At 69.1% G+C, this 54,472-nt stretch carries 58 protein-coding genes; 34 read left to right on the forward strand and 24 right to left on the reverse strand.

Annotation, left to right across the window (positions count from 1 at the left end; all coding sequences use genetic code 11):
- Positions 1 to 870: AAA family ATPase (locus NVU01S_RS24360; RefSeq protein ID WP_156161774.1), on the forward strand; the 870-nt coding region annotated here is incomplete at its 5' end.
- Between the two features lie 54 nt (positions 871 to 924).
- Here the strand turns inward: NVU01S_RS24360 and NVU01S_RS24365 are convergent.
- Entirely contained in the window at positions 925 to 1,716 is a 792-nt protein-coding gene (locus tag NVU01S_RS24365) for an LLM class flavin-dependent oxidoreductase (protein WP_043676759.1), read from the reverse strand.
- 252 nt (positions 1,717 to 1,968) lie between these two features.
- On the opposite strand from NVU01S_RS24365, the gene NVU01S_RS24370 reads away from it, so the two are divergent.
- Positions 1,969 to 2,610 carry a vWA domain-containing protein gene (locus NVU01S_RS24370; protein ID WP_081868699.1) on the forward strand — a complete coding sequence of 214 codons (642 nt, stop codon included), beginning with the start codon at positions 1,969 to 1,971 and terminating at the stop codon, positions 2,608 to 2,610.
- Between the two features lie 9 nt (positions 2,611 to 2,619).
- Here NVU01S_RS24370 and NVU01S_RS24375 read toward each other — a convergent pair whose 3' ends face one another.
- Together NVU01S_RS24375 and NVU01S_RS24380 are read right to left on the reverse strand one after the other, a co-directional pair.
- Entirely contained in the window at positions 2,620 to 3,282 is a 663-nt protein-coding gene (locus tag NVU01S_RS24375) for a response regulator transcription factor (RefSeq protein WP_043676631.1), read from the reverse strand.
- Positions 3,279 to 4,733 (reverse strand): sensor histidine kinase, encoded by a 1,455-nt coding sequence (locus NVU01S_RS24380; RefSeq protein WP_244467393.1) that lies wholly within the window; start codon positions 4,731 to 4,733, stop codon positions 3,279 to 3,281. Before NVU01S_RS24380 ends, NVU01S_RS24375 begins: the two co-directional genes overlap by 4 nt.
- A 162-nt stretch (positions 4,734 to 4,895) precedes the next feature.
- Here NVU01S_RS24380 and NVU01S_RS24385 point away from each other — a divergent pair, with 162 nt between their 5' ends.
- Both NVU01S_RS24385 and NVU01S_RS24390 read left to right on the forward strand, forming a co-directional pair.
- A complete protein-coding gene (locus NVU01S_RS24385) occupies positions 4,896 to 5,789 on the forward strand; it encodes an ABC transporter ATP-binding protein (protein ID WP_043676761.1) in 894 nt (297 codons plus the stop codon).
- Positions 5,786 to 6,637 carry an ABC transporter permease subunit gene (locus tag NVU01S_RS24390; protein ID WP_082032248.1) on the forward strand — a complete coding sequence of 284 codons (852 nt, stop codon included), beginning with the start codon at positions 5,786 to 5,788 and terminating at the stop codon, positions 6,635 to 6,637. Before NVU01S_RS24385 ends, NVU01S_RS24390 begins: the two co-directional genes overlap by 4 nt.
- Positions 6,638 to 6,709: 72 nt before the next feature.
- Here NVU01S_RS24390 and NVU01S_RS24395 read toward each other — a convergent pair whose 3' ends face one another.
- Positions 6,710 to 7,327 carry a TetR/AcrR family transcriptional regulator gene (locus NVU01S_RS24395; RefSeq protein ID WP_043676637.1) on the reverse strand — a complete coding sequence of 206 codons (618 nt, stop codon included), beginning with the start codon at positions 7,325 to 7,327 and terminating at the stop codon, positions 6,710 to 6,712.
- Between the two features lie 134 nt (positions 7,328 to 7,461).
- Between NVU01S_RS24395 and NVU01S_RS24400 the strand changes: the two genes are divergently transcribed.
- From NVU01S_RS24400 to NVU01S_RS24410, 3 genes are all read left to right on the forward strand, one after another.
- Positions 7,462 to 8,109 (forward strand): FMN-dependent NADH-azoreductase, encoded by a 648-nt coding sequence (locus NVU01S_RS24400; RefSeq protein WP_043676639.1) that lies wholly within the window; start codon positions 7,462 to 7,464, stop codon positions 8,107 to 8,109.
- Position 8,110: 1 nt separating this feature from the next.
- Positions 8,111 to 8,431, forward strand: coding sequence for a DMT family transporter (locus NVU01S_RS24405; RefSeq protein ID WP_043676641.1), 321 nt, complete (start codon positions 8,111 to 8,113; stop codon positions 8,429 to 8,431).
- A 176-nt stretch (positions 8,432 to 8,607) separates the two neighbouring features.
- On the forward strand, positions 8,608 to 9,048 hold the full coding sequence (locus tag NVU01S_RS24410; protein WP_014981304.1) for an OsmC family peroxiredoxin: 441 nt from the start codon (positions 8,608 to 8,610) through the stop codon (positions 9,046 to 9,048).
- 62 nt (positions 9,049 to 9,110) lie between these two features.
- On the opposite strand, the gene NVU01S_RS24415 is transcribed toward NVU01S_RS24410, so the two are convergent.
- From NVU01S_RS24415 to mhuD, 4 genes are all read right to left on the reverse strand, one after another.
- On the reverse strand, positions 9,111 to 9,608 hold the full coding sequence (locus tag NVU01S_RS24415; RefSeq protein WP_156161775.1) for a hypothetical protein: 498 nt from the start codon (positions 9,606 to 9,608) through the stop codon (positions 9,111 to 9,113).
- A gap of 35 nt (positions 9,609 to 9,643) precedes the next feature.
- Positions 9,644 to 10,465 (reverse strand): CbtA family protein, encoded by an 822-nt coding sequence (locus tag NVU01S_RS24420; protein ID WP_043676646.1) that lies wholly within the window; start codon positions 10,463 to 10,465, stop codon positions 9,644 to 9,646.
- The gene (locus NVU01S_RS24425) at positions 10,456 to 10,650 is read right to left on the reverse strand and encodes a CbtB domain-containing protein (RefSeq protein WP_042254749.1); all 195 of its coding nucleotides are present in this window, start codon (positions 10,648 to 10,650) and stop codon (positions 10,456 to 10,458) included. The genes NVU01S_RS24420 and NVU01S_RS24425 overlap by 10 nt, the downstream gene beginning before the upstream one ends.
- A 275-nt stretch (positions 10,651 to 10,925) precedes the next feature.
- Positions 10,926 to 11,240 (reverse strand): mycobilin-forming heme oxygenase MhuD, encoded by a 315-nt coding sequence (gene mhuD / locus NVU01S_RS24430; protein ID WP_029898852.1) that lies wholly within the window; start codon positions 11,238 to 11,240, stop codon positions 10,926 to 10,928.
- Between the two features lie 73 nt (positions 11,241 to 11,313).
- Here mhuD and NVU01S_RS24435 point away from each other — a divergent pair, with 73 nt between their 5' ends.
- Entirely contained in the window at positions 11,314 to 12,057 is a 744-nt protein-coding gene (locus NVU01S_RS24435) for an alpha/beta fold hydrolase (RefSeq protein WP_043676648.1), read from the forward strand.
- A 177-nt stretch (positions 12,058 to 12,234) separates the two neighbouring features.
- Here the strand turns inward: NVU01S_RS24435 and NVU01S_RS24440 are convergent, their stop codons facing one another.
- Positions 12,235 to 13,125 carry an HhH-GPD family protein gene (locus NVU01S_RS24440; protein ID WP_043676650.1) on the reverse strand — a complete coding sequence of 297 codons (891 nt, stop codon included), beginning with the start codon at positions 13,123 to 13,125 and terminating at the stop codon, positions 12,235 to 12,237.
- A 90-nt stretch (positions 13,126 to 13,215) separates the two neighbouring features.
- On the opposite strand from NVU01S_RS24440, the gene NVU01S_RS24445 reads away from it, so the two are divergent.
- A complete protein-coding gene (locus NVU01S_RS24445; protein ID WP_042254768.1) occupies positions 13,216 to 13,839 on the forward strand; it encodes a carbonic anhydrase in 624 nt (207 codons plus the stop codon).
- A 131-nt stretch (positions 13,840 to 13,970) separates the two neighbouring features.
- Positions 13,971 to 14,651: a hypothetical protein gene (locus NVU01S_RS24450; RefSeq protein WP_043676651.1), complete on the forward strand. Its 681-nt coding sequence runs from the start codon at positions 13,971 to 13,973 to the stop codon at positions 14,649 to 14,651.
- Here the strand turns inward: NVU01S_RS24450 and radA are convergent.
- A complete protein-coding gene (gene radA / locus NVU01S_RS24455; RefSeq protein ID WP_043676653.1) occupies positions 14,648 to 16,060 on the reverse strand; it encodes a DNA repair protein RadA in 1,413 nt (470 codons plus the stop codon). The genes NVU01S_RS24450 and radA overlap by 4 nt on opposite strands.
- A 140-nt stretch (positions 16,061 to 16,200) precedes the next feature.
- Positions 16,201 to 16,941, reverse strand: a complete 741-nt coding sequence (locus NVU01S_RS24460) for a hypothetical protein (RefSeq protein WP_043676655.1) — start codon at positions 16,939 to 16,941, stop codon at positions 16,201 to 16,203.
- A gap of 360 nt (positions 16,942 to 17,301) precedes the next feature.
- On the opposite strand from NVU01S_RS24460, the gene carD reads away from it, so the two are divergent.
- The 6 genes from carD (at position 17,302) to NVU01S_RS24490 (ending at position 21,881) form a co-directional block, all read left to right on the forward strand.
- Complete coding sequence (carD, locus tag NVU01S_RS24465; RefSeq protein ID WP_011206964.1) at positions 17,302 to 17,790, forward strand: RNA polymerase-binding transcription factor CarD; 489 nt, start codon at positions 17,302 to 17,304, stop codon at positions 17,788 to 17,790.
- 2 nt (positions 17,791 to 17,792) lie between these two features.
- Positions 17,793 to 18,518, forward strand: coding sequence for a 2-C-methyl-D-erythritol 4-phosphate cytidylyltransferase (gene ispD, locus NVU01S_RS24470; protein ID WP_052280997.1), 726 nt, complete (start codon positions 17,793 to 17,795; stop codon positions 18,516 to 18,518).
- 8 nt (positions 18,519 to 18,526) lie between these two features.
- Entirely contained in the window at positions 18,527 to 18,994 is a 468-nt protein-coding gene (gene ispF / locus NVU01S_RS24475; protein ID WP_029898869.1) for a 2-C-methyl-D-erythritol 2,4-cyclodiphosphate synthase, read from the forward strand.
- 65 nt (positions 18,995 to 19,059) lie between these two features.
- Positions 19,060 to 20,490, forward strand: coding sequence for a cysteine--tRNA ligase (cysS, locus tag NVU01S_RS24480; protein ID WP_043676657.1), 1,431 nt, complete (start codon positions 19,060 to 19,062; stop codon positions 20,488 to 20,490).
- Positions 20,490 to 21,473, forward strand: a complete 984-nt coding sequence (gene rlmB / locus NVU01S_RS24485; RefSeq protein WP_043676659.1) for a 23S rRNA (guanosine(2251)-2'-O)-methyltransferase RlmB — start codon at positions 20,490 to 20,492, stop codon at positions 21,471 to 21,473. Before cysS ends, rlmB begins: the two co-directional genes overlap by 1 nt.
- Before the next feature lie 129 nt (positions 21,474 to 21,602).
- Positions 21,603 to 21,881 carry a DUF4190 domain-containing protein gene (locus NVU01S_RS24490; RefSeq protein ID WP_014981320.1) on the forward strand — a complete coding sequence of 93 codons (279 nt, stop codon included), beginning with the start codon at positions 21,603 to 21,605 and terminating at the stop codon, positions 21,879 to 21,881.
- Positions 21,882 to 21,884: 3 nt separating this feature from the next.
- On the opposite strand, the gene NVU01S_RS24495 is transcribed toward NVU01S_RS24490, so the two are convergent.
- The 7 genes from NVU01S_RS24495 to kstR all read right to left on the reverse strand — a co-directional run bounded on the left by NVU01S_RS24495 (position 21,885) and on the right by kstR (position 30,660).
- The gene (locus tag NVU01S_RS24495) at positions 21,885 to 22,694 is read right to left on the reverse strand and encodes an enoyl-CoA hydratase/isomerase family protein (RefSeq protein ID WP_043676661.1); all 810 of its coding nucleotides are present in this window, start codon (positions 22,692 to 22,694) and stop codon (positions 21,885 to 21,887) included.
- Between the two features lie 48 nt (positions 22,695 to 22,742).
- Positions 22,743 to 23,921, reverse strand: coding sequence for an acyl-CoA dehydrogenase family protein (locus NVU01S_RS24500; protein WP_043676663.1), 1,179 nt, complete (start codon positions 23,919 to 23,921; stop codon positions 22,743 to 22,745).
- 246 nt (positions 23,922 to 24,167) lie between these two features.
- On the reverse strand, positions 24,168 to 25,004 hold the full coding sequence (locus NVU01S_RS24505) for a metal ABC transporter permease (RefSeq protein WP_373864215.1): 837 nt from the start codon (positions 25,002 to 25,004) through the stop codon (positions 24,168 to 24,170).
- 29 nt (positions 25,005 to 25,033) lie between these two features.
- A complete protein-coding gene (locus NVU01S_RS24510; protein WP_052281004.1) occupies positions 25,034 to 25,966 on the reverse strand; it encodes a metal ABC transporter ATP-binding protein in 933 nt (310 codons plus the stop codon).
- Positions 25,967 to 25,977: 11 nt separating this feature from the next.
- The gene (locus NVU01S_RS24515; protein WP_043676667.1) at positions 25,978 to 26,859 is read right to left on the reverse strand and encodes a metal ABC transporter solute-binding protein, Zn/Mn family; all 882 of its coding nucleotides are present in this window, start codon (positions 26,857 to 26,859) and stop codon (positions 25,978 to 25,980) included.
- A 178-nt stretch (positions 26,860 to 27,037) separates the two neighbouring features.
- Positions 27,038 to 29,608 (reverse strand): trehalose-phosphatase, encoded by a 2,571-nt coding sequence (gene otsB / locus NVU01S_RS24520; protein ID WP_043676669.1) that lies wholly within the window; start codon positions 29,606 to 29,608, stop codon positions 27,038 to 27,040.
- Positions 29,609 to 30,024: 416 nt separating this feature from the next.
- Positions 30,025 to 30,660, reverse strand: a complete 636-nt coding sequence (kstR, locus tag NVU01S_RS24525; RefSeq protein WP_014981327.1) for a cholesterol catabolism transcriptional regulator KstR — start codon at positions 30,658 to 30,660, stop codon at positions 30,025 to 30,027.
- 145 nt (positions 30,661 to 30,805) lie between these two features.
- Here kstR and NVU01S_RS24530 point away from each other — a divergent pair, with 145 nt between their 5' ends.
- Genes NVU01S_RS24530 through NVU01S_RS24555 form a run of 6 tightly spaced genes read left to right on the forward strand, consistent with a single transcriptional unit; the run spans position 30,806 to position 37,765 of the window.
- The gene (locus NVU01S_RS24530) at positions 30,806 to 32,959 is read left to right on the forward strand and encodes an acyl-CoA dehydrogenase family protein (RefSeq protein ID WP_043676671.1); all 2,154 of its coding nucleotides are present in this window, start codon (positions 30,806 to 30,808) and stop codon (positions 32,957 to 32,959) included.
- A gap of 24 nt (positions 32,960 to 32,983) precedes the next feature.
- Positions 32,984 to 34,048: an acyl-CoA dehydrogenase family protein gene (locus NVU01S_RS24535; RefSeq protein ID WP_043676673.1), complete on the forward strand. Its 1,065-nt coding sequence runs from the start codon at positions 32,984 to 32,986 to the stop codon at positions 34,046 to 34,048.
- On the forward strand, positions 34,033 to 35,202 hold the full coding sequence (locus NVU01S_RS24540) for an acyl-CoA dehydrogenase family protein (protein ID WP_043676675.1): 1,170 nt from the start codon (positions 34,033 to 34,035) through the stop codon (positions 35,200 to 35,202). The genes NVU01S_RS24535 and NVU01S_RS24540 overlap by 16 nt, the downstream gene beginning before the upstream one ends.
- Positions 35,203 to 35,235: 33 nt before the next feature.
- Positions 35,236 to 36,174, forward strand: coding sequence for a bifunctional MaoC family dehydratase N-terminal/OB-fold nucleic acid binding domain-containing protein (locus NVU01S_RS24545; protein WP_052280998.1), 939 nt, complete (start codon positions 35,236 to 35,238; stop codon positions 36,172 to 36,174).
- Positions 36,171 to 36,587 carry a MaoC family dehydratase gene (locus NVU01S_RS24550; RefSeq protein ID WP_043676677.1) on the forward strand — a complete coding sequence of 139 codons (417 nt, stop codon included), beginning with the start codon at positions 36,171 to 36,173 and terminating at the stop codon, positions 36,585 to 36,587. Before NVU01S_RS24545 ends, NVU01S_RS24550 begins: the two co-directional genes overlap by 4 nt.
- Entirely contained in the window at positions 36,587 to 37,765 is a 1,179-nt protein-coding gene (locus tag NVU01S_RS24555; protein ID WP_043676679.1) for a lipid-transfer protein, read from the forward strand. The genes NVU01S_RS24550 and NVU01S_RS24555 overlap by 1 nt, the downstream gene beginning before the upstream one ends.
- Before the next feature lie 6 nt (positions 37,766 to 37,771).
- On the opposite strand, the gene NVU01S_RS24560 is transcribed toward NVU01S_RS24555, so the two are convergent.
- Entirely contained in the window at positions 37,772 to 38,920 is a 1,149-nt protein-coding gene (locus NVU01S_RS24560; RefSeq protein WP_043676681.1) for an agmatine deiminase family protein, read from the reverse strand.
- Between the two features lie 94 nt (positions 38,921 to 39,014).
- Between NVU01S_RS24560 and NVU01S_RS24565 the strand changes: the two genes are divergently transcribed.
- Positions 39,015 to 39,596: a TetR/AcrR family transcriptional regulator gene (locus tag NVU01S_RS24565; RefSeq protein WP_043676683.1), complete on the forward strand. Its 582-nt coding sequence runs from the start codon at positions 39,015 to 39,017 to the stop codon at positions 39,594 to 39,596.
- A complete protein-coding gene (locus NVU01S_RS24570; protein WP_244467394.1) occupies positions 39,593 to 40,141 on the forward strand; it encodes an NUDIX hydrolase in 549 nt (182 codons plus the stop codon). The genes NVU01S_RS24565 and NVU01S_RS24570 overlap by 4 nt, the downstream gene beginning before the upstream one ends.
- Before the next feature lie 16 nt (positions 40,142 to 40,157).
- Here the strand turns inward: NVU01S_RS24570 and NVU01S_RS24575 are convergent, their stop codons facing one another.
- The gene (locus tag NVU01S_RS24575) at positions 40,158 to 40,754 is read right to left on the reverse strand and encodes a TetR/AcrR family transcriptional regulator (protein WP_043676685.1); all 597 of its coding nucleotides are present in this window, start codon (positions 40,752 to 40,754) and stop codon (positions 40,158 to 40,160) included.
- A gap of 79 nt (positions 40,755 to 40,833) precedes the next feature.
- On the opposite strand from NVU01S_RS24575, the gene zapE reads away from it, so the two are divergent.
- From zapE to NVU01S_RS24605, 6 genes are all read left to right on the forward strand, one after another.
- A complete protein-coding gene (zapE, locus tag NVU01S_RS24580) occupies positions 40,834 to 41,820 on the forward strand; it encodes a cell division protein ZapE (RefSeq protein ID WP_043676771.1) in 987 nt (328 codons plus the stop codon).
- A gap of 179 nt (positions 41,821 to 41,999) precedes the next feature.
- Positions 42,000 to 42,911: a DUF4129 domain-containing protein gene (locus NVU01S_RS24585; RefSeq protein ID WP_043676687.1), complete on the forward strand. Its 912-nt coding sequence runs from the start codon at positions 42,000 to 42,002 to the stop codon at positions 42,909 to 42,911.
- 25 nt (positions 42,912 to 42,936) lie between these two features.
- Positions 42,937 to 43,425 (forward strand): hypothetical protein, encoded by a 489-nt coding sequence (locus NVU01S_RS24590; protein ID WP_014981341.1) that lies wholly within the window; start codon positions 42,937 to 42,939, stop codon positions 43,423 to 43,425.
- A gap of 29 nt (positions 43,426 to 43,454) precedes the next feature.
- The gene (locus NVU01S_RS24595) at positions 43,455 to 44,417 is read left to right on the forward strand and encodes an AAA family ATPase (protein WP_043676689.1); all 963 of its coding nucleotides are present in this window, start codon (positions 43,455 to 43,457) and stop codon (positions 44,415 to 44,417) included.
- On the forward strand, positions 44,414 to 45,688 hold the full coding sequence (locus NVU01S_RS24600) for a DUF58 domain-containing protein (RefSeq protein WP_043676691.1): 1,275 nt from the start codon (positions 44,414 to 44,416) through the stop codon (positions 45,686 to 45,688). The genes NVU01S_RS24595 and NVU01S_RS24600 overlap by 4 nt, the downstream gene beginning before the upstream one ends.
- A complete protein-coding gene (locus NVU01S_RS24605; RefSeq protein WP_043676693.1) occupies positions 45,685 to 46,131 on the forward strand; it encodes a hypothetical protein in 447 nt (148 codons plus the stop codon). Before NVU01S_RS24600 ends, NVU01S_RS24605 begins: the two co-directional genes overlap by 4 nt.
- Before the next feature lie 39 nt (positions 46,132 to 46,170).
- Here NVU01S_RS24605 and chsH3 read toward each other — a convergent pair whose 3' ends face one another.
- Both chsH3 and kstD read right to left on the reverse strand, forming a co-directional pair.
- On the reverse strand, positions 46,171 to 47,034 hold the full coding sequence (chsH3, locus tag NVU01S_RS24610) for an enoyl-CoA hydratase ChsH3 (protein WP_043676694.1): 864 nt from the start codon (positions 47,032 to 47,034) through the stop codon (positions 46,171 to 46,173).
- A gap of 29 nt (positions 47,035 to 47,063) precedes the next feature.
- Positions 47,064 to 48,773, reverse strand: a complete 1,710-nt coding sequence (gene kstD / locus NVU01S_RS24615) for a 3-oxosteroid 1-dehydrogenase (protein WP_043676697.1) — start codon at positions 48,771 to 48,773, stop codon at positions 47,064 to 47,066.
- Between the two features lie 107 nt (positions 48,774 to 48,880).
- On the opposite strand from kstD, the gene NVU01S_RS24620 reads away from it, so the two are divergent.
- From NVU01S_RS24620 to dmpG, 4 genes are read left to right on the forward strand one after another with little or no spacing between them, the layout of a single operon-like run.
- Entirely contained in the window at positions 48,881 to 50,506 is a 1,626-nt protein-coding gene (locus tag NVU01S_RS24620; RefSeq protein WP_043676773.1) for an FAD-binding protein, read from the forward strand.
- 1 nt (position 50,507) lies between these two features.
- A complete protein-coding gene (locus tag NVU01S_RS24625; RefSeq protein WP_043676699.1) occupies positions 50,508 to 51,293 on the forward strand; it encodes a 2-keto-4-pentenoate hydratase in 786 nt (261 codons plus the stop codon).
- Between the two features lie 10 nt (positions 51,294 to 51,303).
- A complete protein-coding gene (locus tag NVU01S_RS24630; RefSeq protein WP_029898931.1) occupies positions 51,304 to 52,215 on the forward strand; it encodes an acetaldehyde dehydrogenase (acetylating) in 912 nt (303 codons plus the stop codon).
- 11 nt (positions 52,216 to 52,226) lie between these two features.
- Positions 52,227 to 53,264, forward strand: a complete 1,038-nt coding sequence (gene dmpG, locus NVU01S_RS24635) for a 4-hydroxy-2-oxovalerate aldolase (protein ID WP_042256336.1) — start codon at positions 52,227 to 52,229, stop codon at positions 53,262 to 53,264.
- Positions 53,265 to 53,313: 49 nt separating this feature from the next.
- Here the strand turns inward: dmpG and NVU01S_RS24640 are convergent, their stop codons facing one another.
- On the reverse strand, positions 53,314 to 53,679 hold the full coding sequence (locus NVU01S_RS24640; protein WP_043676701.1) for a YdeI/OmpD-associated family protein: 366 nt from the start codon (positions 53,677 to 53,679) through the stop codon (positions 53,314 to 53,316).
- A 48-nt stretch (positions 53,680 to 53,727) separates the two neighbouring features.
- Positions 53,728 to 54,435 (reverse strand): NADPH-dependent F420 reductase, encoded by a 708-nt coding sequence (locus tag NVU01S_RS24645; protein WP_043676703.1) that lies wholly within the window; start codon positions 54,433 to 54,435, stop codon positions 53,728 to 53,730.
- Positions 54,436 to 54,472 lie beyond the last annotated feature (37 nt).

A 54,472-nucleotide genomic window follows, 5' to 3' on the forward strand; every position in this document is an offset into this window, starting at 1 on the left:
TTGGCGAACTTCTTGTTCGGTGACGACGACGCGTTGATCCAGATCGATATGGGCGAGTTCCATGACCGGTTCACCGCGTCTCGGCTGTTCGGTGCTCCTCCCGGCTATGTCGGGTACGAGGAGGGTGGTCAGCTCACCGAGAAGGTGCGGCGTAAGCCGTTCTCGGTGGTGTTGTTCGACGAGATCGAAAAGGCGCATCAGGAGATCTACAACACCCTGTTGCAGGTCCTCGAGGACGGCCGGCTCACCGACGGTCAGGGTCGCACGGTCGATTTCAAGAACACCGTGCTGATCTTCACCTCGAACCTGGGTACCTCCGATATCTCCAAGGCGGTCGGGTTGGGCTTCACCCAGTCCAACGCCGAGGGCTCGAACTACGAGCGGATGAAACTCAAGGTCAACGACGAACTCAAGAAACACTTCCGCCCCGAGTTCCTCAACCGCATCGACGACGTCATCGTCTTCCACCAGCTCACCACCGACCAGATCGTGCAAATGGTGGACCTGATGATCGGCCGCGTCGCCAAGCAACTGAAGAACAAGGACATGGAGATCGAGCTGGCTCCGCAGGGCAAGGCGCTGCTGGCCAAGCGCGGCTTCGACCCCGTGCTCGGTGCCCGGCCGCTGCGGCGCACCATCCAGCGCGAGATCGAGGATCAGCTCTCGGAGAAGATCCTCTTCGGCGAGATCGGCCCCGGCCAGACCATCGTGGTCGACGTCGAAGGCTGGGACGGCGAAGGCTCCGGCGAGGACGCCAAGTTCACCTTCACCGGTAAGGCGAAGCTGACCAAGGGCGACAAGACCGAGGACAAGCCCGAGGTCGTGCTGACCGGCGCGACCGAAGGTTCCGCGGAGGCCGTCGGCGAGTAAGAGCTCCACGAAAGGCCCGCCTTCCCCTGGGAGGCGGGCCTTTTCGCGTCTCCGTTAGGGCGACCAGTGCGCGAGCACCGGCGCGAAGGCGTCCGCGATCTCACCGGGGACGAGTACCTCATCGATGCCGTACTTTTCGCGACGGGCGGCCAGTGTCTCGATGGCGGCGGCCGGGTCGGCGTCGAGGACGCCCGCCGCGCCCGCCGCGCGCAGCGCGTCGGTGGTGAGGCCGAGGCGGGTGCTGGTCCAGTAGGGCAGCCGGTCGCCGATGCCGATCAGCTGATGGCTGAAGGCAATCGAGCGGTCGGTGTGGTCGCGGACGATCCGGACCATGTCGGCGAGTTCCGGCTCGGTGACCTGCGGACCTGCCGCGAGCAGGATCCGATCGGCGAATTCGGCTGCGGCGGCCAGCATCCTGGGGCCACTGGCGGCCACGGTGACCGACGGCGCGGGATCGACCGCCGCGCGGACCGCGGCCACCGTATCGGCCAACTGTGCGCGCCGGGCCGCCGCGGATCCCCAAGGCATCCCGAGCTGTTCGGCTTCGGCACTCGCGTCGGGCCGTCCCGATCCGATGCCGAGTTCGAAGCGGCCGTCCGAAAGTAGTTGCAGCGCTGCGGTTTCCCGGACGGTAGCGGCGGTGTTGCGCAACGGCCCGGCGAGCACGTTCGGGCGCAGCCGGATGGTGCTGGTGACGGCGGCCGCCGCGGCCAGGGCAGGAAACGGCGACGGGGTGTTCAGCGTGTCCGGCAACAGAAGCGTCGCGTAGCCCTGGCGTTCGGCGGCTTGCACGGACCGGACCCATTCGGTGCCGGAGCGCGGGATGAGGACAATGGCGAATTTCATGCGCCAAGCCTGCGCCAGGAGACCATACCGTGACATCGGCCGCGCGTCGCCGGTCGATATACGTCCGCGTGCGTACGCGATCGCGGCCGCTACGGGTAGTGCTCCGGGTTTGCCGCAGCGCCAGGCGGGTCACGGCGCAGAGGATGCTCGATGATTGCCGTTCGCGGACGCCGCCGCGCTTCGACTCGCGCGGTGTACGAGCGGATCGGCGTACGTTGGAGGGGGTTCGAGACACCGACCGCGGGGGTGCGTATGACAAATCCAGATCTGACCTTGATCGCCGTATTGCTGGACCGCTCCGGCTCGATGCAGTCGATCAAAACCGACACCGAGGGCGGTTTCGCCGCGTTCCTCGAACAGCAGCGCGAAGTGCCGAAGACGATCGAGGTGACCCTCGCGCAGTTCGACACCGAGTACGAATGTCTCTACGCGAACAAGCCGCTCGCCGAGGTCCCGCCGCTGCAGTTGCAGCCGCGCGGGATGACCGCGCTCTACGACGCGGTCGGCAAGCTGGTCACCGATATCGGCAGCGAGTTGTCGAAGCGTCCGGAGGAGCAACGGCCGGGCACGGTCATCGTGGTGGTGCTCACCGACGGTCACGAGAATTCCAGCCGGGAATGGTCGCACGCGGCGGTGAAATCGCTGATCGTGCAGCAGCGCGAGGTGTACAGCTGGGAGTTCCTGTTCCTCGGCGCCAACATGGACGCGGTCGAGATCGGCACCGGCATGGGCTTCGATCCCGGCTCCTCGATCACCTACGCCGCTGCGCCGCAGGGTGTTTCGGCCGTGTTCCGCTCCGCGTCCCGCTATTCCGCGCGATTGCAGAGCGCGCCGGGCGCGCCGGGGCGCGGCTTCACCGACGCCGAACGGCAGGAGGCGAACCCGGGCAGCTGAGCGGTCGGCCTACTGCCAGCCCGGCCGCACCAGGCCGGACTCGTAGGCCATGACCACCAGTTGGGTGCGGTCGCGGGCACCGAGTTTCATCAGGATCCGGCTGACGTGCGTGCGCGCGGTGGCGGGGCTCATGAACAGCCGTTCGCCGATCTCGGCGTTGGTGAGGCCCTCCGCGACCAGCACCATCACCTCGCGCTCGCGCTCGGTGAGTTCGGACAGTGTCGCGGGCGGCGGGGTTTTCGCGTGCGCGGAGAATTCGGCGATCAACCGCCGGGTGACGCCGGGGGAGAGCAGCGCGTCCCCGGCCGCCACCACCCGCACCGCCCGGACCAGGTCGGCCGGCTCGGTGTGTTTCACCAGGAAGCCGGTCGCGCCGGCGCGCATCGCCTCGAACACGTACTCGTCCAGCTCGAAGGTGGTCAGCACCACCACCCGTACCGCGGCGAGCTGGGGATCCTCGGCGATCATGCGGGTCGCGGCGAGACCGTCCAGAATCGGCATCCGGATATCCATCAGCACCACGTCGGGCGTCAGACTGCGGGTCATCCGCACCGCCTGTTCCCCGTTGTCCGCTTCGCCCACCACCTCGATCCCGTCCTGCGCGGCCAGCAACGCCACGAACCCGCCCCGCACCAGCGCCTGATCGTCGGCCACCACAACCCGAATGCTCATGGGCGTACCTCGCCTGCGCTCGATTGACCGGCGGTGCGGTCGCCGGGGCGGATCGGGCGGACGTTGTCGGGGCGCGCGGTGTCGTCCGGGCGGGGGGTGGGCGGCTTGCGCTCGCTCGGTTCCATCGGTTGCAAGGGCAGGCGGGCCGCGACGCGGAAGCCGCCGCTCGGGCGGGGGCCCGCGGTGAGCGCGCCGCCGAGCGCGTGGGTGCGCTCACGCATGCCGAGGATGCCGTTGCCGCCGCCCGGGCCGGATTTCGGCGTGGCCGCGGCGGGCCGGGAATTGTCGACGGTGATGTCGACCGATTGCGCCGCGTAGCGCACGGTCACCGAGGCCTGTGCGCCCGGCGCGTGGCGCACCACGTTCGTCAGCGACTCCTGGATGATCCGCGCGCCCGCCACATCGATCACGCTGGGCAGTTGCTGCGGCGTTCCGATGATCTTGGTGTCCACCGCGAGGCCCGCCGCGCGCGCCCGTTGCAGCAGCGCGTCCAGGTCGCCGATGCTCGGTGCCGGAGCGCGCGGTGCCGCGGGCCGCGGCGCGTCCGGCTCCGATTCCCTGCTCGCACCACCGGATTCGTGCTCCTCGGCCGGAACCCGGCCGGCGCCACCGGAATTGCGGGTGGTCCAGCCGCGGCCCGGCCGCCGCCGATTCGGCGCGGGCGGCTCTTGCGTGAATTCGGCTGCCTCGGTGTCGGATTCGCCTGCGACCGGACCGCCGGAACGAATCGAGTGCAGCAGCGTGTGCACTTCGGCCAGTGCGTCCCTGCTCGCCGTCTTGATCGCGTCGAGCGCGGTCGCGGCCTGTTCCGGCTTCTTGTCGAACAGCTCCAGCGCGACCGACGATTGCACATTGATCAGCGAAAGACTGTGCGCCAGTACGTCGTGCAACTCACGGGCGATCGCGAGCCGCTCCTCGCTGGCTCGCCGCTCCCGCTGCGCCTCCTCGTCGCGTCGCGCGGCCTCGGCACGTTGGCGGCGCGCGATCAGGACGGCATTGCGCTGGCGGATTCCCTCGACCGCGCACAGCAGCACGACCAGCCACGCCATCAGCGCGAAGATCTGCCAGACGTTGGCGCCCCGCCCGAACAGTTCCGGCACCGGCCAGACCAGCACCAGATAGCCGAGCGGCACCAAGGGGTAGGTCCACCAGCGTGATCCGATGCTGCCTGCGGTGAGGAACGCGATGATCAGTGACAGGAAGATCGGCCCGTAGCCGTACCCGAGCGACAGATAGGCGATGCACGCGCCGAGCGCGATCAGCAGCACCGGCACCGGGTGGGCACGCCGCCAGATCAGCGCGACGGGTCCGGCGAGTAGTAGCGCGTAACCGATTACACCGAGCGAATTCTCGCCGATTCTCATGTTCGCGAACGTGCCGCCGACGATCTGGAGCGCGGCGACGACGAGCGCCACACCCCAATCCCAGCCCAGTGAGCCTCGACTCGTCATGCTTGTCCTCACCCGCAGCAGCCTATTCGGCTCGTCGGCCGAACGGCGTCCGCCTCGCTACGTATTGCTCAGGTAAGGCAGCAGCGTAGTGCGGCTTACGTACCCGCAACGTCGCCGCGGGACGGATGTGCCGGGCCGGGGGTACGGCGAATGCTCAGTGGCATGAACGATTCGATCGTGGTCACCGACGGGCTGACCAAACGCTACGGCGACCATATCGCCGTCGACGACGTGCACATGCGCGTGGCGGCCGGCGAGATCTACGGGTTCCTCGGGCCGAACGGCGCGGGCAAGACGACCACGCTGCGCATGCTGGTCGGGCTGATCCGGCCGAGCGCGGGCACCGCGACCGTGGCCGGGCACGCACCCGGTGCGCCGGCGGTGGTGCGCCGAATCGGTGTGCTCATCGAGGGGCCCGGCTTCTTCCCGTATCTCTCCGGCCGGGACAACCTGCGGGTGCTGGCGAAATACCGCGGTCTGGGCCGCGACGATCTCGAGGACGCGCTGGACCGGGTCGGACTGGCCGACCGCGCGGACGACAAGTTCCGCACGTACTCGCTCGGCATGAAGCAGCGACTCGGCGTCGGCGCCGCCCTGCTCGGCCGGCCGGATCTGCTGATCCTGGACGAGCCGACGAACGGCCTCGACCCGCAGGGCATGGCCGAGATGCGGGAACTGATCACCGCGCTGGCCGGTGACGGGCACACCGTGCTGCTGTCGAGTCACATGCTCAGCGAGGTGCAGGAGATCTGCGATCGGGTCGGGGTGATCTCGCACGGCAAGCTGCTCGCCGAATCCACCGTCGCCGAATTGCGCGGCGCCGCATCGCTTCTGCTGCGCGCCGAGCCGATGGAGGTGGCGTTCCCGGCCGTGCGCGGCGTGGTCGGCGAGCGGGGCGCGATCCTCACCGCGAGCGGCATCCGGATCGAGGGCGTCGACGGCACCGCGCCCGCGGTGGCGCGTGCGGTGATCGACGCGGGCGCCGACCTGCTGGAACTGCGACGCGACGAAAAGTCGCTGGAGGAAGTGTTTTTCGAGATGACGAGCGGACAATGACGATGAAAGACTTGATTGCGAGCACGCGGGCCGAGGCACTGCGGCTGCGGAAGTGGCCCGCGTTCTGGATCATCCTCGGCACGTGGATCCTGCTGAATCTGACGTTCTCGTACCTGTTCAACTACCTGGCCTATACCTCGGGCGAGTCCGGCCGGATGTCGAACGGACTGCCGAGAGACATACTGCTGCAACAGATGCTGCCCGCCGCGGTGCCCGGCGTCTTCACCCAGGGCATGGCGATGTTCGGTGGTGCGCTGATGCTGGTGCTCGGCGCGCTGACCACCGGCAGCGGATATGGCTGGGGCACTTGGAAAACCGGCTTCACCCAGGGGCCGTCGCGGATCAACGTGGTGGGCGGCGTGCTGGTGAGCCTGCTGGTGGTGGTGCTCGCACTGGTGCTCACCGCGTTCGTGGTGGACATCGGGGTGGCGTCGCTGATCGGTGCGGCCCAGGGGCAGTCGCTCGCGCTGCCCTCGCTGCGGCAGTCGGCGCTCGGGGTGCTCACCGGTGTCGTGATTCTCGGGATGTGGACGCTGGCGGGCGCGTTGATCGGGGCCCTCGCGCGCGGACCCGCGCTCGCGGTCGGTCTCGGGCTGGTGTGGGTACTGGTGGTGGAGAACCTGCTTCGCGGGGTGGCAGGCATCTTCGCACCGATCGCGGTGCTCACCGATCACCTGCCCGGGACCGCCGCGGGGTCGCTGGCCGGCGCGATGCGGACGGTCGGGGCCGGGACGCCCGGCGTGCTCGACATCCTGTCCCGCACCGAAGCGCTGATCGTGCTGGCGATCTATATCGCGCTGTTCGTGGCGGGGACGGTGTATTCGATGCGCAGGCGCGACCTGGTGTGACCGTCCGAGTCGAAAGCCGTTGGCGGACTGCCCGCCAACGGCTTTCGTCGTGTCGCGTTGTGGCGGTACCGCTCAGTCGCCCGCGGTGCGCAGCACGGCGTGCGCGAGCCGGGACAGCGCTTGCGCGATCCGCGCGGAACTGAGACCGCGCGCACGCTGCTGCTGGAACACCTCGGCCGCCAGCGGCGCCAGCAGCGGATCGACCAGGGCGTCGGGTTCCCGAATCCCGGCCTCCCGCAACAGGGCTCGCACATGTGCGGACCAGAACCCATACGCCCCGGTCGCGTAGCGCGCCCCACCGGTCTCCGCGCCGAGCGCGAGATCCGCGTGCGCGTCCAGCAGTTCGACCATCGCGGCGTAGAACGCGGCCAGCCGTTCGGCGGGCGGCGCCCCCGGCCCCAGCGGCGGCGCTCCCCCGATCAGCTGCTCCTGCAACGCCCGTTCGTGCTCGTCGAGCAGGGCGACCGCGATCGAATTCCGGTCCGGGTAGCGCCGATACAGCGTGCCCCGGCCGACGCCGGCCGCCTTCGCGATGTCGTCCATGGTCACCGTGCGCGGGTCGCGCGTGGCGAACAGCTCCGCCGCCGCGGCGAGCACCTTGGCCCGATTGCGGGCGGCGTCCGCGCGCTCGGGTGGCGCGGCGGAGGGGGCGGCCGCTTGCCCGCTGAGCAGGTCCGGATGGCTGGTCATGCTGCCGACTGTACTCGATTTCCGAAAAAGTGGACAACATGTCCAGTTTGGCTTACAGTCGATCTCGACATCAAATGGACACGGCGTCCACTTAGGTTCCGACTGGTGCCGAGAGCACCGAGTGAGGTTCGAAAATGAGCAGCTTGTTGCACCTGGATGCGAGCGCACGCACCCGTTCGATCAGCCGGGAAGTCAGCGCCGCGTTCGCCGCCGCATGGCAGGCGCAGCACCCGCACGGCGAGTACCGCTACCGGGATCTGGCGGCCGAGCCGATCCCGTTCATCGATGAGGCCTGGACCGAACTGTGCGATCTGGTGCTGCGGCAGGAAAGCACCGATCTCTATGCCCTGGGCGATCTGGTGCGCTCGCCCGCACAGGCCGCCGCATGGGAGATCGTGCGGCCGCTGCTGGCCGAGGTGCTCGCGGCGGACGTGATCCTGATCGGCACCCCGATGTACAACTACTCGATTCCCGCTTCGCTCAAGGCCTGGCTGGACCAGGTGACCTTCCCGCGAATGTCGTTGGGCCACCGCCGTTTCGTGGTGACCACCGCGCGCGGCGGCAGCTACGTGCCGGGCGCGCCCAAAGCCGCCTACGACTATCAGGAGCGCTTCCTGCGCGACTTCTTCGCGGGCCATTTCGCCGTGCACGACACGGTTTTCGTCAACGCCGAACTGGCCAACGCGCGCCAGGATCCGGCGCTGGCCCACCTGCGCGACAAGCACGAGCAGTCCTATGCCCGGGCGCTCGAGGCGGCGCGTGATCTGGCAAAGGAGTACTGAGATGAACTGGGTCGTCCTCGGTCTGGCCGGACTGGTCGAGATCGTCTGGTCGCAGAGCATCAAACCGACGGAGAACTTCACCCGCCTGGTGCCGACCGTGCTCTGCTTCGTGCTCGGCGCGACCGCCGTCTACCTGCTCTCGCGCGCCATGCAGACGCTGCCGGTCGGCACCGCGTACGCCGTGTTCACCGGTATCGGCGCGGTCGGTGCCATCGGGCTGGGCGTCGTGGTGCACAAGGACCCGTTCAGTGCGGGCCGCGCCCTGGCGCTGTCGATGATCATCGGCGGGATCGTCCTGGCCCGGATCACCAACCCGGAGTGAGGTCAATGCGGCGGTGCCGCAACCGATTTGGTGAGGTCTCGGCATATTCCCCACGGCACCGCAATTCCTCGGCCCTGCGCCCGTGGCACTCGAGTCGGACCTGAAGACGTGGCGCGGCGGACTGGCTAGGCTCGGTGCCGCATCGGAATCGATCAGAATTCACCGAAAGGACCGTGATGCCTACACGTAGCGCGCGTACTGCCTGGACCGGCTCTCTGCAGGAAGGCTCGGGGCAGGTCGAGCTGACCAGCTCGGGCGTCGGCAAGTACGACGTGTCGTTCCCGAAGCGCTCCGCCGAGGAGGCCGACGGCACCACCAGCCCGGAGGAGCTCATCGCGGCGGCGCACTCGTCCTGCTACGCGATGGCGCTGTCGGCCCAGATCGGCAATGCGGGCGGCACCCCGGAGAGCCTGGACGTCTCCGCCGACGTCACCCTCGGCCCCGACCCGGCCGGCGGCTTCCGGATCAGCGGCATCAAGCTGACCGTCCGCGGCAAGGTCTCCGGTATCGACGCCGACGCGTTCGCCGCCGCGGCCGAGGCCGCCAAGGCGGGCTGCCCGGTGAGCAAGGCGCTGGCGGGCGTCGACCACATCACCCTCGACGCCGCCCTGGCCTGAGATCGCACGACTGCCCCGGTTCGGAGTGGCCGAACCGGGGCAGTCGGGTGCTGTCCCAACGGTTATGCGCCGGAGCGGGCGAAGTAGCGGCGGGCGGCCGGGTGATACATCGCCGGGATGGCGACCAGGACCGCCAGCACGTGGATCGCGCGGAGCAGTCCGATCACCACCGACTCGGCGCCGACGTGGTCGAAGAGATCGCCGAACCGGTCCGCCGACAGCAGTGCCGCGAGCGGTTCGATGATCAGCGAGGCCAAGCCGACCACGCCGATGCCGAAGGTCAGCACCAGCCGGGCCCAGCGGGCACCGGCCGACATCCGGATGGCGACCAGGAGCACGACGAAATAGATCGCCAGGCGCACCGCCAGCCCGGACGTGACGCCCGCGACATCGGCCTCGTTCCGCTCCACAATCAGTGCGGCGCGCAGGATTCCCTCGCCGACCCCCGCGAGCAGTGCGATGACGAGGCCGACGAAGGCGACGCGCACGGGGCGCGGCGGTGCGGCGGGAGCAGCCGAACGCAGGTGTGCTGGCCAAACGGAAAAGGCAGTGCCGGTCATGACACCGACACTGCCCTGCGATTTCCCGCTGCGGATCAGCCCGCGGTAGCGACCGGCTCTCGTACCGGAGTATCAGTGCGCGAGGCGAATTCGGTGAGCGCGGCGAAGCCGAGGGCCAGGCAGACCCACAGCGTTGCCGTCTCGGCGAGCGAGGCCACCCGGAACTGCCACAGCAGACTGGCCGGGAAGTCCGCCTTCACCTCATCGATACCGGGCAACAGGATGTAGCCCAGCGCGGTGATCAGCACGAAGACGGCGAGTCCGCCGATCAGCCGCAGCGTGCCCGGCTGCGCCCGCAGCAATTTGAAGGCGTAGACGGCCGCGCCGACGGCGACGAAGCCGAGCGCCACGGCGGCCACCCACAGCAGGGTGCGTTCGTTGATCGTGTCCGGATCACCGACCGCGGGCGGATTCGCCGGATACTTGAAAAACGGCACCGCGACGATCGCGGCCCAGCCGCCGAGCCCGAGGCCGAGCGCGAGCGCAGGCCCGCCGAGGGTGGTGTAGCGCCGCGCGAAGTGCGCCACCGAGGCGAAGATCGCGCCGAGCGCGAGTCCGGCCAGGCCGAGCGCCAGGAACTGGCCCGCCTTCTGCCCGGTGCGGCTGACCAGTGGTTCTTCCTCGTCGCCGTGCGAATGTCCGCCGGTGGCTTCCGGTTCGGCGCCGTGCGCGTGCTCGGCGGGCGGCGCGGCAGCGGACTCCTCGATGGCGATGGCCGCCTCGACCTTCGGTTCACCGACGAAGTAACCCACCGTCGCGGCGAGCAGACCGGCGAGGAGACCGGCCAGCAGGCCACGCAACAGCAGGGTTTTCAGGGAACCGGTGAGAGGAGGAGCAGCGTGGGAGTTCAGTGGCACGGAAGCCCCAGCAGGTGGCGTCCATCGTGCATCAGCTCGTGCAGATACATCCCGCTGCGCGAGATGACACCTTGATCGAAACCGACCAGGTAGAGCGTGAGCAGTGCGAGAAGAACGACACCGACTGTGACGAGCACAGTGGCCAGTGAATCGTTTGCCCGGCTCGGCGAATGCGCGATAGCCATGCGAGTCCTCCTTGGGGATGCGCCGGATCGGACAGTGTCCGCCTGCGCTTTTCCGCGTCCCGTCGAGTGGTCGGCGCGAAGGTGCCGGTGTCTGGCTTTCCGGCACCCGATGACCCGGTGCATGGAACACAGTGGCGCGACCGCTCCGGAATCACACCGGAATTACCGCATCACCCTCGCGTTTTGTCATTCGAACTGTGACACCTGGAGGCGGCCGCCGTCAACACGACCAGCGACGACCGCGCCCCGGCCTCGGGCGAGTCGCTGGGCCGCGCTCAGATGGCGGGTTTGCCCGCGACGTCGAGCACGACCTCGAATTCCAGCAGCGACGCACCGGTGGAGACCGGCTTCTGGCGCTCGCCGGCGTGCGCCTCGCGGGCGGGCCCATCCCGCCACGCCGCGAAGGACTCCTCCGAATCCCACTGGGTGACAACGAAGTACCGGTTCTCCCCGGCCACCGGCCGCAGCAGCTGGAAGCCGAGGAAGCCCGGCGAGCCCTCGACCGCGTGCGCGCGGTGGGCGAAGCGCTTCTCCAACTCGGGGCCCGCGCCCTCGGGAACCTCGATCGCGTTGATCTTCACAACAGCCATGGCCTCGACAATACGACCCGCGCGGGCGGAGCGGGGATGAGCCCGCTCGGGGCCGCACGGCACAATCTGGAGCGTGTTGCACGACGAAGGTGGCGCGGGCGTCCCGATTCTGCTGTTGCACGGGTTGATGGGCAGTGCCCGGACCTGGCGCGACCAACTGGACTGGCTGCGCGGCCACGGCCATGTGTTCACCTTCGACGCCGCGGGCCACGGCAGGCCGGCCCCGGCCGAGCTGACCACCGAGGCGTTCGTCGCCGATCTGGCCGCGGCGACCGCCGGCATCACCGAACCGATGGTGGTGATCGGGCATTCGATGGGGGCGCTGCACGGGTGGGTGTTCGCCGCGACCCATCCGGAACGGGTGCGCGCGCTGGTGGTGGAGGACATCGCACCGGATTTCACCGGCCGGACCGCCGCGGGCTGGGCCGCCATGATCGAGGCCTGGCCGCAGCCGTTCCCGGACGAGGACGCCGTGCTCGCGTTCTTCGGGCCGGTGGCCGGGCGGTACTTCCTGAACTCCTTCGAACACGGCCCGGACGGCTACCGGTTACACGGTTCGGTCGAGACGTTCCGCGATATTTCGGAGGAATGGGGGACTCGCGACTTCTGGTCACAGTGGCAGGCCCTGCGCGTGCCCGCGCTGCTGCTGGAGGGCGAGCACACCATCACCCCGCCCGGTCAGATGGCGCGGATGGCCGCCACCCATCCCGACGCGCGGCACGTGATCGTCTCGGGCGCAGCACATCTCGTGCACGACGACCAACCCGCCGCCTACCGCGCCGAGGTCGAGCGCTTCTTGCGCCGCGTGCTCGGGTAGCCGCACCTGTGCCGCCTTCCTGCACCCGCTCTCGTTGCCGGAGAGAGTGCGTCGGGTCAGCGGGGTGCGGCTCAGGAAGTCGCCCGCGGCCGGAGGGCGTGCGTCGGCTCAGCGGGGGTGCGGTTCAGGAAGTCGCCTGTGGCCGGAGGGCGTGCCGCCGGACCGGCGTTGTGCGGCTCAGGCGCCGCCCTCGCCCGCCAGTGCGAACAGCCCGTCGGCGGTCTGCTCGACGAGACCGTCGACGAGCAGCGAGTCCAGGGCGCGGGCGCGCTGGCCCGGATCGCGCGGCCAGGCCAGATCCAGCCGGACCTGTTCCACCGGCCCGGTGGCATCGCGCAGGACGTCGAGCAGGCGACCGCGGGCCTGGCGATCGGTGCCTTCGTATTTCTGCGTGCGCCGGACCACCTCGGAGACCGGGCGGCCCGCACTCACCCAGGCGCAGGCAGGCAGTGGGCAGCGGGCGCAATCCGGGGTACGGGCGGTGCACACCACGGCCCCGAGTTCCATCAGCGCCGCCGAGAACACCGCCGCCCGGTCGATCTGCTGCGGCAGCAGGGCCTCGGTCTCGGGCAGATCGCGCGAGGAGGGGTTGCCCGCTTCGGCGCGACCGTGCACGGCCCGGGCGACCACCCGCCGGACATTGGTGTCCACCACCGGAACCCGCTGCCCGTAGGCGAAGCACGCGACCGCCCGGGCGGTGTAGGCGCCGATGCCGGGCAGCCCCAGCAGCACCTCGACATCGGTGGGGACCACGTCACCGTGTTCGGCGGCGAGCACCCGCGCGCACTCGTGCAACCGCAGCGCGCGCCGGGGGTAGCCGAGCTTGCCCCACGCGCGCAACACCTCGGCCTGCGAGGACGCCGCCATCGCCGACGGGACCGGCCAGCGTGCCACCCATTCCCGCCAGATCGGCTCGACCCGGACCACGGGGGTCTGCTGCAACATGATCTCGCTCATCAGGATCTGCCAGGCGGTGACGCCCGCCCGGCGCCACGGCAGATCCCGCGCGGTTTCCTGGTACCAGTCCAGCAACACGTCCGCATCGATACTGTTCGGGGCTTTCCTCACGATTCCTGTCTCACTGTCGCTGGGCGGTGTTAGCCGACCTGTAACCAATCGAACTCGCTGGTAACACAAGCGTTGTGCACAATGGTCGGTATGCCTGATTCAAATCCGATCAGTGCCTGGAAGTCTTTGCGAGAAGGCAACGATCGCTTCGTCACCGGCACGCTGCTGCATCCTAGTCAGGGGGCGGCCGACCGAGCCAAGCTCGTCAGCGGCCAGCACCCGTCCGCGATCCTGTTCGGCTGCGGTGACTCCCGGGTCGCCGCCGAACTGATCTTCGACCAGGGACTCGGCGACATGTTCGTGGTGCGCACCGCGGGCCATGTGGTCGACAGTTCCGTGCTCGGTTCGATCGAGTACGGCGTCCAGGTCCTGGACGTGCCGCTGATCGTGGTCCTCGGGCACGACAGTTGCGGGGCGGTGAAGGCCACCATCGACGCACTCGACGGCGGTGAGGTGCCCGGCGGGTTCATCCGCAGCGTCGTCGAGCGGGTCACGCCGTCGATTCTGGTCGGCCGCCGCGAAGGCCTGTCCACCGTCGACGAGATGGAGGCCAGGCACGTGGTGGAAACCAGCAAGCTGCTCATGCAGCGGTCGATGATCATCTCCCAGCGCATCGCGACCGGCGAACTCGCGATCGCCTGTGTCACATACAAACTCGCCGAGGGCAAGGTGAAACTGCACCGCGTCGTCGGCAACATCGGCGAACTCGCTTAACCCGCAGCCGCCGTCCCGACCCACGTCGCCGCAGCGTGCGGCCCGGAATTCCCCCGGCACTCTGGCCGGGTCCGGGCCGACACGCCGCGGCCCTGAGTCGTTGCACCCGACCGTGCCCTTACCGTTGAGGCGTGCTGGAACCGAATGGACCGCTGCCACCGGAGATCTATTGGCGTCGTCGCGCATTGGCGATCGGCGCCTTGGTCGTGGCGTTGGCGCTGGTGATCTGGCTGGTGCTCACGGTGTCGCGCGGCGGCGACTCGCCCGGTGACTCGAAGCCGGTCGCGGCCGGCTCGTCCACCTCGGTGCCGAGCAAATCCGCCGACCCCTCGACGCCGAAACCGTCCGGCAGCGCCGAATCCAGCGCGCCGCCCTCGACCAGCGCGGCGCCCGCGTCGAACGAACCTGCCGCGGGTCAGTGCCCCGACCAGTCGCTGGCGATCAAGATCAGTGTGGACCAGCCGACGTATCGGGTCGGCGAGCAGCCGAACTTCCGCATGGTCATCACCAACATCTCCAGCACGCAGTGCCAGCGGGACATGAACTCGGCGCAGATCCAGGCGTCGGTGCTGTCCCTGGACGGCCAGCGCCGGTTCTGGACCAGTTCGGACTGTTCCCCGGTCGACGAGTCGAACGCGCGCAACCTCAAGCCCGGTGAGCAGGCGCTGTTCACGGTGCGCTGGTCCGGCACGACCTCGCAGCAGGGTTGCGTCGGCGAGCGGGTGCCGGTTCCGGCGGGCGCCTACCAGGTGGTGGCCCAGTTCGGGTCGCTGCACAGCTCGCCCGAGCCGTTCAACCTGACGCCCGCTTAGAAGTCGGGGGCGGTCTCCTTCGGCTCCGGCTTCTCCCGCTTCTTGCGGGTGCCGGTGATCCGGATGGCCGCGCGCACGTCGGCGACCTCGTGGATCTTCATGCCGCCCCGTTTCAGCGGTGCGTAGCCGGGCGGCACCAGGGCGGTGGTGAAACCGAGGCGCTCCGCCTCGGCCAGCCTGCGTTCCAGCCCCGTCACCTTGCGCACCTCACCGGCCAGGCCGACCTCGCCGAGGATCACCCAGCCCGCCGGAATCGCGACCTCGGAATTGGCGCTCGCGATGGCCAGCGTGATGGCCAGATCGGCGGCGGGCTCCAGCAGCCGCATGCCGCCGACGGTGGCCGCGTAGACGTCGGACTTGCCGATGAACACCTTGCCGCGGCTCTGTAGCACGGCGAGCACCATGGCGACCCGGTTGTAGTCGAGGCCGCTCACGGCGCGCCGCGGATTCGGGATCTCGGTCTCCACGGTGAGGCCCTGCACCTCCGCGACCAAGGGCCGTTTGCCGTCCATCGCCACCGTCACCGCGGTGCCCGGCACCGAATCGGTGCGGTGGTGCAGGAACAGGCCGGACGGATCGTCGACACAGGCGATGCCATCCTCGTGCAATTCGAAACAACCGACCTCGTCGGCGCTGCCGAAGCGGTTCTTGATGCCGCGCACCATGCGCAGCGTCGAGTTCTTGTCGCCCTCGAACTGCAACACCACGTCGACAAGGTGTTCCAGCGTGCGCGGGCCCGCGACATTGCCGTCCTTGGTGACGTGTCCGACCAGCAGCACGGTGATGCCGCTGGCCTTGGCCAGCGAGGTCAGCGCCGCGGTGACCGCGCGGACCTGGGTGACACCGCCGATCACGCCGTCCACCTCCGGCGCGAGCATGGTCTGCACCGAGTCGACCACGAGCAGCGTGGGGCGCACCTGTTCCACGTGGCCGAGCAGCACGGAGAGGTCGGATTCCGCTGCGAGATAGACCCTTTCGTGCACCGCACCGGTGCGGTCGGCGCGCAGGCGGACCTGGCCCGCCGACTCCTCCGCGGTGACGTACAGCGAGCGCGCGTCGTGTTGGCGGGCCCAGCGGTGCGCGACCTCGAGCAGCAGCGTCGACTTGCCGACCCCCGGTTCGCCGGACAGCAGCACCACCGAGCCCGGCACCACGCCGCCGCCGAGCACCCGGTCGAGCTCGCTCACGCCGGTCGGACGAGCCTTGGTGATCTGCGAATCGATGCTGGAGATGGGGGCGGCGGCGGTACTCGGCAGCATCGCCCGCCGGGCGGGCGCGCCCGCGCCGGTCGCCGCGAGGGCCACCTCGTCGATCGTGCCCCAGGCGCCGCAGTCGGGGCATTTGCCCACCCACTTGGCGACCTCGTGCGTGCAGGCGGAGCACCGGAAGATCGACTTGGTCTTGGCCACATGCGCACCTTACGGATCGCCTCCGACAACGGCGGCAGCCGACGCCGGGGGAGCCGTGCCGTGGCCGCTGCCGCGGAATGCGAACGGCTGCCGCACCGTTGCGTGCGACAGCCGTTTCGTCAGGGGGTCTGGACGGCTTTTTAGTGCCCGCCGCCCTTGTGCTCGGCCTCGGCCGGGCCGGACTTGTCCGATTCGTGCCGCTCGGTCACGACGCCCGCGTCCACCGGCACCTGCACCTGCACGGTCCCGTTCTGCTTGAAGTTGAACGTGACGGTGTAGGTGAGACCCGGACCGATGTCCTTGCTCAGGTTGGTGATCTCGATCAGGATCGGCTTGGCCGCCGGATCGTCGGAGACGGCGGGCTCGGTCGCGTGCTCGCCGGTGCCGTGCGCGTCCGCGGGCGCGGGGGTGCTGCTCGGCGCGCTCGAGGTGGTCGGCTTGGCCGTGGCGGGCGCCGCGTGCGTATCACCGGCCGGTGCGCCGTGCGCGCTCGGCGCGGCCGCGGCCGCGACCACGGTCTGCTGCGGGGCGAGCGCCACCGTCGACTGACCGGCCGCCGGGGTGATCTTCACCGTGCCCAGGTCGGTGCTGATGCTGGTCAGCTCGTCGGGCACGGACGGGCTGTTGTTGACGATGGACAGCGCGATGAGCGCCTTGCCGCCCTTGGCGTTGGTGTACTCGGAGCCGTGCGCGGGGAACACGATGTGCACGTTGCGCAGCGCGATCTTGCCGATGTCCGCGTGGTTGCCGTTGATCGCGGCCACCTGGTCCGCGGTCTGTGAGATCTGACCCGCGCTACAGCCGGTCAGTGCAATCGCCGCTCCGGCGGCGAGTGCGGCAACCGGCACCATGCGACGGCGCACCTTTTGCAAGGCGGTCACAGCTTTCAGGGCAGTCACGGGTTGTCCCTCCATGTCGACCGGGCTCACTCCGCTAGGGAGAGTAATAACTAGGGAGCGTAGTAGTTCGTCCGGCGGGGCGGGACCCGGGGCTCGCGACTCGCGGGCGGTTGGTAACAACTCGATCGAGTGCCGACCGGTTGCGGACGTGCTGCCAGCGGTGTTCGCGGCTGAGTGCGGGCACAATGCGGGGAGTTAACCCGTTCTGGCACAACATAATGCACACCGACCGGGTCTTGTCAAGCCCTGAGGTTGCCTCGTTGTGGCCCTGACCTGCATGGTTGATCGCGCCGTTACCGAGTCGCATGTTAAACTGTGAACATCGAAAGGGGCACGGGACACATGATTTTTAAGGTCGGAGACACCGTCGTTTACCCCCACCACGGAGCGGCGCTGATCGAAGCTATAGAGACTCGCACCATCAAGGGTGAACAAAAAGAGTATCTGGTCCTGAAGGTCGCCCAGGGCGATCTGACTGTTCGGGTTCCCGCTGAGAACGCCGAATACGTCGGCGTACGTGACGTCGTCGGCCAGGAGGGTCTCGATCGAGTCTTCCAGGTTCTGCGCGCGCCGCACACCGAGGAGCCGACCAACTGGTCCCGCCGCTACAAGGCCAACCTGGAGAAGCTCGCCTCCGGCGATGTGAACAAGGTGGCCGAGGTCGTTCGTGACCTGTGGCGTCGGGAGCAGGATCGCGGGCTGTCCGCCGGCGAGAAGCGCATGCTCGCCAAGGCCCGTCAAATCCTCGTCGGTGAACTCGCGCTTGCCGAGGGCACCGATGACGGCAAGGCCGAGACGCTGCTCGACGAGGTCCTCGCCGCGGCTTCCTGACCGTGAACACATTCGACAACGGTGCTCGTCTCACCGACGGAACCGTCGTTGCTTTGGTGCCTGCCGCCGGTCGCGGCGTCCGCCTGGGTGAAGCCACACCCAAAGCGTTCGTCCCGGTCGGCGGCAGCCCTATGGTCCGGCTCGCCGTCGAAGGTCTCCTGGCCTCCGGCGCGGTCGACCGGATCATCGTTATGGTTCCCGCCGAATTCGTCGAGAGCGCCGTTGCCCTGCTGCCGCCCTCGGATTCGGTACACGTGGTCGTCGGCGGCGCCGAACGCATCGATTCGGTGCGGGCCGGCCTCGCCGCCGCACCCGAGGCTGCCTACTACCTGGTGCACGACGCCGCGCGCGCACTCACGCCCCCCGAGCTGATCGCCCGGGTCGCTGCCGAGTTGCGCGCCGGCCATCTCGCCGTCGTTCCCGCGGTGCCGGTCGCCGACACCATCAAATCGGTCGATGCCGCGGGCGCGGTCACCGGGACCCCCGATCGCGCGCAACTGCGTGCCATCCAGACGCCGCAGGGTTTCGCGGCCGAGCTGTTGCGCTCGGCCTATCTGTCCGAGGGTGTGCAAGCCACCGACGACGCCGGGCTGGTCGAACTGCTCGGCACCCAGGTGCGCACCATCCCCGGCGATCCGCTGGCTTTCAAGATCACCACGCCGCTCGATCTGGTGCTCGCGCACGCCGTGCTGGACGGTGCGCGACGTCCCCGGGCGGTCGCGCGATGACCGCCGATATGCGGGTCGGCATCGGCAGTGATGTGCACCCGATCGAACCGGGCCGCCCCTGCTGGATGGCGGGCCTGCACTTCGAGGGCGACGACGGCTGCGCCGGGCATTCCGACGGTGATGTCGCCGCACACGCGCTCTGCGACGCGCTGCTCTCCGCCGCCGGGCTCGGCGATGTCGGCGCGGTCTTCGGCACCGGCCGCCCGGAATGGGCGGGCGTCTCCGGCGCCGCCATGCTGAAGGAAGTGCGCAGGCTGCTCGGCGAAGCCGGTTTCGAGATCGTCAACTCGGCCGTGCAGGTGATCGGCAATCGGCCGAAGATCGGCCCGCGTCGAGCCGAGGCCCAGCAGGTGCTCGGCGAACTACTCGGTGCGCCGGTCTCGGTATCGGGCACCACCACCGACGGACTCGGCCTCACCGGCCGCGGCGAGGGCGTTGCCGCGATAGCAACCGCCCTGCTACAAGCCTGTCGCTGACCCCGCTCCGGCGGACCTGAGCCGGGTCCGTGTACAGGCTTATCTACCAGCTAGGATCGAACGCCGTGACATTGCGCCTCTTTGACACCGACACGCGGACCACGCGCGAATTCGCGCCCCTGGTCCCTGGCCGTGCCTCGGTGTACCTGTGTGGCGCCACCGTGCAGGGCGAGCCGCACATCGGCCATGTGCGCAGCGGTGTCGCGTTCGACGTGCTGCGGCGCTGGCTGCTCGCGCACGACTACGACGTGTGGTTCATCCGCAATGTCACCGATATCGAGGACAAGATTCTCACCAAGGCCGCCGAGGCGGGCCGGCCGTGGTGGGAATGGGCCGCGACCTACGAGCGGGCCTTCGACACCGCCTACGAGACCCTCGGCGTGCTGCCGCCCTCGGTGGAACCGCGGGCCACCGGCCACATCACGCAGATGGTCGACATGATGCAGCGCCTCATCGAGCGCGGGCACGCGTACGCCTCCGCGGGCAACGTCTACTTCGACGTGCAGAGCTACCCCGAGTACGGCAGCCTCTCCGGGCACCGGCTCGACGACGTGCACCAGGGCGAGAGCGCGGGCGAGGGCAAGCGTGACCCGCGCGACTTCACCCTGTGGAAGGCCGCGAAGCCCGGCGAGCCGACTTGGCCCTCGCCGTGGGGCCCCGGCCGCCCCGGCTGGCACCTGGAATGCTCCGCGATGGCCGAGTTCTATCTCGGCCCCGAATTCGACATCCATTGCGGCGGAATGGATCTCGTCTTCCCGCATCACGAGAACGAGATCGCCCAGTCCAAGGCGGCCGGCGACGGATTCGCGAACTACTGGCTGCACAACGGCTGGGTGACGCTGGGCGGCGAGAAGATGTCCAAGTCCCTGGGCAACGTGCTCTCGGTGCCGAACGTGCTCAAACAGGTGCGCGCCGTGGAACTCCGGTTCTATCTCGGTAGCGCGCACTACCGCTCGATGCTGGAGTACTCGGACAAGGCGCTGCACGACGCGGCCCAGACCTATCAGCGCATCGAGGCGTTCGTGCATCGCACCGCCGATCGCGCGGGCGATATTCCGGTCGGCAAGTGGACCGACGCGTTCGCCGCCGCCATCGATGACGATCTCGCCGTGCCGAAGGCGCTGGCCGAGATCCACCGGGTGGTGCACGAGGGCAACAAGGCGCTGGAGTCCGGCGCCGTGGACAGCGCGCGGGACCTGGCCGGACAGCTGCGCGCGATGCTCGGTATCCTGGGTGTCGACCCGTTGGATCCGCACTGGTTCACCCCGCGCGACTCATCGGCGGCGATCGGCGCGCTGGACGTGCTGGTGCGCGCCGAGCTCGACCGCCGCCAGCAGGCGCGAGCAGCGAAGGACTGGGCGAGTGCCGACGCCGCCCGCGATCGATTGCAGGCAGCCGGAATCGAGGTCACCGACACACCGAACGGTCCCGAGTGGGCCCTTGCCGCTGCGCAGCACTTGCCGCCGGACGCGCAACAACCTGGAAAGGCCGACTGATGGCAGGCAATTCGCAGCGCCGTGGTGCGATCCGCAAGGGCGGTACGAAGAAGGGCGCCGTCGTCGGCTCCGGTGGTAAGCGCAGGCGCGGGCTGGAGGGTCGCGGCGCGACCCCGCCCGCCGAGGCGCGTACCAAGCATCCCGCCGCCAAGCGGGCCGCCGCTGCCGCGAAGGCGGCCGCGGCCGGTCGTGGCGGGCCGCGCGGCGGCGGTGCGGGTCGTCCGGCCGGCCGCAAGAACGACGACGGCCCGGAGATGGTGCTCGGTCGCAACCCGGTGGTCGAATGTCTGCGTGCGGGCGTGCCCGCCGCGGCCCTGTACGTGGCCGTCGGCACCGAGAACGACGAGCGGCTGACCGAGAGCGTGAAGCTGGCCGCCGACGCCGGCATCTCCATCCTGGAGGTGCCGCGCACCGATCTGGATCGGTTGAGCGCCAACGGAATGCATCAGGGGATGGCCCTGCAGGTGCCGCCGTACCGGTACAGCCACCCCGACGATCTGCTGGACCAGGTACGCAATTCGGCCGAGCCCGCGCTGCTCGTCGCGCTGGACAACATCTCCGATCCGCGCAATCTCGGCGCGGTGATCCGCTCGGTCGCCGCGTTCGGTGGCCAGGGCGTGCTGATCCCGCAGCGGCGTAGCGCGAGCGTCACCGCGGTCGCCTGGCGCACGAGTGCGGGCGCCGCGGCCCGGCTGCCGGTCGCCCGGGCCACGAATCTGACTCGCACGCTGAAGGATTGGGCCGCCCAGGGGATCCAGGTGGTCGGTCTCGACGCGGGCGGCGACACCACCCTCGACGATTTCGACGGCCGCGAGCCGACCGTCATCGTGGTCGGCTCGGAGGGCAAGGGCCTGTCCCGGCTGGTGCGCGAGAACTGCGACGCCATCCTCGGCATCCCGATGGCGGGCCCGGTCGAGTCGCTCAACGCCTCGGTGGCCGCGGGCGTCGTGCTCGCCGAGATCGCCCGCCAGCGTCGCTCCTGAGCGGTCCTGCGGCGCCGCTGATCGGCGGGGTCGCGGCGGCGGCGGGTCCCGTAACGGCGAAACACCCGGTGGCGCACCGCAACCGGCAATAGCCGCGCACTTGTGGGACGGCCCCGTAGAATTCGGCTCGTGGTGATACCCAATCAGCCGATCGGCAACCCGGTCGAGCATCCGAACGCGACGGCGGTGCTCGCACTCGGGGCGGCCAGCGTGTTCTGCTGTGGCGTGCTCGGCCCGGTGGCGTGGGCGATGGGCAAGCGCGCACTGGATCAGATCGAGCAGTCGCACGGCGCGTATGGCGGTCGTGTTCAGGTGATGGTCGGGTACATCCTCGGGATCATCGGCACCATCCTGATGATCATCTTCGCCATCCTGTTCCTGCTGATCCTGCTGGGCGGCAACGCTTAAGCCTCAGTCCAGGCTCGGCCGTTCCCGGTCCGGCCGCTCGTCCCAGGCCGGCCACTCCGTGCTGATGCTGCCGGTCCAGTTGGGCTGGCGGCGTTCCTTGAACGCGGCCATCGCTTCGTCGCCGTCGATGCTCTTGCCGACGTGCTGGTTGAGGTCGGACTCCAGCTGCCCGACCACGGCCGGGCTCATGCCGAGCCCCTCCCACAGCAGCCGCTTGGACATCGCCACCGGCAGCGGCGCGGACCCGCTCGCGATATCGTGCGCGACGGCCAGCGCCATCGGCAGCACCTCGCCGCCGGGCAGGCAGGCGTTGGTCAGGCCCATCGCCTTGGCCTCGTCACCGTCGAAGGTGCGCCCGGTCAGCATGATGTCCGCGGCATTCGCCATGCCGATCAACCGGGGCAGGGTCCAGTGCGCGTAGCCGTCCGCGAGCACCCCGCGCCGCACCTGGTTGAGCCCGTAGACGGCGTCGCGGGCCATGTAGCGCAGATCGCATTGCAGCGCGAGGGCCAGGCCGAGGCCGACCGCGTGGCCGTTCACCGCGGCGATCACCGGTTTGCGAACCCGCCACGGCGGTGGGTCGATGGTCGCGCTCACGTCGCCGACGCGACTGGACAGGTCCGCGCCCGCGCAGAACGCGGGCGGGGTGCCGGTGATCACGACGGCGCGAATGGCGTCCTCGGCGTCGCAGCGCTGTAGTGCGGCGCTCAGTTCGTCGGCCATCGCGGGCGTGCAGGCGTTCTGCTGAGCGGGTCTGTTGAGCGTGAGCACGGCGATGCCGCCGGAGACATCGACGAGCAATTCCGAACTCATGCCAGCGATGTTAGCTCTGTTCAATTTGGCGAGCAGGTCGATTCCCGGCTACTGGACCGTGCGCAGCACCTTGCGACCGATGGCGTATTTGTGGACTTCGGTCGGGCCGTCGTAGAGCCGGAAGGCACGGATGTCCCGGAAGATCATCTCGACCACGGTCTCGTCGCTGATGCCGATCCCGCCCAGGACCTGCACGCACCGGTCGGCGACCTTGAAGAGTTCCTCGGAGACGAACGATTTGGCGATCGAGCTCTCGTGCCGCGCCTTCTCGCCCTGATCCATCAGCCAGCAGGCGTGCCAGATGGTGAGCCGGCACTGGTGCAGCGCGACCTCGTTGTCCGCCAACATGAACGACACCCCTTCGTGCTCGCCGATCGGCTTGCCGAACGCGGTCCGGGTGCGCGCGTGCTCCACCGCGATGCTCTGCGCGCGTTCGGCCGCGCCCAGCCAGCGCATGCAGTGCGTGAGCCGGGCCGGGGCCAGCCGCAGCTGGGCGTAGCGCAGGGCCTGCCCGGCCTCGCCGAGTAGCGCCGATTTCGGCAGCGTGAGGTTGTCGAAGCGGACCACGCCGTGCCCGGCGACGTAGTTGCGGTCCATCGTGTTCATGGTGCGTTCGATGACGATGCCCGGCTGATCGCCGTCGGTGAGGAACAGGGTCGGTCCCGCGGGCAGGTGCGGGTTCTCGGCGAGCCGGGCCATGATGATCCACGTCTTGGCGCCGTTGGCCCCGGTGATCAGCCATTTGCGGCCGTCGAGGGTGAAGTTCTCGCCGTCGAACGTCGCGGTGGTGGCCAGCTGCGCCGGGTCCGAGCCGGCGCCGTCCGGCTCGGTCATCGCGAACACCGACCGCTGGTGTCCGGCGACCACCGGCGCCAGGTAGCGCTCGACCTGTTCCTGGTTCGCGACCTTGGACAGCAGAAACATATTGCCCTCGTCGGGCGCCGCGCAGTTCATCGCGATCGGGCCGAGGGTCGACCAGCCCGCGGCCTCGTAGATGACCGCCTGCTCGATGTGGCTGAGCCCGCGGCCGCCGAGCGCTTCCGGCGCCTGCACGGTGAGCAGCTTCTCGGCCCGCGCGAGTTCGACCAGCTCCTGACGCAGTTCGTCGGTCGGACCGTGCGCGGTCAGGCGCGGATCGCGCTCGAACGGAACGATCTTGTCGATGACGAACCGGCGGACTCGATCGCGTTCGGCGGCGAGCTCGGCGGGAATCGAGAAGTCGATCATCGTTGGTCACCAATCGTTCGGGGGTGCGTGCGTTCGAGCATACGAAACCCAGCTAGAGCGACTGAAGGCACCCGCCCTCAATGGGCGGGCAGCCGGCTGCCGGGCGCTCACCCGAACCTAGGCACCGCACGGCACGTACGCGTAGAGATCTCCGGCCATATTTCCACCGCCGCACCCTTTCCGCGCTCCCGCACCCGCTCCGGCCTGCCGTAACGGGTGCGAGCAGACGGAAGGGGTGCGGGAAGGTCAGCGGACGCGGGCCAGTTCGCGGCGGCGGGTACCGACCACTCGGGCGATCACGTAGATCAGGAACGAGATGGTGGTGACGAAGGTGGAGACCGGGACGCCGGGGGCCAGCGACAGCAGGATGCCGCCCACAGCGGCGAGTTCGGCGAAGACCACGGCCAGCACCGTTGCCCGGACCGGGTCGGCGGTCAGTTGCGCCGCCGCGGCGGCGGGCGTGATCAGGAGCGCGAGTACCAGTAGTGCGCCGACGATCTGGACGCCGAACGCCGCGGTGATGCCCAGCAGTACCGCGAACACGATGGACAACGCGCGGACCGGCACGCCGCGAGCGACCGCGACCTCCGGGTCCGAACTGGCGAAAAGCAAAGGGCGGTAGACGATCGCGAGCACCGCGAGCACGCCGACGGTGCAGGCGGCCAGCAGGCCGAGGCCGCCGTTGCCCACGCTGACGACCTGCCCGGTCAGCAGCGAGAACTTCGATCCGGCACGGTCCGGGCCGAGCCAGAGGAACAGCACGGACAGGCCGAGCCCGAACGACAGCACCACCGCGATCACCGAATCGCGTTCGCGCGCACGGGTTCCGAGCAAGCCGAAGAGCACCGCCGCGACCACCGAGCCGGCGATGGCGCCGACCCCGACGCCGATCCCGGCGAGCAGCGCCGCGGCCGCGCCGGTCAGCGACAGCTCGCTGGTGCCGTGCACCGCGAACGACATCTGCCTGCTGATGATCAGCGGACCGATCACGCCGGAGAGCAAGCCGAGCAGCGCGGCGGCGAGCACCGCCTGCTGCACGAAGTCGTAGGAGAGCAGGTTCGCGGTGGTGCCGAAATCGAACATCTTCGACAAGACGCCGGACAGTTTGTCGATCACGAGCGGACCCCGGTCGCGTCCGAGTCGGAAACCACTGTGCCCGAGGCGATACCGGCACCGGCCGCGCCGTGGCAGTGCGCGCCGGCGGTGCCGAGCGCGTCCATCGTGTCCCCGGTGCCGACGACCACCAGCCGCCCCCGCACGCGCAGCACATCCACCTCCGTTTGATACAGCTCCGACAGTACCGCCGAGGTCATCACCTCGTCCGGCGTACCGATCCGGAACTTGCCGTCCACCAGGTACAGCACCCGATCGACCAGCGGCAGAATGGGATTGATCTCGTGGGTGACGAAGAGCACGGCGGTGTCGTGGCTGCGGCGGCGTTTGTCGATCAGCTCCGCGACCAGGCGCTGGTTCGCCAGATCCAGGCTGAGCAGCGGCTCGTCACACAGCAGCACCTTCGGGTCGCCGACCAGCGCCTGCGCCACCCGCAGCCGCTGCTGTTCGCCGCCGGACATCGTCTCCAGCGGCGCGTGCGCGAACCGCTGTGCGCCGACGTCGGCGATCGCGGCGGCGACCTTGCGCTTGCGCTCGGCGCGCGAGCGGAGCCCGAGACCCCAGCGGTGCCCGTCCACGCCGAGCCCGACCAGGTCGACCCCGCGCAACTGCACCCCGGCGTCGATCGTCTTCTGTTGCGGCACATAGCCGATATCGGGATTGCCGGTGCGCGCCGGCGCGCCCGCGATCGCGGCGGTGCCCGCGCTGAGTCCCTGCTGGCCGAGCAGGACCTTCAGCAGCGAGGTCTTGCCCGATCCGTTCGGGCCGAGGACGGCGACGAATTCACCGGCCGCCACCGCCAGATCCAGGTCCTGCCAGAGCGTCCGGTCGCCGTAGGACAGGCGGGCGCCGTCGAGCCGCACCGCCGAGACGTCGTTCGCGGTCGCCCGCGCCGGATCGGTGTGTTCGGTCAGCGCGGCTCCCTGGTGCATGGCGGTGGTGGTCAACGCAGCGCCGCGGCGAGCGCTTCGGCGTTCTTGGTCTGCCACTGAATGTAATCCACTCCGTCCGGCAGGGTTTCGGTCACCTCGACGACGGGAATGCCCGCGGACTGGGCGATCGAGCGCAGCTCCTTGGTGATCTTGTCCTGGGTCTGCACGTTGTAGACCAGTGCGCGAACCTGCTTGCCGGTCAACAGTTCCCGGGTGGCGGCCACCGCGGCGGGCGCGGGGTCGGTCTCCTGCTCGATCGCCTCCTGGAACTCGTGCGGCGTCCGGTCCTCGGCGCCTGCGGTCAGCAGCAGGTAGTGCGCGAGCGGTTCGGTCTGCAGCACAGGCGTTTTCGGGTGTTCGGTGGCGACCTTGGCGGCGATCGCGACGATCGCGCCCAGCCGGTCCTTGAAGGCGGTGGCCCGCTCGGTGTACCCCGGCGCGTGGGCCGGATCCAGCGCGCCCAGTTCGGTCGCGATCTTGTCGGCCACCAGCCCGACGGTCTTCAGGTCGTAGAAGACGTGCTCGTTCTCGTCGCGCTGGTCGGCGCGCAGGGCGAAGGCGTCCACCACGCGCTTGCTCTTGCCCGCGACGGCCTTCTCCGCGAATTCGTCGTAGCCGCCGCCGTTGTAGACGATCAGGTCGGCGTCGCTGAGTTTCGCCGATTCCACCGCGGAGGTCTCGTGCGAGTGCGGGTCCGCGGTCGGGTCGCTGATCAGCGATTCGACCTTCGCGTCCGGTCCGGCGATCGCGGCGGCGATATTGCCCCAGGCGTTGGTGGACGCGATCACCGACGGTATGCCGGAATCCTCGGTGCTGCCGCAGGCGGTGAGCGTGACCGCGGTGGCCACTCCGACGGCGATACCTGCGAGTCTGCGGGCGAGTCGGGTCTTCACGCGGCACTCCTGGAACGCATAACAGCTGGTGACGCACTCGAGCGGGTGATACAGCGCAGCTTAATGGAAATGGTTTCTGTTTCACTTTAGCAACTGCGCGTCGCCGACACGAGCCGGGCCCGCCGACTGCCGTGCGCGGACGGCGGCCGACGGGCCCGGAAAAACCACGAAGGACCAGCTAAACGAGGGCCTCCACCGGTTGCCCGAGCAGCTGCGCACACCGCAGCAGGCCGAGGTGGCTGTAGGCCTGCGGGTGATTACCGAGCGAACGCTCGGCAACCGGATCGTATTCCTCGCTGAGCAGTCCGGTCGGTCCGGCCACGTCGACCAGCTGGGCGAACAGCGCCTCGGCGTCCGAGCGCTTGCCGATCAGCAGGTAGGCCTCGACCAGCCAGGCCGCGCAGAGGTGGAAGCCGCCCTCGCCGCCGGGCAGGCCGTCGTCGTGGTGGTACCGGTACACCGTCGAGCCGCTGCGCAGTTCGGCCTCGGTCGCGACCACGGTCGCGGCGAAGCGCGGATCGGACGGATCGATCAGTCCGCTCAACCCGATGTGCAGGGTGGCCGCGTCCAGGTCGGTGCCGTCGTAGGCGGCGGTGAACGACTGGACCTCGTCGTTCCAGCCCTTGGTCTTCACCTCGTCGGCGATGGTTTCGCGCAGCACCGCCCAGGCCGGATCGACCTCGCGGCCGAACTTCTGGGCCAGCGTCAGCGCGCGATCGATGGTCATCCAGCCCATCACCTTCGAGTACACGTGATGGCGCGGGTTGCCGCGGATCTCCCAGATGCCGTGGTCGGGTTCCTGCCAGCGCCGCTGCACCGCGGAAACCATGGCGCGCACCAGTTCCCAGTCCGCGTCGGGCAGCGCCCGGGCCGGGTCGGTGATGCCCTTGAGCTCGCGCGCGTGCGCCAGGCTCGCGATGAGATCGACGATCGGGCCGAACACGTCCAACTGCACCTGCATGTTGGCCGCGTTGCCGACCCGCACCGGGCGCGAGCCCGCGTAGCCGGGCAGCTGGTCGATCACGGCTTCGGGCGGCAGCGTCTCGCCGTACAGCGTGTACAGCGGGTGCAGCCGCTCGGGGCCGGGCAGCGTCTCCAGCACGCGGTGCACCCAGTCGAGGAACTCCTCGGCCTCGCCGAGCGAGCCGAGCGAGACCAGCGCCTGCGCGGTCAGCGAGGCGTCACGCAGCCAGCAGTAGCGGTAGTCCCAGTTACGCACGCCGCCGATGTCTTCCGGCAGCGAGGTGGTCGCGGCGGCCAGGATGGAGCCCGACGGCGCGTGCACGAGCCCGCGCAGGGTCAGTGCCGAGCGCTTCATCAGATCCGGCTTGAGCGAGGGCAGATCCAGCGTGCCCGCCCACTGCGACCAGTAGCCCTCCGCAATGCGCCTGCGTTCCAGCTCCGCGGTCTGCGCGGGGCCGAGATCGGAGGTGCCACAGCGCATCTCGAGCACGATCGGGCCCTGCGACGGATCGACCACGGCGCGCGCGGAGTCGTGCGTGCCGTCGCTGACGATCTGCCATTCCAGGCCGGGGGAGCGCAGCACCATCGGATCGTTGGTGCCGAGCACCCGCAGCCCGTTCGCGTCCGCCTCGATGGTCACCGGCACCTGGCCGAATTCCGGCCGCGGCGCGAAGGTCACCACCGCGCGCGCGTCGCCGGTGATCACCCGGGTCAGGTCGGTCCGGGTCGGCGCCACGTCGTGCGGCAGGTAGTCGACCACTTGCAAACTCGCCCAGCGGGTTTCGACGGTCATGGTGCTGTCGATATAGCGCTGCGAGAGCGGCAGGCCCGCGCGTTCCGGCTCGATGGTGAAGTGACCGGCCTGCGGACCGCCGAGCAGATGCGCGAACACCGCGGCCGAGTCCGGTTCGGGGTGACAGAACCAGGTGACCGTGGCGTCGGGGGTCAGCAGCGCCACCGAACGCGGGCTGGCCAGCATGGTCAGCCGCTCGATCCGGGGTGCGCTCGCGCCGGCCAGCCAGGTACGCCGCTCCTCGAGCAGGAAGGCCAGCGCGCACGACACGTCCTCGGTGCTCTCGACGCGGTACTTGGCCAGGCTCTCGCCCTCCCCGACCTTGATGCCGAGGTCGGGGCCGGACAGGACGCGGAAGGCCTTCTCGTCGGTCACGTCGTCCCCGAGGAACACCGCGGCGGACGCACCGTGCTGGTGGCGGATGGTGTCGAGGGCGGTGCCCTTGTCGGTCTGCACCACGGCCAGCTCGATGACGGCCTTGCCCTCGGTCACCTGCACGCCGAACCAGCAGGCGGGGCCCTGTCTGACCTGGGTCAGCGCGCGGTGCCCGATCTCCGGGCTCGCGTTGCGCACGTGCAGTGCGACGCTGGCCGGTTTGATCTCGACCGTCACGCCCGGGTTCTCGGCGGCGACCTGGGTCAGCGCCGTCTGCACCTCTTGCAGTAAGTGTTTGGCGTCGTTGTCGATCGCGTGCACGAAGCCCACGTCGAATTCCGAGCCGTGGCTACCGATCAGCTGCACTTCGACCGGCAGGCGCGAGAGCGCCGCGAGGTCGCGCAGTGCACGGCCGGAGATGACCGCCGCGGTCGTACCGGTGAGCCCGGCGAGCGCGCGTAACGCGCTCACCGATTCCCGGTGCGGAAACGCCTTGGCCGGGTCGGACACGATGGGCGCAAGCGTCCCGTCGTAATCCGAGGCGACCAAGAGTCGTGGCACGCGCGCGACCGTCGACAGTGCACGACGAAGTTCCAGTGGCAAATCCTGTGCGCTCACGCATCCAACCTAGTGATCGGAGGAGTTTTTTCAGGGGCGGGCAGAACAATACTGGGTTGAATTCGCCGCACCGACGCCCGCCGCTATGCGTGCGTTGTGTCTGATTTTCCGCGCGCTGGGCCGATCTCGCTCGCCGCCGCCGGGATTCGGGTCCGAACGGCGGCGATCGATGACCGCGACGCATGCGCTGCGATCACGCGGACGCGCCACGGCTCGGGCACGGCTCCCGCAAAACTCACGCTAACCCGCGGCCGAGCGGCGCCGGACGAGCGCCGGTGCGGAGTTCCGGCGGACACTCGGTTTCGAGTGTGATCTTCCACACGAGCGCGCGGAGCATCCGAAATTTTGCCGGATATGCGCGGGCTGTCCGGTGTCGGACGGCCGCGCGCAGCGCCGAAATTTCCCAGCGCGGGGAACTAGGAGTTCTCGCCGAGCAAAAGATCGACGGTGAGCTCGAGGCGCTCGGTCACGTCGGTCGCCGAGGCGCGCCGGGTCAGCCAGGCCACCAGGTTCGACAGCCAGACGTCGCTGATCACCCTGGCGATGGCGAGCTGGCGGTCGGTGGGTTCGCCGTCGTTCATGGCGCGGGCGAACAGGCGGTCCATCACCTTGCCGACCCGATCGACCTCGGCGGCCGCGGACGCGTCGGCGAACATGAACGCGCGGGTCATCGCCTCGGTGAGCAGCGGGTCGCGCTGCATCATCCGGGTGATCTGGGTGAGCAGCAGGTGCATGCGCTCCTGCGGCGACTGCCCGGCAAGCGGCTTGCGCTTGCTCTCGATCTGCTCGAATTCGCGCGAGAGCGCGGACACCAGCAGGTGCACTTTCGAGGGGAAATACCGGTACAACGTCCCGACTGCGACATCGGCGCGTTCGGCCACCGCGCGCATCTGCACCGCGTCGTATCCGCCCTTGGAGGCCAGCGCCAGCGTCGCGTCCAGAATCCGCTTGCGGCGTTCCCGCTGCGCGGCCGAACTCAGCTCGTCCTCACTCAGCGTGGCGACCGGCGCCGGACTCGAGTCGGTCGGCTGCGATCGGGAGGGGCTGGCCATGGATAAGAGTCCTTTCCGGAAACGTCATTTCGGTACTGGCCTGGGCGGCGGTTCGGGCTCCGCGGTCGTCTCTTGACTTCCGCACAGCTAGGATATTAGAACATGTTCTAGGTGTGGGAGTCACGCCGGGAAGGCGGTACGGAGTGTGACCATCGCCACCACTGACGAGCATAAAGCCGTCCAGGAGTCGATGCGCGGATGGGCCGGATCGGCCCGTCCGATTGCAACAATGCGGACCGATCCGAGCGCCTTCTGGCGTGCGTATTGGCCCGGTCTCGCCGACCTCGGCATCTTCCGGGTCGCCGTCGCCGAGGACGCGGGCGGCGCCGGCGGTTCGGTGGCCGACCTGGCCGTGCTGCTCGAGCAGGCCGCGCACGATCTGGTCGGCGGGCCGGTGCTGAGTACGGCGCTGGCCAATCTGATCACCGCGGGACGGCTCGACGAGCGGCAACCGTGCGGTGTCGCGCTGGACGTCCTTGTCGGCGCGCAGGTCACTGTACCCGCCGCCGCGGACGCGATGTCGCTCACCGGTTCCTGGGACGCGGTGCTCGGCGCGGCGCCGGAAACCGCCGTGTTGCTTCCGGTTTCGACCCCGAGCGGGCGGCGCTGGGTGCTGGTGCCGCCGGACGCCGACGGCCTGCGCGTGGAACCGCTCGCGCCGCTCGATCTGAGCACGCCGCTGGCGCGGGTGCACTGCGCCGATGTGCGGGTGCCCGCCGAAGCGGTGTTCGCCCCGGCCCACGCGGTCGAGGATCTGCTGGTGGTGCTGGTCGCCGCCGAACTGGCCGGGCTGGCCGGCTGGTGCCTGACCACCGCGGTCGAATACGCCAAGGTGCGTGCGCAGTTCGGTCGCAAGATCGGCTCGTTCCAGGCGGTCAAGCACATCTGCGCCTGGATGCTCTGCCGGACCGAACTGATCCGCGCGGTGGCCGCCGACGCCGCCGCCGCGGTGGACGAGGGCGGCGCGGAGCTGCCGATCGCGGCCGCGATCGCCGCGGCGATCGCCTTGGACGCGGCCGTCGAGACCGCCAAGGATTGCATTCAGGTGCTCGGCGGCATCGGCTTCACCTGGGAGCATGACGCGCATCTGTACCTGCGCCGCGCGGTGGCGCTGCGGCAACTGCTCGGTGGTTCGGCGCACTGGCGCGCCCGGGTGACCGAGCTGACCCGCGCCGGACACCGGCGTACCACCGGGGCCGACCGGATCTTCGCGGCCGAGGGCGTGGCCACCGTCGACGACGATCGGGCCGGCGAACTGGCCGCCGAGGTGGCCCGGATCGCGGCGCTGCCCGCCGACCGGCAACGCGCGGCCATGGTCGAGGCCGGATTGGTCATGCCGCACTGGCCGAAACCCTTCGGCCGCGGCGCGGATCCGATGACCGGCCTGCTGATCTCGGAAGAACTGCGCCGGGCCGGGCTCGCCGCGCCGGATCTGGCGATCGGCGGCTGGGCGGTGCCGACGCTGCTCCAGCACGGCAGCCCGGCGCAGATCGAACGGTTCGCCTGGCCGACCCTGCGCGGCGAGGTCGTCTGGTGCCAGCTGTTCAGCGAGCCCGAGGCCGGATCCGATCTGGCCGCGTTGCGCACCACCGCGAAACAGGTGGACGGCGGCTGGGTGCTGCGTGGTCAGAAGGTCTGGACTTCGCTGGGCGACAAGGCCAATTGGGGCATCTGCCTGGCCCGCACCGATCCCGACGCCCCGAAACACCGCGGCATCAGCTACTTCCTGGTCGACATGCACAGCGCGGGGGTCGAGGTGCGCCCGCTGGTGCAGATCACCGGCGAAGCCCGGTTCACCGAGGTGTTCCTCGACGACGTCTTCGTGCCGGACGAGGCACTGGTCGGCGCGCTGCACAACGGGTGGAAGATCGCCCGCTCGACTTTGTCGACCGAGCGGGTCGCCATGGGCGGCAACGGAATCGGTCCTGCGCTCGAGGAATTGATCGCGAAACTCCCGGCCACCGGCCCCGGCGCGGAGCTGACCAACGACCGGCTCGGCGGGTTCGTCGCCGAGGCGATCGCCGGGCTCCTGCTCGAGCAGCGGGCCGCCGTCGCGATGCTCGCGGGCGGCGATCCCGGCGCACAGAGCAGCGTGCGCAAACTCGTCGGTGTCCGGCATCGGCAGGCGGTCGCGGAATTCGCTGCCGAGACGGCAGGTCCCACCGGTGCGCACGACTCCGAGGTGGTAAAAGAATTCCTGCTCACACGCTGTTTATCGATCGCAGGGGGTACCGAACAGATCTTGCTGACCGTGGCCGGTGAGCGGATCCTCGGGCTACCTCGCGACGCCGACAGCTAGTCGACGAGTCAACTGGAGTAAAGCGTGGACTTCACCAGGGACGAAGGTCAGGACGCGGTGGCCGAGGTCGTCGTGAGTTTATTGGAGCGCGAACCGGCCCGGGATATCGCGTTGTGGCCGAGTCTGGTCGAAAGCGGGCTGCTTTCGGTGGCGCTGCCGGAGCGCTTCGGCGGCGACGGTATGGGCCTGCCCGAGGTATCGGTGCTGCTCACCGAGCTGGCGACCGACGCGGTCGCGGTGCCCGCCCTGCCGACGCTGGGTTTCGGCGTGCTGCCGCTGCTGACCCTGCTGCCCGATGCGCTCGCCGAGCGGGTGTTTCCCGAGGTGGCGCAGGGCGCGGTGGTCACCGCGGCGCTCAGTGAGCCCGCCGCGCCGTTCGCGGTCAAGCCGGAGACGGCGGCGGTCGTCGAGGGCGGCGCGGTGCGGATCACCGGTCACAAGATCGCCGTGCCCTACGCGGAGCAGGCGCGCTGGCTGCTGATTCCGACCAATTCCGGTATCGCACTTGTCGATTCGGCGGCAAAGGGGGTGATCCGGGTGCCGTCGCCGGCATCGGGCGGGATTCCGGAGTGCACCGTGCGGCTCGATCGCGTGGAGATCCCGGCGGAGCAGCTGTTGCCCGGCGGCCTCGCGCAGCTGCACCGGTTCGCCGTCGCCTCGATCGGCGCCGTCGCGGACGGGCTGCTGAAGGGCGCGCTCGTGCTCACCGCCGAACATCTACGCACCCGGCGGCAATTCGGCCGCCCGCTGGCCGAATTCCAGGCCGTCGCCCAGCAGATCGCCGACCTCTACGTCGTCTCGCGCACCCTGCATGTCGCCGCGGTCTCGGCGAATTGGGCTTTGGCGCAGGATGATTCCAGCCCTGAGCATCAGGAGCGGATCGACGACGATCTCGACGTGCTCGCCTACAGCGTGGCCGCGGATCTGCCCGCCGCCATGCAGAAGTGTCATCACCTGCACGGCGGGCTCGGCGTGGACATCACCCATCCGATGCATCGCTACTACTCACAAGCCAAGGACATCGCTCGCTGGCTCGGCGGCGCATCGTTCCGACTAGATCGATTGGGGGCCAGATGTTCATCGACCTGACCACCGAGCAACGCCGGCTGCGCGACGAATTGCGTTCTTACTTCGCCGATCTCGTCACCCCTGCGGAAGAGGCGGCAATGTCGGTGAACCGGCACGGCGACGCCTACCGCGCCGTGGTCCGCCGGATGGGCCGCGACGGCTGGCTCGGCGTCGGCTGGCCCAAGCAGTACGGCGGGCAGGGTTTCGGCCCGCTCGAACAGCAGATCTTCTACAACGAGGCGGTGCGCGCGGATGTGCCGCTGCCGCTGGTCACGCTGCTGACCGTGGGCCCGACCCTGCAGCAGTTCGGCACCGAGGCGCAGAAGAGTCAGTTCCTGCCCGGAATCCTGTCCGGCGACATCCATTTCGCGATCGGCTACTCCGAGCCCGAGGCGGGCACCGACCTGGCCTCGCTGCGCACCGCCGCGGTCCGCGACGACTCGGGCGACTGGATCGTCAACGGGCAGAAGATCTTCACCACCGGCGCGCACGAGGCCGACTACATCTGGCTGGCCTGCCGCACCGGATCGGTCGAGTCGCGGCACCGCGGCATCACCATCCTGATCGCGGACACCACCGATCCCGGCTACTCGTGGACGCCCATCATCACCTGCGACGGCGCGCACCACACCAACGCCACCTACTTCGACGACGTCCGGGTGCCGGCCGACATGCTGGTGGGCGAGGAGAACAAGGGCTGGCGGTTGATCACGACGCAGCTCAACCACGAGCGGGTCGGCCTCGGCCCGTCCGGCAAGATCGAGCAGCTTTATGACCGGGTGCGGGCCTGGGCGCAGCCGCGCGGGGTGCTCGGCGAGACCGAGGTGCGCCGTTCGCTGGGCCGCATTCGCGCCATGGTCCGGTTGAACGAGCTGTTGAACTGGCAGGTGGCCGCGACCTCGGCGAGCGCGGACCCCGATCCGAACGGCGTGATTGCGGACGCCTCGGCGACCAAGGTCTTTTCCACCGAGTCGTTGCAGGAAGCCGGCCGGCTCGCCGAGGAAATCGTCGGGCGCTACGGCGATCCGGCCGACACGGGCACCGCGGAGCTGCTCACCTGGCTGGACCGGCGGACCAAGCAGAACCTGGTGGTGACCTTCGGCGGCGGCGTCAACGAGGTGATGCGCGAGTTGGTCGCCACCGCCGGGTTGAACCTGCCGCGAGTACCCAGATAGCCATAGCCACAGCTAGTCGAGAAGGAGCCGCGCGTGCCGGAAACCACCAGTCCGGAAGCGATAGTCGCCGCAGCCGAACGGATCAAGGCGGAGGGGGACTGCGCGCGCCGCCTCGCGCGCGACCCGGTGAACCAGCCGATGATCAACAACTGGGTCGAGGCGCTCGGCGACACCAATCCGATCTATGTGGACGAGGCCGCCGCCAAGGCGGCGGGCCATCCCGGCATCGTCGCCCCACCGGCCATGGCGCAGGTGTGGACGATGTTCGGGCTCAACGGATTCCGGCCCGCCGACGATCCGATGGGCAAGGCGGTCGAGCTGCTCGACGCGGCCGGTTTCACCTCCGTCGTCGCCACCGATTGCCAGCAGACCTACCACCGGTACCTCAATGTCGGCGAGCAGGTGAGCGCGACCAGCCGACTCTCCGAGATCCGCGGTCCCAAGCGCACCGCACTGGGCGAGGGCTGGTTCGTCACCTTTCTGACCAGCTGGCACGTCGGTGACGAGCTGGTCGCCGAAATGCTGTTCCGGCTGCTGAAATTCGCGCCGGGCACCGGTGCCGCGGCGCAGGCCCCGGCCGGCGAGCGGGTCAAGCCGCTGGTGTCCTGGGACACCGAATTCTTCTGGGAGGGAACGAAAGCGGGCGAATTGCGGATTCAGCAGCTGCCGGACGGTTCGCTGCGGCATCCGCCGATCCCGGCCCTGTGGAAGGACAAGTCGGAGCAGACCGACTACGTGGTCGCCTCGGGCGAGGGCACCGTTTTCAGTTATGTCGTGCACCACGCGCCGAAAGTGCCGGGGCGGCAACTGCCGTTCGTGGTGGCGCTGGTCGAATTGGCGGAAGGAGTGCGGATGCTCGGCGAACTGCGCGGCATCGAACCCGATGCGGTCGAGGTCGGATTGCCCGTCCGGGTCGAGTTCGAGCGGCTCGACGAGGACACCACGCTGCCGGTCTGGCAGGTGATCGCATGACGACGACCGCCGAACCGACCTCGGTAGCGGTCGGCACCGTGCTGCCCGAGCTGGTGATCGAGGCCGATCCCACCTTCGTGATCAGTACCGCCTTGGCTACCAGGGACTTTCAGGATGTCCACCACGACAGGGACAAGGCGCTCGCCCGCGGTTCCAAGGACATCTTCGTCAACATCCTCACCGATACCGGCATCGTGCAGCGTTTCGTCACCGACTGGGCCGGACCGCGCGCGGTGCTGAAGTCGATCTCGCTGCGCCTCGGGGTGCCGCTGTACGCGGGGGACACGCTGACCCTGTCCGGCACGGTCACCGCCCTCGACGGCGACGACATCCATATCGACGTGGTGGGCCGCGACAGCCTCGGCGATCACGTGACGGCGAAAGTCGTCATCGCCTACCGGAGGACGGCCTGATGACCGAACAGAGCATCGCCGGGCGCGCGGCCATCGTCGGCATCGGCGCCACCGATTTCTCCAAGGACTCCGGACGCAGCGAACTGCGCCTGGCCGCCGAGGCGGTCAACGCCGCGCTGGCCGACGCCGGTCTCACGCCGGGTGACGTCGACGGCCTGACCACTTTCACCATGGACACCAACACCCAGGCCGCGGTCGCCAGGGCGGTGGGCATCCCGCAGCTGAAGTTCTTCAGCCACATCGGTTACGGCGGCGGCGCGGCCTGCGCCACCATCCAGCAGGCGGCCATGGCGGTGGCCACCGGCATCGCCGATGTGGTGGTGGCCTATCGCGCCTTCAACGAGCGGTCGGTCTCCCGGTTCGGTCAGTTCTCCACCGCGCTGGCGACCGCCCCGACCTCCTCGGGCATCGACGCCGGCTGGTCCTATCCGCAGGGCCTGGGCACGCCCGCCGCGCAGGTGGCCATGGTGGCCCGGCGCTACATGCACGTATACGGCGCCACCAGTGCGGATTTCGGCCGGGTCGCGGTGGCCGACCGCAAGCACGCCGCGGTGAATCCGGCCGCCTTCTTCTACGGCAAGCCGATTTCCCTGGCGGACCACCAGAATTCGCGCTGGATCGCCGAACCGCTGCACCTGCTCGACTGCTGTCAGGAGTCCGACGGCGGGGTGGCGATCGTGGTGACCAGCGTCGAACGCGCCCGCGACCTACCGCAGCGACCCGCCGTGATCGCCGCCGCCGCACAGGGTTCCGGCGCCGACCAGTACGTCATGACGAGCTACTACCGCGACGCCATGGACGGCCTGCCGGAAATGGGTCTGGTCGGCGATCAGCTCTGGGCGCAGAGCGGTTTGCGGCCCGAGGACATGCAGGCCGCGATCCTCTACGACCACTTCACCCCGTTCGTGCTCATGCAGTTGGAGGAGCTCGGCTTCTGCGGTCGCGGCGAGGCCAAGGATTTCATCGCCGACGGCGCCATCGAGGTCGGCGGCAGGCTGCCGCTGAACACCCACGGCGGCCAGCTCGGTGAGGCCTACATCCACGGCATGAACGGTATCGCCGAGGCGGTCCGCCAGATTCGCGGTACCTCGGTGAACCCGGTGGACGACCTGACGAACATCCTGGTCACCGCCGGTACCGGCGTGCCGACGTCGGGATTGGTGCTCAGCGCCAACTGATGCGCGTCAGTGCTCCGGCTTGCCGGGCTGATCGTGGGTGGAGCAGTGGATGCCGCCGCCGCCCGCGGCGATCTCGTCGATCGGCACCGGGACGACGTCGCGGCCCGGCAGGTGATCGCGCAGGATGCCCTGCGCGCGATCGTCGGCGGCCCGGTCGCCGAACTCGGGCAGGAACACCGCGCCGTTGGCGATGTAGAAATTCGCGTAGCTGGACACGAATTCCTCGCCCTCGCCGGTGATCCGGTCGGGATCGGGCTGGGGCAGGTCGATCACCTCGAGCTTGCGCCCGCGCGCGTCGGTCGCCTCCGCCAGCACGCGCCGGGCCTGATCGCTGGAGCGGGACCAGGAATCGGCGGGTGCGCCGGGGAAAGGCTTGTCCAGCAGGACGACTCCCGGCGCGATGTAGCGGACCAGGCAGTCGATGTGCGCATCGGTGATGTCCTCGCCGCGCACCCCCTCGAACCAGATCACCTTCTCGATGCCGAGGGTCTGCTTCAGCTCCGCTTCGAGCTGGTCGCGGCTCTTGCCCGGGTTGCGGTTGTCGTTGACGATCGAACTCTCGGTGACCAGTAGCGTGCCCTGACCGTCGGTCTCCAACGCGCCGCCCTCGGCGACGAACGGCGCCGAGTAACTGGGAATGTGGTAGCGCGACAGCAGATTCCGGCCGAGCGGCCCGTCGTTGGGGTGCGGCTGTTTGTTGCCCCAGCCGTTGAAGTGCAGGTCGACGCCGACGGTCCGGCCCGCCTGTTCGACGAAGACCGGGACGGTGTCGCGGGCCCACAGGTCATCGACCTCGAGCGCGATCACCTCGACCCCGCTACCGCACTGCTTTTGCGCGTCTTTCACCTGGCCGGCCCTGGCCAGCATGACCACGTACTCGTACTCGGCGATCTCGCGGGCCAGCCCGGCGATGTCCTTGCGCACGTCGCCGAGATAGTTCCCCCAGATCGCGGCCTGCGCCGGCCAGGACATGTAGGTGCGGGCGTGGCTCTCCCATTCGGCGCCGAAGCGGCCACCGGGACCGGCGGGCGTCGGCGTCGGCGTCGCGGTCGCGGACGGCTCCGACGAGCCGCACGCCGACATGCCCGCGGCGAGCAGGCCCGCGGCGAGCAGGCCCGCCCCCGCGAGGACGCTGAACACTGAACGGCGAGACATGGGGTTCTCCATAACGGGCTCCGATAGTCGGTGAATCTCTGGGCGAGAATCCTGACTAAAATTTTAGTCAGGATTGCACTGTAGCATTGACCCCATGTCTCGTCGTGATTCGATCTTGGAGTCGGCCGCCCGCGTGGTCGCGCAGCGCGGTATCCGTGGCCTGCGGGTGGAGGAGCTGGCCGAGGCGGCCGGCGTCTCCACCTCGCTGATCTACTACCACTTCAAGGACAGAGCGGGCCTGCTCGCGCAGACCCTGGACTTCATCAGCACCCGCGCCGAGCGCTACACCGATGCCGAGATCGACGCCGACGCCGACCCGGTGGGCCACCTCGAGCAGGTGCTGCTGCTGGAATTGCAGGATCTGCCCGTCGTGGTGGAGAACAGCATCGCGTGGGGCGAATACTGCTCCGCCGCCATCTTCCAGCCCGAACTCCGCGCTCAGGTGCGCGAGGCCACGGCGCGCTGGAACGGCTACCTGAGCGAGGTGATCGGCACGGCCCAGGAGCGCGGTCTCGTCGATGCCGAGGTGGTCCCCGGCGATGTGGCCGAACGGCTCACCGCGCTGGTCGAGGGGCTCAGCATGCGCTGGCTGAGCGGTTCGCTCGAGCTCGCGCGCGCCCGCGAATTGGTCTGCGGCGCCGTTGCTCTCGAACTCGGCCGGGTCGGGGTCGCGTGAGCACCCGGCATCTCGTCGACGCGCACGTCCTGCTCATCCGGGAGGGGCGATTGCTGCTCAGCAAGCGGCGCGGCACCGACGAATTCGACGGCCGCTGGCATCTCCCGGCGGGCAAGGTCGAGGTGGGCGAGTCGGCGACCGCCGCGGCGGTCCGCGAGGCGAACGAGGAGATCGGCGTCCACATCGACCCTGCCGACCTGCGCCACGTCCACACCGCGCATGTCATCGGCAGCGGTCACGAGCCACGACTCGGTCTCTTCTTCGAGGTCCGGACCTGGCGCGGTGAGCCGGTCAACCGCGAGCCGGACAAGTGCTACGAACTGCGCTGGTTCCCCCTCGACGCCCTCCCCGCCGACATCATCGCCTATCCCACCGCGGGCATCAGTGCCCTGACCACCGGTGCCACCTACAGTGAGCGCGGGTGGAAGGCCGAGACGACGAACCTTCCGGCTCAGCTCGGCCTGTCGGAGTCCGGCGCTGCGATCGAGTTCGACCCGGTCGCCGCGCCGGATCACCCCCGCTCGGCGGCTTTCGACGAAACGTGAAGCACTGCGGTCACGCTCAGCGTTGCTCGGCACCGACGCCACGGAAGAAGGCCGACAGCAGCTCGGTCAGTTGGCCGACGCTATGGGCGGTTCCGGGCGTGAGATCGGCGCGCGTGCCCGCGAATCGGTCGAAAACCGCGCCCTCGAGCACGGCGATGAAGTCGGCGGCCGCGGTCTCGGGGTCGGCCACGCCCATGGCGTCGAACAGGTCTCGCGCGTGCTCGACGGAAAAGAGACTGCGAGCCAATCGTGGGCGCAGGTCGGCATCCGGCAGCAGCTCGAGAATCAGGGCGTGCCGGACGATCAGGTGATGGCGGCGTTCGACGAGTAGACGGTCGAGCCAGGCGGCGATGGCGGCCGCGACGGACTCGGGCACCGGCGATCCGGGTGGTGCGAACTGTGCGGCGGTGAAGTCCGCCCGGGATCGGGTCGTGATCCGCGCCACGATCGCTTCGATGAGTGCGCGTTTCGTCCGGTAGTAATACGAGCTCGACCCCGCGGGCAAGGTCAGTGCGGTATCGAGCGCGCGGTGAGTGAGCGCTCGAATGCCCTGGGTGGCAATCAGATCGATGGCGGCATCGATGATCAGTGTGCGCCGGTCCGGTGTGGACATGATCACCTTTCTGGTCTGGTCGAAGCCGATCCTCTACAACTGTAGAGGATCGGACTTTATCCTGGAGATCGGGGTTCTCATGTCGGCTATCGAAGCTGCGGCCGTCGTGCTCGACGCGGATCAGGCGCGGGCGGCGCAACGCCTGGCGGAGCTGGTGGACCGGCGCGGGCGGCCGGTGCGGCGGCATCGGGGGATCTATCTGCACGGCAGGCCGGGGCGCGGCAAGACGATGGTGATGGATCGCTTCTTCGCCGGGGTGCGCTCGGAGCGTAAGCGCCGCTTCCACTTTCATCAGTTCTTCGCCCAGTTGCACGCGGCGGCGCACGCGTCCGGATCGATCGACAAGGCGGTCGCCGCGCTGCTCGGCGACGCCCGGCTGGTGTGTTTCGACGAATTCCACGTGCACGATATCGGCGACGCGATGCTCATCGCGCGCCTGCTCGACGCGCTGTTCGCCCGCCACGTCGTGCTGGTGGTCACCTCGAACTATCCGCCCGTGCAGCTACTGCCCAATCCGTTGTTCCACGAACGGTTCCTGCCGACGATCGCCCGCATCACCGCGCACCTGGACGTGGTATCGCTGGACGGTCCGCTGGATTACCGCACCCAAGGCGGCCGCGGATCCGCGAGCTGCCGTTCCGGTTTCGCGGCGGGACGGTACCTGGTCGAGTCCGCCGTCGCGCGACCCGCGCCGGTGGCGTCGGTCGCGGTGCCGATCGGCGCGCGGACCATCGTGGCCAGAAAGGCCGACGGCGACTGCCTGGAGATCGAATTCGCCGCGCTCTGCGGCACTCCCACCGCTGCCGCCGACTATGTCGCACTGGCGCAACGCTTTCGGCGCTGGACCATCGTGGCTGTGCCCCGTTTGTCCGAGGTGCCGGCGGACTGGGCGATGCGTTTCGTCAATGTGGTCGATGTGCTCTACGACGCGGATCGGGAGCTCGGAATCGCTGCGCGGGCGCCTTTGCCGGAGTTGGTAGACGGTGTACACGACATCCCCGATATTTCCCGGCTCGCCAGCCGACTTTGTGAACTTTCCCAATTGGTAGCTTCTCCCGTCGGATAGTTGTGCAATGAACCGGCGACCTGCCCCTGAGCAGCGGGATTCATTGATAAAGAGGATCAATTCCGAAGTATTCGATTCCATCCCGAGCGGACCGCTCGGCATGTAACTATGTGGCTGTTTTGTGCAGTACTCAGGTTTGGTGGTAATCAGTGGCCGGGGCGCGATCGCCGATATTGCGCGTGATCGTTCTGATCACGCTGCTGGCGTTTGCCGCGTTCGCGTTACGGGGATACATCCCAGGGGTGGCCGAATCCCGCGACCAATCGGCGCCGTCGGCGCTGTCGGTGGCTCTGATGCCGGTGCTGCTCACCGTGTCCATGGTCATTCTGCTCGCGGGCGTGATAGCGAGCCAGCATCGGCTGCCGCTGGCCATGCCGGAACCCGACCGCGACAACGACCGGCCGCGCGGCGGTCTCGGCCGGGTCGGGCTGTTCGTGCTGGCCGGTCTCGCCGTGCTGGCCATGCTCGTCTCGGCCGCCTCGGCGATCTTCTTCGTGGGCGTCGGCGGCGAGGACAGCGCGCCACCCAGCCCCGCCGATGCCGCGAACCCCGGCCGACCACCGGACGAATTCGCCACCAGCGCACCCGACCCCGGCGCCACGCCCGCGGAACTGACCGGCACCGCGTTCCTGCTCACCGCCGTCGCGGCGATCGCACTGGTCGTCGTCGCCCTGACCGGGCTCGTTGTGGTCACCCTCGCGTCCCGGCGTCAGCCCGCGCCCGCGCCGCCGCCGCTGGTCGTCGTGCCGCCCACCGCGGTGGACTCGCTGGCCAGGGCCGCCGAAATGGGTTTGGCCGCAATGAATGTGCCGGGCCAGGATCCGCGGACCGCGATCATCGCCTGCTACGTCGCGATGGAACGCGGGCTCGCCTTCGATCGCGCTGCCGCACCGCTGGTTTCGGATACCCCGATGGAGGTGCTCGCCCGCGCGTTCGAGCGCGGTGCGCTGCACGACGCTTCGGCGCGGGAATTGGTCGCCCTGTTCGAGGAGGCCAGATTCAGCCCGCACGCGATGCTCGAATGGCAGCGGATGCGGGCGGAGCAGCTTTTGCGGATCGTCCTCGCGGATCTGCAAGGGGAGGCAGCATGAGAGAGCGGGAGGCAGTTTGAATCGAATGGCCGTTGTCCTCGGTGCCGCGGTCGTGATCGCCGTGATCGAGCTGGTGACCTTCGAAAAGGCGCGCGGCATCATGTTGTTCGCCGTCGCGATCCCGGTCGCGCTCGCGTTGGCCTGGCTGGTCTGGTCGCTGCTCGACCGGGGCGAGCCACGCACCTTCGACGAGATCGACGAGATCGAGAACGGTCCCGCCGAGATGCTGCGCCGCTGGCATGCCAGGGCGCAGATGCTCGCCGATCGTGCCGAGGGCACCCGCGCGGACTGGGACCGGCACCTGCGGCCGTTGCTGGCCAAGGAATTCGAGCTGTCCAGCGGGCAGCGGGTGGCGAAGAACCGCCGCGCCACCGAGGCCGCCGGGATCCACCTGTTCGGACCCGAGCTGTGGCGCTGGGTGGACCCGGCCAACTCGGCATTGCGTGATCAGACCACAAGGGCACCGGGCCGGGCGGCACTGGACGAGATCCTGAGCCGCCTGCAGAGAATGTGAAATGGGTTGAGGCAAGTGCGGGTATACAGATGACAATGCCGATGGATGTCACGGTCCAGCGCAGCGACGCCGTGCTCAGAGAGATCTCCCGGGTGGTGGTGGGTAAACGGGACGAGATGCAGCTGATCCTGATCGCGGTGCTGGCCGGTGGTCACGTGCTGATCGAAGATCTACCCGGCCTGGGTAAGACGCTGATCGCCAGATCGTTCGCCGCCGCGCTCGGCCTGCAGTTCACCCGGGTGCAGTTCACCCCGGACCTGCTCCCCGCGGACCTGCTCGGTTCCACGATCTACGACATGACCTCCGGCCGCTTCACCTTCCGGCGCGGCCCGGTGTTCACCAATGTGCTGCTCGCCGATGAGATCAACCGCACGCCGCCGAAAACCCAAGCCGCGCTGCTGGAGTCGATGGCCGAGGGGCAGGTCAGCATCGATGGCGAAACCTTCCCGCTGCCACAGCCTTTCATCGTGCTCGCGACCGACAACCCGATCGAGTACGAGGGCACCTACCCGTTGCCGGAGGCCCAGCTGGACCGCTTCGCGATCCAGTTGCGGCTCGGCTATCTCTCCGAACACGACGAGACGCAGATGATCCGGCGCAGGCTCGAGCGCGGTGCGACCACGCCGCAGGTCGGCCAGGTGGTGGACGCGAACGGGCTGCTGGAGATGCGGCAATCTGTCGAATACGTCACGGTGCACCCGGATGTGGTGAGTTACGTGGTGGCGCTGGCCGCCGCCACTCGCGGCCATCCCCAGGTCGAGGTCGGGGCCAGTCCGCGGGCGGAACTCGATCTGGTGCAGATGTCGCGGGCCCGGGCGCTGTTGCTCGGCCGCGACTACGTGATCCCGGAAGACGTGAAGGCACTGGCGATTCCGGCGATGGCACATCGGATCACGTTGCGGCCGGAGATGTGGGTGCGCCGCATCCGGGGCGAGGACGTGATCACCGAGCTGTTACGTCGCCTCCCGGTTCCCCGCGCGACCGTGACATGAGACATCGCGACGCCAGCACCGCGGTCGAGGCCGAATTGCGGTGGCGCCCGGCACCGCTGGTCTTCATGCTCGCGGTGTGCGCCGCCGCGGCGCTGGTGCTCGCGGTGGTGCTCGGCCGCTGGCAGCTGGTCGTTTTCGCGGCGCCGCTGCTCGGGGTGCTCGCCACCGCGCCGTGGCAGCAGTCGAGCACCAGGATCCAGGTGGACGGCGGCGGCACGCTGCGCTGCTTCGAATCCGAGGAGGTGGTGCTGACCGTCGCCGCCTTCGTCGAGCAGGGACACGCGCTGCTGCGTCTGACACCGGCGCAGACCGACGCACTCGGCATCGAGGTCGAACAGTCCAGCGATTCCGGCGCCGCGCCCGCCGGGCTGCGGCTGGCCCTGTCCGCGGACCGCTGGGGCCGCTACCCGGTGTCCGTACGGGTGTCCGCGCTGAGCCCGGCCGGTCTCGCGGTGGCCACCGCGGTGCTGCCCGCCGGGCAGCTGTTCGTCTACCCGATCACCGATCCGCAGCGGATGCGGTTGCCGCGCACCGAACTTCCCGAGCGCCTCGGCACCCATCTGACCCGTCGATTCGGCCCCGGCGTCGAGTACGCCGACATCCGGGCGTACGCGCCCGGTGATCAGTTGCGCATCGTGAACTGGCCGGTGAGCGCCCGGCGCGGCCGGCTCTACGTCACCGAGCGACTGACCAACCGTTCCGCGGATGTCGTTGTGCTGGTGGACACCTCGCAGCAGGCGCCGGGTCCGGCGACGGATTCGCTCGAACTGTCGGTCCGGGGTGCGGCGCAGGTGGTGCAGTCGACCCTGCAGGCCGGCGATCGCACCGCCGTGGTGTGCCTCGGGCAGGCGCCGCGCTGGCTGCGGCCCGATATCGGGCGCAGGCAGTTCTATCGGGTCGTGGACACCGTGCTCGGTGTCGGCGAGGAACACATCCCGACCACCGGCACGCTGGCGCCGCACGCGGCCGTGCCGCTGGGCGCCATCGTGGTCGCCTTCTCCACGCTGCTGGACACCCAGTTCGCGCTCGCGCTGATCGACCTGCGCAAGCGCGGGCACGTGGTGGTGGTCGTGGATGTCCTGCGCGGCACGCCTTTTCGCGACGACCTCGACCCCACGCTGGCCAAGATGTGGCAGTTGGAGCGGGCCTCGATGTACCGCGACATGGGCACCGTCGGCGTCGATATCGTGGCCTGGCCGGCCGACACCCGGCTCGATCAGATCATGCGGGTGCTCCCGGAGCACCGCCGTACCGTGCGAGTGCGCCGATGACCCGATTCCTCGCCGTGCTGTCCGGCGTCCTGCTGGTCACCTCGGTGGCGCTGCTGGAACCGTGGACCGCCGGGCCGACGCTCGCGTTGGTCGCGCTCGGCTGGTGGTTCCGCCCGTTCGCCGTGGCCGCCGTGCTGGTGGCCGTCGGCGTGCTCGTGGTCGCCGACCCCGGCGTACTCGCCGCGGCGGCAATGGGTCTGGTGGCCACCGCCTACCTGTTGAACGCCGCGACGGTCACCGCGCCGCACGGTGTGGTGCCGACCACGGTGCCCTCGGTGGCGGGTGCGGTCGGCTTCGCCGCCGTGGCCGTCGGCGCGGCACTGGTGCCGATCCGGGTGCCGTGGGCCCCGCTCGCCGCCCCGGTGCTGGTGATCCTGCTCTACGCCATGATCGTGCAGGGCGCGGCGATCCGCCGGGCGCGCACCCAGCCGCGCACGTCCTGATGCCCGCACCCGGAGACCGGACGCGGGCATCGGAGCCACTCAGCCGCGGAAGCGCAGCCGCACATCGCTGAGCACGGGTGCGTCGTCGCGTTCGACAACCGTTGCGGCGATGACCAATTCGTTGTCCTGCCGCCAGATCCGGGTGCGGATCGTCTCACCCGGGTAGAGCACACCGGCGAAGCGGGCCCGGAATCCGGTGACGCGCTCGGCCGCCGCGCCGAGCACGGTGTCGGTGGCCGTCTTGCAGACGATGCCGTAGGTGCACAGGCCGTGCAGGATCGGCGCGGGGAATCCGGCGGCCCGGGCGAATTCGGGATCGGAGTGCAGCGGGTTGCGGTCACCGCACATCCGGTAGAGCAGCGCCTGCTGCGGCAAGGTCGGCGCGGTCACCTCGAAATCCGGTGCCGTCTCGGGCAGTTCGGTCTTCGTGCTGGGTCCGCGTTCGCCGCCGAACCCCCCTTCGCCCTTGGCGAAGATCGACGAGCGTGCGGTCCACAGCGGCTCGCCGTCGGAGCCGATCACCAACTGCTCCTGCACCACCACCGCGGCCGAACCCTTGTCCCAGAGTTCGGTGATCCGCCCCTTGCTGGTGGCCTTGCCCGCGGCGGGGATGGGGCGGTGCAGTTCCACCTCCTGGTGGCCGTGCACCACCTTCGCCAGATCGATGTCGATGCCGGGAAAGCTGACCCGCGGCGGTTCGGTCTCGTGCAGGGTCGGCGCGACGGTCGCGAAGGTCGGCAGCACCTGGGGTGCGCGGTCGTCCAGGTAGGGCAGCTCGGCCGGATCGGTCCATCGCGTACCCGCGCCGAGGCCCAGCTGGTACAGCTGCACATCGGACGGGGTCCAGGCGAACTCGCGGCTCGGAAGTTCGGCTCCGAGAGCGATTTTCGGATCGATGGGCATCAGTTCTCCTCGTGGATCAGCGACACGGATTACGCCTCGGCGCCGGTCTGCGCGGGCTGCTCGGACTTGTTCCGCACGATATCGAGCACGGCCAGGTAGCCGTAGGTGATGGCGGGGCCGATGGTCGCGCCGGGCCCGGCATAGGTGTGGCCCATCACCGGGGTCGAGGAGTTGCCCGAGGCATACAGTCCGGCGATCGCGGTCCCGTCCTCGCGCAGCACCCGGCCGGCGGTGTCGGCGACCAGTCCGCCCTTGGTGCCCAGGTCGCCCGGCACGATCTTGGCGGCGTAGAACGGGCCCTGCACCAGGGCGGCGAGGCACGGATTCGGCTTCACCGTCGGATCGCCGTAGTAGCGGTCGTAGTGGCTGTCGCCGCGACCGAAATCGGCGTCCTTGCCGGTCTCGGCGAAGGTGTTGAACCGGGTGACGGTCGCCGCGAGATCGGTTGCGGGAACACCGATCTTGGTGGCCAGCTCTTCGATCGTGTCCGCCTTGACGATGTTGTCGTTCTCCATCCAGCGGGACGGAAACCGCTGGCCGGGTTGCAATCCGGCGAAGATGTAGCGATTGCGGTAGCGCTGGTCGAAGACCAGCCAGGCCGGAATGTTCGCGCCCGGCCCGTCGCCCTGGCCGTACTCGCCGCCGTACATGGTGTGCACGGCCTCGACATACGGCGCGGACTCGTTGCCGAAGCGCTTGCCCGCACTGTTGACCATGATGGTGCCCGGCAGGTTCCGTTCGGCCAGCGCGAACCACGGCCGCCCGCCCTTGAAGATGGTCGGCCCCCACCAGGCGTCCTCCATGAAACCGACATCGCCGCCCGCGGCCATCCCCGCGAGGATGCCGTCGCCGGTATTGGCGGCCGCGCCGGTGGTCCATTCCGTGGTGATCGGCTGCCGCTGATACTTGGTGCGCAGTTCGGCGTTGTGCTCGAAGCCACCGGTGCCGAGCACCACGCCGTAGCGCGCACCGATGGTGACCGGCTTGCCCTCGTGTTCGGCCTCGACGCCGGTGACCACGCCGTCGCGGACCACGAGCCCCGTCAGCGGGGTGTTCAGCAGCACCGGCACCTGCGCGTCGAGCAGGCCTTTGCGCATGGCGGCGATGATTGCCTGCCCCATGCCGAGGATGTGCTTTCCGGTGAACTTGGCCCAGTAGGTGCGTGCGCCGACCCGCATGGCGCGCATCATGCCCTTCGGGTGCCTGCGGATCAGGTTCAGCCGGACGAAGTCGGCCTGCATGACGACCACGTTCAGCGGCGCCTTGGCGTACGGCGGTTCCAGATTGGCCAATTCCGCGCCGAGCACCTTGGCATTGAACGGCGCGGGCTCGCAGGAGCGACCCTCGCCGAGCCCGCCCGGCGCCTCGGGGTAGTAGTCGGAGTAGCCCGGCACCCACTTCATCTTCAGCGGGGTGTGGTCGAGGACGAAGTCGAAGGCTTCCGCACCGCGATCGATATAGGTATCGATCCGCTCTTTCGGCACCACGTTTCCGATGATGCTGTGCAGGTAGTTGCGGGCCACCTCGCGGTCGTCGGGCCGGCCGGACGCGAGCAGCGCCTTGTTGCCGGGGATCCAGACGCCACCGCCGGAGCGGGCGGTCGACCCGCCGTAGTGCGCGGCCTTCTCGATGAGCACCACGCTCAGCCCGTGGTGGGCGGCGGTCAGGGCGGCGGTCATCCCCGCGGCGCCACTGCCGACCACGACCACGTCGTATTCCCGATCAATCATGTAGAACACGTTATAGAGTGTGGCTGCCGTTGGTCTATATTTATGTGGCAGAAGACCCACTCGGCGTCCGATATGTCGAGGAAACTCGTTTCAGTTTTAAGGCCGGAGTGAAGTACATGGGGTTCGATTGGGACCTGGTTGCCGACGTGGTGGTGGTCGGCTTCGGCGCGGCAGGCGCCGCGGCCGCGCTGGAAGCGGCCGCCGACGGTGCGCAGGTGCTGGCGCTGGAACGTTTCGCGGGCGGTGGCGCCTCGGCATTGTCCGGCGGCATCATCTACGCCGGCGGCGGAACGTCGGTGCAGCGGGAGGCCGGTGTCACCGATACGCCGGAGGCGATGCTCGCGTATCTGGAGCGCGAGGTCGGCGCCGCGGTGACCCCGCAGACCCTGCGCCGTTTCGTGACGGAGAGCCCGGCGATGATCGAGTGGTTGCGCGGGCATGGCGTTCCGTTCGAGGCGTCGCTGTGCCCGTACAAGACGTCCTACCCGAACGACAGCTACTACCTGTACTACTCGGGCAGTGAGATCTCCGGTGCGTTCCGGGATATCCCGGCGGCGCAGCGCGGGCATCGAGTCAAGGGCAAGGGTACCTCCGGCAAGCAGCTGACGGGACCCCTCTCGGCGGCGGCGTCGCGGCTCGGCGTCCGGGTCGAAACCCTGACGCAGGCAACGCGACTGATCATCGATGACGCGGGCACGGTGCTCGGCGTGGAATGCCGCACGCTGCGCGACGCACCCGGACGGGTGCGCGAACGGTACACCCGGATGGCCAAGGTCGCCGCCAAGCCCGGCATCTACTACCCGCCGCTGCGAGCCGCGCTGGAACGGCAGCTGACCCGGCTGGATCGCCGGTACGGCAGCACGATTCGCGTGCTCGCCCGGCGCGGTGTGGTGCTCAGCGCCGGCGGGTTCATCGCGAACCGGGCGATGGTGCGCGAATACGCGCCCGCGTATCGCGGCGGGCTCGCGCTCGGCACCACCGGTGACGACGGCAGCGGCATCCTGCTCGCCCAGCAGGCGGGCGCGGCCACCGATCGGATGGGCAATGTGTCCGCGTGGCGATTCCTGCTGCCGCCCAGCGCATTCACCGGCGCGCTGCTGGTCGACGCGGCCGGTCGCCGGGTGATCGACGAGACGAGGTACGGCGCCGCGGTGGGACAGGCGCTGATCGCCGACCATGACGGCAAGGGCTGGCTGCTCGCTGACGACGCGCTGATGCGGACCGCGATCGCCCAGATCGGCAAGCAGGGCGCCTGGTTCCAGCGCGGGCAGTTCGAGGCGATGCGGCGCAGCGCGATTCGCGGTGCGACGCTGGAAGCCGTTGCCGCGAAAGCGGGCATCGACCCGGCGGGCCTGCGCGCCACGGTGGCCGCGCACAATGCCGCGATCGAACTCGGCACCCCCGATCCGGTCGGCAAGCCCGCCGAATTCACCGAACCGGTCCGCACCGGGCCGTACTGGTTGTTGGATGTGGGCATCAAACCGAGCCTGACCAATCCGTGCCCGATGCTCACCCTCGGCGGCGTCGTCGTGGACGAGCACACCGGCGCGGTCAAATCGACTGCCGGAATGGATATTCCGGGTCTCTACGCGGCCGGGCGGACCGCGGTCGGCATCTGCTCGGAGTCCTACGTCAGCGGATTGTCGCTGGCCGACTGCATTTTCTCCGGACGACGGGCCGGCCGGTCCGCCGCAGGCGTGCACGTCCCGGCGTCCGATCAAGCAACAGCGGAAGGAAACTAGCGTGCTGTCCGACGCGGTACGAACCGAACTCGCCGACGAACTCGAGCGCGCCGAACGCGACCGGGTGCCGATCGACCCGCTGGTCAGCCGGTACCCGGATATCGACGTGGTCGATGCCTACGAGATCCAGCTGATCAACATCCGGCGCCGGCTCGACACGGGCGCCCGGGTGGTCGGCCACAAGGTCGGCCTCTCGTCCGAGGCCATGCAGCGGATGATGGGCGTCGACGAACCCGACTACGGTCACCTGCTCGCGGAAATGGAAGTCTACGAAGACGTTCCCGTCGAGGCGGGGCGCTATCTGTTCCCGCGGGTCGAGGTCGAGGTCGGTTTCGTGCTCGGCGCCGACCTGCCCGGCGCGGACTGCACCGAGGCCGACGTGCTTGCCGCGACAGTCGCTTTCGCCCCCGCCATCGAACTGATCGATTCGCGGATCAAGGACTGGAACATCGGGTTGATGGACACCATCTCCGACAACGCGTCGTCCGCGGGATACGTGCTCGGTCCGGAACGCGTGGCCCCGAAGGACATCGACATCAAGTCCATCGACGCGGTGCTCACCCGCAACGGCGAGACGGTGGCCGAGGGACGCAGCGATGCCGTGCTCGGCGATCCGGTGATCGCCGTGGCCTGGCTGGCGCGCAAGGTGGCGAGCTTCGGGGTGCGGCTGAAAGCGGGCGACATCGTGCTGCCCGGCTCCTGCACCCGCGCCATCGACGCCCGGCCGGGCGACGCATTCCATGCCGAGTTCGCCGGGCTCGGTTCTGTCCGTTTGCAATTCATTTAGGAGGCCTGTGGTGTCCGAGACTGGGACCGTCACCGCCGCGATCGTCGGGTCCGGCAACATCAGTACCGATCTGCTCTACAAACTGCTGCGCTCGACCACCATCGAGCCGCGGTGGATGATCGGGATCGACCCGGACAGTGAGGGTTTGAAGCGGGCCAGGGGGCTCGGCCTGGAAACCTCGGCCGAAGGCGTGGACTGGCTGCTCGGGCAGTCCGAACTGCCCGAGCTGATCTTCGAGGCCACCTCCGCGTACGTGCATCGCGCCGCCGCCCCGCGCTACGCCGAGGCGGGTATCCGCGCGGTCGACCTCACCCCGGCCGCCGTCGGTCCTGCGGTGGTGCCGCCGGTGAACCTCGGCGCGAATCTGGACGCACCGAACGTCAACATGATCACCTGTGGTGGCCAGGCCACCATTCCGATCGTCGCGGCCGTCTCCCGGGTGGTGCCGGTGCCCTACGCCGAGATCGTCGCGTCCGTGTCCTCGGTGTCCGCGGGCCCCGGCACCCGGGCCAATATCGACGAGTTCACCAAGACCACCAGTCGCGGGGTCGAGACCATCGGCGGTGCGCAGCGCGGCAAGGCGATCATCATCTTGAATCCGGCGGAGCCGCCGATGATCATGCGCGACACCATCTTCTGCGCCATCCCAGAGGATGCCGACACCGATGCGATCACCGAGTCGATCCAGCGCATGGTCGCCGACATCCAGCAGTACGTGCCCGGGTACCGGCTGCTCAACGACCCGCAGTTCGATCCGCCGTCGGTGGTTTCCGGTGGGATGGCGAAGGTTTCGGTATTCGTCGAGGTCGAAGGCGCGGGCGACTTCCTGCCCCCGTACGCGGGCAACCTCGACATCATGACCGCCGCCGCGACCAGGGTCGGCGAGGTACTCGCCGGTCAAGTCCGCGCGGCCCGGGTGTAAGGAGCGAAAACATGGGCTACTCAGCAGAACTCGACATCCGCGTCACCGACACCTCGCTGCGCGACGGATCCCATCACAAGCGGCACCAGTTCACCGCCACCGAGGTGCGCGATATCGTCGCCGCCCTGGACGGCGCCGGCGTGCCGGTCATCGAGGTGACCCACGGCGACGGCCTCGGTGGCTCGTCGTTCAACTACGGCTTCTCCAAAACGCCGGAGCAGGAACTGATCACGATCGCCGCCGAGACGGCGAAGCAGGCCAAGATCGCGGTGCTGATGCTGCCCGGTGTCGGGGTCAAGGAAGACATCAAGATCTCCCAGGACAACGGCGCCTCGATCTGCCGGATCGCCACCCACTGCACCGAGGCCGACGTCTCCATCCAGCATTTCGGGCTGGCGCGCGAGCTCGGCCTGGAGACCGTCGGGTTCTTGATGATGTCGCACTCGCAGCCGCCGGAGGTGCTGGCCAAGCAGGCACGCATCATGGCGGACGCGGGGTGCCAGTGTGTCTACGTCGTAGACTCGGCGGGTGCGCTGGTCTTGGACCAGGTCACCGACCGGGTGGCCGCGCTGGTCGCCGAACTCGGCGACGACGCGCAGGTGGGCTTCCACGGTCACGAGAATCTCGACCTCGCCGTCGCCAACTCCATCTACGCGATCCGCGCGGGCGCCACGCAGATCGACGGCAGTGCGCGGCGCTTCGGCGCGGGCGCGGGCAACACTCCGGTCGAAGCACTGGTCGGGGTGTGCGACAAGCTCGCCATCAGCACCGGCATCGACTTCTTCGCGATCGCCGACGCCGCCGAGGACGTGGTCCGGCCGGCCATGCCGCAGGAATGCCTGCTCGACCGCTCCTCGTTGATGATGGGCTACGCGGGCGTCTACTCCAGCTTCCTCAAGCATGCCGAGCGGCAGGCCGAGCGTTATGGTGTCTCCGCCGCGGAAATGCTCGTGCGCGCCGGAAAGCGGAAACTGGTTGGCGGGCAAGAAGATCAGCTGATCGACATCGCGCTCGAGTTGCAGCGGGAGCAGGCGGCGGTCGCCGTCTGATCGAGGCGTCCGGGCCGTGGTCGGTGCGAGTCACCGGCCGCGGCCCTGGTTATGCCGCGGCTGCCCAGCGCCCGTCCGCCTGTGCGGCCGCGATCGCGGCGAAACCTGCCGCTCGCATCCGCCCGGCGGCGATCAGCACGTCCGCCTTGCCGACATTGATCCGCGACCACGGGCTCTTGGCGCGCCGCGGTGAATACCGCTGCAGGTAGTACTCCGCATCCAACTTTCGCCGATGACTGTCGATCCACCCGAAACACAGTGCCCCGTCGAGGGCCTCGGTAATCGTGATCGTCGAGTCCGCCGCGCCCTTCTTGGCGATCTTCAGCCATACATCCTGTGCCGCATCGTGATTCGCGCTGAGCCAGTGCTCCCACTGCGCGAGGTCGGTGCAGGTGATGATCTCGGTGCCGGTCATGCCTTCATCTTCCGCGCATAAGTGCGCACCGAATGAGCACTTAAGAACTCAGCGCACGACTTTGATGCCGAAGTGGCCGCCGAGCGCGAAGCCGAGGGCGGAGTGCAGGTGGGCGTACATCTCCTGGCCGCGGGCCGCGACGAGGTCGCCGAGATCGAGGATGTCGGTCCAGCCGTAGGACGTCAGCAGGTCGGTGACGGCGGCTTTGGCGGTGCTGTCGTTGCCGGAGATCGGCATGGTGTGGTCACCGCCGTTGACGGTCGCTGGATCGACCACGGTCGCCTGCTCCTGCGTGACGAAAGCCTTGACCACCATGGTTTTCGGCAACGCGCGCTGGATCTGTTCACCGAGGCTGTCGGTGTCCAGCACGGTGAAACTCGGCATCGCGCCCCATGGCGTGGGCCACGGGTACGGGCCGTGCTCGGTGTAGTTGTACGGCACGCCGTAATCGATGAGCACCTTGCCCGCGAGTTGTTCGCTGATACCGCTGAGCGCGGCTACCGCGCTCGCGCCGTCGATGCCGTTGATCACCAGCTGGTCCGCCGCGGCAGCCGCCTCGCCGAACGTGCGCACCGGGATCTCGGGGTGTGCCGCCGACCATTCGCTGAGCGGCGGATTGCCCATCCGATCCGGCTCGGTCCTGGCCAGCGTGACCGCCGGATCCCTGGTGCCCAGCACCACCTCGTAACCCAGCTCGGCCAATTTCGCGGCATGCAGCCTGCCGCCCTCGCCGGTCCCCAGAACTGCAATCTGCATGCCGCACTCCTTCTCGTCACGGAACTCGATGTCATCG

It is taken from the genome of Nocardia vulneris (assembly GCF_001613425.1).
In the GTDB taxonomy this organism is placed as follows: Bacteria; Actinomycetota; Actinomycetes; order Mycobacteriales; family Mycobacteriaceae; genus Nocardia; species Nocardia vulneris.

Excerpts from the sequence above, each read along its gene's own strand:
- NVU01S_RS24365 (WP_043676759.1), bottom strand. The coding sequence starts at position 1,716 with ATGAAATTCGCCATTGTCCTCATCCCGCGCTCCGGCACCGAATGGGTC.
- NVU01S_RS24370 (WP_081868699.1), top strand. The coding sequence starts at position 1,969 with ATGACAAATCCAGATCTGACCTTGATCGCCGTATTGCTGGACCGCTCC.
- NVU01S_RS24375 (WP_043676631.1), bottom strand. The coding sequence starts at position 3,282 with ATGAGCATTCGGGTTGTGGTGGCCGACGATCAGGCGCTGGTGCGGGGC.
- NVU01S_RS24380 (WP_244467393.1), bottom strand. The coding sequence starts at position 4,733 with ATGACGAGTCGAGGCTCACTGGGCTGGGATTGGGGTGTGGCGCTCGTC.
- NVU01S_RS24385 (WP_043676761.1), top strand. The coding sequence starts at position 4,896 with ATGAACGATTCGATCGTGGTCACCGACGGGCTGACCAAACGCTACGGC.
- NVU01S_RS24390 (WP_082032248.1), top strand. The coding sequence starts at position 5,786 with ATGACGATGAAAGACTTGATTGCGAGCACGCGGGCCGAGGCACTGCGG.
- NVU01S_RS24395 (WP_043676637.1), bottom strand. The coding sequence starts at position 7,327 with ATGACCAGCCATCCGGACCTGCTCAGCGGGCAAGCGGCCGCCCCCTCC.
- NVU01S_RS24400 (WP_043676639.1), top strand. The coding sequence starts at position 7,462 with ATGAGCAGCTTGTTGCACCTGGATGCGAGCGCACGCACCCGTTCGATC.
- NVU01S_RS24405 (WP_043676641.1), top strand. The coding sequence starts at position 8,111 with ATGAACTGGGTCGTCCTCGGTCTGGCCGGACTGGTCGAGATCGTCTGG.
- NVU01S_RS24410 (WP_014981304.1), top strand. The coding sequence starts at position 8,608 with ATGCCTACACGTAGCGCGCGTACTGCCTGGACCGGCTCTCTGCAGGAA.
- NVU01S_RS24415 (WP_156161775.1), bottom strand. The coding sequence starts at position 9,608 with ATGACCGGCACTGCCTTTTCCGTTTGGCCAGCACACCTGCGTTCGGCT.
- NVU01S_RS24425 (WP_042254749.1), bottom strand. The coding sequence starts at position 10,650 with ATGGCTATCGCGCATTCGCCGAGCCGGGCAAACGATTCACTGGCCACT.
- mhuD (WP_029898852.1), bottom strand. The coding sequence starts at position 11,240 with ATGGCTGTTGTGAAGATCAACGCGATCGAGGTTCCCGAGGGCGCGGGC.
- NVU01S_RS24445 (WP_042254768.1), top strand. The coding sequence starts at position 13,216 with ATGCCTGATTCAAATCCGATCAGTGCCTGGAAGTCTTTGCGAGAAGGC.
- carD (WP_011206964.1), top strand. The coding sequence starts at position 17,302 with ATGATTTTTAAGGTCGGAGACACCGTCGTTTACCCCCACCACGGAGCG.
- ispF (WP_029898869.1), top strand. The coding sequence starts at position 18,527 with ATGCGGGTCGGCATCGGCAGTGATGTGCACCCGATCGAACCGGGCCGC.
- rlmB (WP_043676659.1), top strand. The coding sequence starts at position 20,490 with ATGGCAGGCAATTCGCAGCGCCGTGGTGCGATCCGCAAGGGCGGTACG.
- NVU01S_RS24495 (WP_043676661.1), bottom strand. The coding sequence starts at position 22,694 with ATGAGTTCGGAATTGCTCGTCGATGTCTCCGGCGGCATCGCCGTGCTC.
- NVU01S_RS24500 (WP_043676663.1), bottom strand. The coding sequence starts at position 23,921 with ATGATCGACTTCTCGATTCCCGCCGAGCTCGCCGCCGAACGCGATCGA.
- NVU01S_RS24505 (WP_373864215.1), bottom strand. The coding sequence starts at position 25,004 with ATGTTCGATTTCGGCACCACCGCGAACCTGCTCTCCTACGACTTCGTG.
- NVU01S_RS24510 (WP_052281004.1), bottom strand. The coding sequence starts at position 25,966 with ATGCACCAGGGAGCCGCGCTGACCGAACACACCGATCCGGCGCGGGCG.
- kstR (WP_014981327.1), bottom strand. The coding sequence starts at position 30,660 with ATGGCCAGCCCCTCCCGATCGCAGCCGACCGACTCGAGTCCGGCGCCG.
- NVU01S_RS24540 (WP_043676675.1), top strand. The coding sequence starts at position 34,033 with ATGTTCATCGACCTGACCACCGAGCAACGCCGGCTGCGCGACGAATTG.
- NVU01S_RS24550 (WP_043676677.1), top strand. The coding sequence starts at position 36,171 with ATGACGACGACCGCCGAACCGACCTCGGTAGCGGTCGGCACCGTGCTG.
- NVU01S_RS24555 (WP_043676679.1), top strand. The coding sequence starts at position 36,587 with ATGACCGAACAGAGCATCGCCGGGCGCGCGGCCATCGTCGGCATCGGC.
- NVU01S_RS24560 (WP_043676681.1), bottom strand. The coding sequence starts at position 38,920 with ATGTCTCGCCGTTCAGTGTTCAGCGTCCTCGCGGGGGCGGGCCTGCTC.
- NVU01S_RS24565 (WP_043676683.1), top strand. The coding sequence starts at position 39,015 with ATGTCTCGTCGTGATTCGATCTTGGAGTCGGCCGCCCGCGTGGTCGCG.
- NVU01S_RS24575 (WP_043676685.1), bottom strand. The coding sequence starts at position 40,754 with ATGTCCACACCGGACCGGCGCACACTGATCATCGATGCCGCCATCGAT.
- zapE (WP_043676771.1), top strand. The coding sequence starts at position 40,834 with ATGTCGGCTATCGAAGCTGCGGCCGTCGTGCTCGACGCGGATCAGGCG.
- NVU01S_RS24590 (WP_014981341.1), top strand. The coding sequence starts at position 42,937 with ATGGCCGTTGTCCTCGGTGCCGCGGTCGTGATCGCCGTGATCGAGCTG.
- NVU01S_RS24595 (WP_043676689.1), top strand. The coding sequence starts at position 43,455 with ATGACAATGCCGATGGATGTCACGGTCCAGCGCAGCGACGCCGTGCTC.
- NVU01S_RS24600 (WP_043676691.1), top strand. The coding sequence starts at position 44,414 with ATGAGACATCGCGACGCCAGCACCGCGGTCGAGGCCGAATTGCGGTGG.
- NVU01S_RS24605 (WP_043676693.1), top strand. The coding sequence starts at position 45,685 with ATGACCCGATTCCTCGCCGTGCTGTCCGGCGTCCTGCTGGTCACCTCG.
- chsH3 (WP_043676694.1), bottom strand. The coding sequence starts at position 47,034 with ATGCCCATCGATCCGAAAATCGCTCTCGGAGCCGAACTTCCGAGCCGC.
- NVU01S_RS24620 (WP_043676773.1), top strand. The coding sequence starts at position 48,881 with ATGGGGTTCGATTGGGACCTGGTTGCCGACGTGGTGGTGGTCGGCTTC.
- dmpG (WP_042256336.1), top strand. The coding sequence starts at position 52,227 with ATGGGCTACTCAGCAGAACTCGACATCCGCGTCACCGACACCTCGCTG.
- NVU01S_RS24640 (WP_043676701.1), bottom strand. The coding sequence starts at position 53,679 with ATGACCGGCACCGAGATCATCACCTGCACCGACCTCGCGCAGTGGGAG.
- NVU01S_RS24645 (WP_043676703.1), bottom strand. The coding sequence starts at position 54,435 with ATGCAGATTGCAGTTCTGGGGACCGGCGAGGGCGGCAGGCTGCATGCC.